General features: G+C 35.6%; 50 protein-coding genes (1 of these 50 running past the window's edge). 17 read left to right on the top strand and 33 right to left on the bottom strand.

Annotated elements, in window-relative coordinates; translation table 11 throughout:
- The 4 genes from GV828_RS00250 to GV828_RS00235 form a co-directional block, all read right to left on the bottom strand.
- Positions 1 to 241 carry the 5' portion of an ExbD/TolR family protein gene (locus tag GV828_RS00250; protein WP_166535467.1) on the bottom strand. The gene continues 152 nt to the left of window position 1, outside the view, so the window shows 241 of its 393 coding nt (coding positions 1-241); the start codon lies at positions 239 to 241; the stop codon falls past the left edge of the window.
- 6 nt (positions 242 to 247) lie between these two features.
- Positions 248 to 952: a MotA/TolQ/ExbB proton channel family protein gene (locus GV828_RS00245; RefSeq protein WP_166535466.1), complete on the bottom strand. Its 705-nt coding sequence runs from the start codon at positions 950 to 952 to the stop codon at positions 248 to 250.
- A gap of 71 nt (positions 953 to 1,023) precedes the next feature.
- Positions 1,024 to 2,250 carry a Glu/Leu/Phe/Val dehydrogenase dimerization domain-containing protein gene (locus GV828_RS00240; protein WP_166535465.1) on the bottom strand — a complete coding sequence of 409 codons (1,227 nt, stop codon included), beginning with the start codon at positions 2,248 to 2,250 and terminating at the stop codon, positions 1,024 to 1,026.
- Positions 2,251 to 2,318: 68 nt separating this feature from the next.
- A complete protein-coding gene (locus GV828_RS00235) occupies positions 2,319 to 3,386 on the bottom strand; it encodes an anhydro-N-acetylmuramic acid kinase (RefSeq protein WP_166535464.1) in 1,068 nt (355 codons plus the stop codon).
- 96 nt (positions 3,387 to 3,482) lie between these two features.
- Between GV828_RS00235 and GV828_RS00230 the strand changes: the two genes are divergently transcribed.
- Positions 3,483 to 4,622, top strand: coding sequence for an acyl-CoA dehydrogenase family protein (locus tag GV828_RS00230; RefSeq protein WP_166535463.1), 1,140 nt, complete (start codon positions 3,483 to 3,485; stop codon positions 4,620 to 4,622).
- A gap of 354 nt (positions 4,623 to 4,976) precedes the next feature.
- Positions 4,977 to 7,397: a hybrid sensor histidine kinase/response regulator gene (locus GV828_RS00225; RefSeq protein WP_166535462.1), complete on the top strand. Its 2,421-nt coding sequence runs from the start codon at positions 4,977 to 4,979 to the stop codon at positions 7,395 to 7,397.
- Here the strand turns inward: GV828_RS00225 and GV828_RS00220 are convergent.
- Entirely contained in the window at positions 7,394 to 8,731 is a 1,338-nt protein-coding gene (locus GV828_RS00220) for a sigma-54-dependent transcriptional regulator (RefSeq protein ID WP_166535461.1), read from the bottom strand. The genes GV828_RS00225 and GV828_RS00220 overlap by 4 nt on opposite strands.
- Positions 8,732 to 8,889: 158 nt before the next feature.
- Positions 8,890 to 9,183: a hypothetical protein gene (locus tag GV828_RS00215; RefSeq protein WP_166535460.1), complete on the bottom strand. Its 294-nt coding sequence runs from the start codon at positions 9,181 to 9,183 to the stop codon at positions 8,890 to 8,892.
- Between the two features lie 265 nt (positions 9,184 to 9,448).
- Between GV828_RS00215 and GV828_RS00210 the strand changes: the two genes are divergently transcribed.
- The 3 genes from GV828_RS00210 to GV828_RS00200 all read left to right on the top strand — a co-directional run bounded on the left by GV828_RS00210 (position 9,449) and on the right by GV828_RS00200 (position 11,878).
- Positions 9,449 to 10,126 (top strand): SDR family NAD(P)-dependent oxidoreductase, encoded by a 678-nt coding sequence (locus GV828_RS00210; RefSeq protein WP_166535459.1) that lies wholly within the window; start codon positions 9,449 to 9,451, stop codon positions 10,124 to 10,126.
- A gap of 12 nt (positions 10,127 to 10,138) precedes the next feature.
- Positions 10,139 to 10,738 (top strand): SprT-like domain-containing protein, encoded by a 600-nt coding sequence (locus tag GV828_RS00205; RefSeq protein ID WP_166535458.1) that lies wholly within the window; start codon positions 10,139 to 10,141, stop codon positions 10,736 to 10,738.
- Between the two features lie 81 nt (positions 10,739 to 10,819).
- A complete protein-coding gene (locus GV828_RS00200; RefSeq protein WP_166535457.1) occupies positions 10,820 to 11,878 on the top strand; it encodes a mannose-1-phosphate guanylyltransferase in 1,059 nt (352 codons plus the stop codon).
- A 169-nt stretch (positions 11,879 to 12,047) separates the two neighbouring features.
- On the opposite strand, the gene GV828_RS00195 is transcribed toward GV828_RS00200, so the two are convergent.
- The 6 genes from GV828_RS00195 to GV828_RS00170 all read right to left on the bottom strand — a co-directional run bounded on the left by GV828_RS00195 (position 12,048) and on the right by GV828_RS00170 (position 16,818).
- Positions 12,048 to 12,830: an ABC transporter ATP-binding protein gene (locus GV828_RS00195; protein ID WP_166535456.1), complete on the bottom strand. Its 783-nt coding sequence runs from the start codon at positions 12,828 to 12,830 to the stop codon at positions 12,048 to 12,050.
- Between the two features lies 1 nt (position 12,831).
- Positions 12,832 to 13,572 (bottom strand): MlaE family ABC transporter permease, encoded by a 741-nt coding sequence (locus tag GV828_RS00190; RefSeq protein WP_166535455.1) that lies wholly within the window; start codon positions 13,570 to 13,572, stop codon positions 12,832 to 12,834.
- Between the two features lie 140 nt (positions 13,573 to 13,712).
- Positions 13,713 to 14,561, bottom strand: a complete 849-nt coding sequence (locus GV828_RS00185; RefSeq protein WP_166535454.1) for a glycosyltransferase family 2 protein — start codon at positions 14,559 to 14,561, stop codon at positions 13,713 to 13,715.
- A gap of 6 nt (positions 14,562 to 14,567) precedes the next feature.
- On the bottom strand, positions 14,568 to 15,101 hold the full coding sequence (locus tag GV828_RS00180) for a class I SAM-dependent methyltransferase (RefSeq protein WP_166535453.1): 534 nt from the start codon (positions 15,099 to 15,101) through the stop codon (positions 14,568 to 14,570).
- A 168-nt stretch (positions 15,102 to 15,269) separates the two neighbouring features.
- A complete protein-coding gene (locus GV828_RS00175) occupies positions 15,270 to 16,328 on the bottom strand; it encodes a 3-oxoacyl-ACP synthase III family protein (RefSeq protein ID WP_166535452.1) in 1,059 nt (352 codons plus the stop codon).
- Positions 16,329 to 16,431: 103 nt separating this feature from the next.
- The gene (locus tag GV828_RS00170; RefSeq protein WP_166535451.1) at positions 16,432 to 16,818 is read right to left on the bottom strand and encodes a group III truncated hemoglobin; all 387 of its coding nucleotides are present in this window, start codon (positions 16,816 to 16,818) and stop codon (positions 16,432 to 16,434) included.
- A gap of 134 nt (positions 16,819 to 16,952) precedes the next feature.
- Between GV828_RS00170 and GV828_RS00165 the strand changes: the two genes are divergently transcribed.
- Positions 16,953 to 17,513: a hypothetical protein gene (locus tag GV828_RS00165; RefSeq protein WP_166535450.1), complete on the top strand. Its 561-nt coding sequence runs from the start codon at positions 16,953 to 16,955 to the stop codon at positions 17,511 to 17,513.
- A 65-nt stretch (positions 17,514 to 17,578) separates the two neighbouring features.
- On the opposite strand, the gene gcvP is transcribed toward GV828_RS00165, so the two are convergent.
- Complete coding sequence (gene gcvP / locus GV828_RS00160) at positions 17,579 to 20,428, bottom strand: aminomethyl-transferring glycine dehydrogenase (protein ID WP_166535449.1); 2,850 nt, start codon at positions 20,426 to 20,428, stop codon at positions 17,579 to 17,581.
- A gap of 142 nt (positions 20,429 to 20,570) precedes the next feature.
- Between gcvP and GV828_RS00155 the strand changes: the two genes are divergently transcribed.
- Positions 20,571 to 21,380 (top strand): UbiA prenyltransferase family protein, encoded by an 810-nt coding sequence (locus tag GV828_RS00155; RefSeq protein ID WP_166535448.1) that lies wholly within the window; start codon positions 20,571 to 20,573, stop codon positions 21,378 to 21,380.
- 171 nt (positions 21,381 to 21,551) lie between these two features.
- On the opposite strand, the gene GV828_RS00150 is transcribed toward GV828_RS00155, so the two are convergent.
- The 17 genes from GV828_RS00150 to GV828_RS00070 all read right to left on the bottom strand — a co-directional run bounded on the left by GV828_RS00150 (position 21,552) and on the right by GV828_RS00070 (position 41,768).
- On the bottom strand, positions 21,552 to 22,457 hold the full coding sequence (locus GV828_RS00150) for a TIGR01777 family oxidoreductase (protein WP_166535447.1): 906 nt from the start codon (positions 22,455 to 22,457) through the stop codon (positions 21,552 to 21,554).
- Positions 22,458 to 22,551: 94 nt separating this feature from the next.
- A complete protein-coding gene (locus GV828_RS00145) occupies positions 22,552 to 22,938 on the bottom strand; it encodes a hypothetical protein (RefSeq protein WP_166535446.1) in 387 nt (128 codons plus the stop codon).
- 19 nt (positions 22,939 to 22,957) lie between these two features.
- Positions 22,958 to 23,305: a hypothetical protein gene (locus GV828_RS00140; RefSeq protein ID WP_166535445.1), complete on the bottom strand. Its 348-nt coding sequence runs from the start codon at positions 23,303 to 23,305 to the stop codon at positions 22,958 to 22,960.
- Positions 23,302 to 23,643, bottom strand: a complete 342-nt coding sequence (locus GV828_RS00135) for a hypothetical protein (RefSeq protein WP_166535444.1) — start codon at positions 23,641 to 23,643, stop codon at positions 23,302 to 23,304. The genes GV828_RS00140 and GV828_RS00135 overlap by 4 nt, the downstream gene beginning before the upstream one ends.
- Positions 23,644 to 23,697: 54 nt before the next feature.
- The gene (locus GV828_RS00130; protein WP_166535443.1) at positions 23,698 to 24,201 is read right to left on the bottom strand and encodes a GbsR/MarR family transcriptional regulator; all 504 of its coding nucleotides are present in this window, start codon (positions 24,199 to 24,201) and stop codon (positions 23,698 to 23,700) included.
- Positions 24,202 to 24,430: 229 nt separating this feature from the next.
- Positions 24,431 to 24,721: a hypothetical protein gene (locus tag GV828_RS00125; RefSeq protein WP_166535442.1), complete on the bottom strand. Its 291-nt coding sequence runs from the start codon at positions 24,719 to 24,721 to the stop codon at positions 24,431 to 24,433.
- Between the two features lie 107 nt (positions 24,722 to 24,828).
- A complete protein-coding gene (locus tag GV828_RS00120; protein WP_166535441.1) occupies positions 24,829 to 28,596 on the bottom strand; it encodes a T9SS type B sorting domain-containing protein in 3,768 nt (1,255 codons plus the stop codon).
- A 111-nt stretch (positions 28,597 to 28,707) separates the two neighbouring features.
- On the bottom strand, positions 28,708 to 30,735 hold the full coding sequence (locus GV828_RS00115) for a M3 family metallopeptidase (protein WP_166535440.1): 2,028 nt from the start codon (positions 30,733 to 30,735) through the stop codon (positions 28,708 to 28,710).
- 126 nt (positions 30,736 to 30,861) lie between these two features.
- Positions 30,862 to 31,341 carry a 5-(carboxyamino)imidazole ribonucleotide mutase gene (gene purE, locus GV828_RS00110; RefSeq protein ID WP_166535439.1) on the bottom strand — a complete coding sequence of 160 codons (480 nt, stop codon included), beginning with the start codon at positions 31,339 to 31,341 and terminating at the stop codon, positions 30,862 to 30,864.
- Positions 31,342 to 31,401: 60 nt separating this feature from the next.
- Positions 31,402 to 31,998 (bottom strand): HNH endonuclease domain-containing protein, encoded by a 597-nt coding sequence (locus tag GV828_RS00105; protein WP_166535438.1) that lies wholly within the window; start codon positions 31,996 to 31,998, stop codon positions 31,402 to 31,404.
- A 1-nt stretch (position 31,999) separates the two neighbouring features.
- Positions 32,000 to 33,292, bottom strand: a complete 1,293-nt coding sequence (locus GV828_RS00100) for an ATP-binding protein (protein WP_166535437.1) — start codon at positions 33,290 to 33,292, stop codon at positions 32,000 to 32,002.
- Between the two features lie 30 nt (positions 33,293 to 33,322).
- Positions 33,323 to 34,477: a 5-(carboxyamino)imidazole ribonucleotide synthase gene (locus GV828_RS00095; RefSeq protein WP_166535436.1), complete on the bottom strand. Its 1,155-nt coding sequence runs from the start codon at positions 34,475 to 34,477 to the stop codon at positions 33,323 to 33,325.
- A gap of 60 nt (positions 34,478 to 34,537) precedes the next feature.
- Complete coding sequence (locus GV828_RS00090) at positions 34,538 to 35,752, bottom strand: peptidogalycan biosysnthesis protein (RefSeq protein WP_166535435.1); 1,215 nt, start codon at positions 35,750 to 35,752, stop codon at positions 34,538 to 34,540.
- Positions 35,743 to 36,225 carry a DUF1761 domain-containing protein gene (locus GV828_RS00085; RefSeq protein WP_166535434.1) on the bottom strand — a complete coding sequence of 161 codons (483 nt, stop codon included), beginning with the start codon at positions 36,223 to 36,225 and terminating at the stop codon, positions 35,743 to 35,745. The genes GV828_RS00090 and GV828_RS00085 overlap by 10 nt, the downstream gene beginning before the upstream one ends.
- Before the next feature lie 67 nt (positions 36,226 to 36,292).
- Positions 36,293 to 37,627, bottom strand: coding sequence for a TolC family protein (locus GV828_RS00080; protein ID WP_166535433.1), 1,335 nt, complete (start codon positions 37,625 to 37,627; stop codon positions 36,293 to 36,295).
- Positions 37,614 to 40,703 (bottom strand): efflux RND transporter permease subunit, encoded by a 3,090-nt coding sequence (locus tag GV828_RS00075; protein ID WP_166535432.1) that lies wholly within the window; start codon positions 40,701 to 40,703, stop codon positions 37,614 to 37,616. The genes GV828_RS00080 and GV828_RS00075 overlap by 14 nt, the downstream gene beginning before the upstream one ends.
- A gap of 6 nt (positions 40,704 to 40,709) precedes the next feature.
- Positions 40,710 to 41,768 carry an efflux RND transporter periplasmic adaptor subunit gene (locus GV828_RS00070; protein WP_166535431.1) on the bottom strand — a complete coding sequence of 353 codons (1,059 nt, stop codon included), beginning with the start codon at positions 41,766 to 41,768 and terminating at the stop codon, positions 40,710 to 40,712.
- A gap of 204 nt (positions 41,769 to 41,972) precedes the next feature.
- Between GV828_RS00070 and GV828_RS00065 the strand changes: the two genes are divergently transcribed.
- Complete coding sequence (locus GV828_RS00065) at positions 41,973 to 42,395, top strand: DUF1810 domain-containing protein (RefSeq protein WP_166535430.1); 423 nt, start codon at positions 41,973 to 41,975, stop codon at positions 42,393 to 42,395.
- Positions 42,396 to 42,450: 55 nt separating this feature from the next.
- On the opposite strand, the gene GV828_RS00060 is transcribed toward GV828_RS00065, so the two are convergent.
- Positions 42,451 to 42,900, bottom strand: coding sequence for a ferritin-like domain-containing protein (locus tag GV828_RS00060; protein WP_166535429.1), 450 nt, complete (start codon positions 42,898 to 42,900; stop codon positions 42,451 to 42,453).
- 32 nt (positions 42,901 to 42,932) lie between these two features.
- On the bottom strand, positions 42,933 to 43,199 hold the full coding sequence (locus tag GV828_RS00055; protein ID WP_166535428.1) for a hypothetical protein: 267 nt from the start codon (positions 43,197 to 43,199) through the stop codon (positions 42,933 to 42,935).
- Positions 43,200 to 43,366: 167 nt separating this feature from the next.
- On the opposite strand from GV828_RS00055, the gene GV828_RS00050 reads away from it, so the two are divergent.
- The 4 genes from GV828_RS00050 to GV828_RS00035 all read left to right on the top strand — a co-directional run bounded on the left by GV828_RS00050 (position 43,367) and on the right by GV828_RS00035 (position 46,506).
- Positions 43,367 to 44,713 (top strand): DUF2130 domain-containing protein, encoded by a 1,347-nt coding sequence (locus GV828_RS00050; protein ID WP_166535427.1) that lies wholly within the window; start codon positions 43,367 to 43,369, stop codon positions 44,711 to 44,713.
- 10 nt (positions 44,714 to 44,723) lie between these two features.
- Positions 44,724 to 45,104 carry a PH domain-containing protein gene (locus tag GV828_RS00045; RefSeq protein ID WP_166535426.1) on the top strand — a complete coding sequence of 127 codons (381 nt, stop codon included), beginning with the start codon at positions 44,724 to 44,726 and terminating at the stop codon, positions 45,102 to 45,104.
- A gap of 117 nt (positions 45,105 to 45,221) precedes the next feature.
- Positions 45,222 to 46,142: a T9SS type A sorting domain-containing protein gene (locus GV828_RS00040; RefSeq protein WP_166535425.1), complete on the top strand. Its 921-nt coding sequence runs from the start codon at positions 45,222 to 45,224 to the stop codon at positions 46,140 to 46,142.
- Between the two features lie 202 nt (positions 46,143 to 46,344).
- A complete protein-coding gene (locus GV828_RS00035) occupies positions 46,345 to 46,506 on the top strand; it encodes a hypothetical protein (RefSeq protein ID WP_166535424.1) in 162 nt (53 codons plus the stop codon).
- 44 nt (positions 46,507 to 46,550) lie between these two features.
- Here GV828_RS00035 and GV828_RS00030 read toward each other — a convergent pair whose 3' ends face one another.
- Positions 46,551 to 48,314 (bottom strand): mechanosensitive ion channel family protein, encoded by a 1,764-nt coding sequence (locus tag GV828_RS00030; RefSeq protein WP_166535423.1) that lies wholly within the window; start codon positions 48,312 to 48,314, stop codon positions 46,551 to 46,553.
- A gap of 655 nt (positions 48,315 to 48,969) precedes the next feature.
- Between GV828_RS00030 and GV828_RS00025 the strand changes: the two genes are divergently transcribed.
- The 5 genes from GV828_RS00025 to GV828_RS00005 all read left to right on the top strand — a co-directional run.
- A complete protein-coding gene (locus GV828_RS00025) occupies positions 48,970 to 52,170 on the top strand; it encodes a collagen-like domain-containing protein (protein WP_166535422.1) in 3,201 nt (1,066 codons plus the stop codon).
- 73 nt (positions 52,171 to 52,243) lie between these two features.
- A complete protein-coding gene (locus GV828_RS00020; protein WP_166535421.1) occupies positions 52,244 to 55,552 on the top strand; it encodes a thrombospondin type 3 repeat-containing protein in 3,309 nt (1,102 codons plus the stop codon).
- An 11-nt stretch (positions 55,553 to 55,563) separates the two neighbouring features.
- Entirely contained in the window at positions 55,564 to 56,070 is a 507-nt protein-coding gene (locus tag GV828_RS00015; protein ID WP_166535420.1) for a hypothetical protein, read from the top strand.
- 13 nt (positions 56,071 to 56,083) lie between these two features.
- On the top strand, positions 56,084 to 57,358 hold the full coding sequence (locus tag GV828_RS00010) for a gliding motility-associated C-terminal domain-containing protein (RefSeq protein ID WP_166535419.1): 1,275 nt from the start codon (positions 56,084 to 56,086) through the stop codon (positions 57,356 to 57,358).
- A gap of 3 nt (positions 57,359 to 57,361) precedes the next feature.
- On the top strand, positions 57,362 to 57,671 hold a 310-nt coding region (locus GV828_RS00005), incomplete at its 3' end, for a PorP/SprF family type IX secretion system membrane protein (protein ID WP_166535418.1).

The raw sequence follows: 57,671 nt of genomic DNA, 5'->3' as shown, positions 1-57,671 counted from the left end.
CCAATTCTGCTTCAGCCACGGGTTCTTTGTCAATAAAAAAATTCAAATCTTTATCGATGCTTACCGAAATACTTTTATTATTGTCGGTTTTTCCTTTCGCTTTCGGCAAAACCAAATCGAGCGCGTTAGTCGTTACCATTGTTGAGGTTAGCATGAAAAATATCAGCAACAAAAAAACCAAATCGGTCATTGAAGCCATATTAAATTCAGGCGAAACCCTATTTCTTCCTCTAAAATTCATAATTTTTTAGGTTGGTTCGTTCAACAAATCAAGGAAATCTACCGCATTGGCTTCCATTTGATATACCACTTTATCAGTTCGAACCACCAAATGGTTGTAACCGATGTAGGCAATAATTCCCACGACTAATCCAGCAACGGTTGTGGTCATTGCGGTATAAATTCCTTCGGCCAAAGCACCCACTTCAATTTGTCCGCCACCTGAAGCCATTTTGTGAAACGCTAAAATCATTCCCAAAACCGTACCAAGAAATCCAAGCATTGGTGCTGCTCCAGAAATGGTGGCTAAAACGCTCACGTTTTTTTCTAACTTGTTAATTTCTAATTTTCCGGCATTTTCAATGGCTGTATTGATGTCGTCTAAAGGTCTTCCAATTCTGGAAATTCCTTTCGAAATTAATCTTGATACTGGCGATTGCGTTTGTGCACAAAGCATCTTGGCGGCATCTAATCTTCCGGTAATGATGTTTTCGCGGATTCTACTCATAAAATTAGGATCAATTTTAGAAGAAGCGTTAATCACCATCAACCTTTCAAAATAAATGTAAAGTGCCACAAAAAGCATGATGCCAATGGCGAGCATAATGATGTTACCACCAATCCCGCCGCTTGTGATTAATTCCCAAATTGAAAGTGTTTTTTCCGCAGGAACATCCGTTAATGCTTCTGGGTTGGCTACCGAAGTAGTATCTGCCTGAATTAGATTTAGCATAAAAATTAAAAGTGTTTTTTTGAATAACGATTTTAAGCGAATTTAATTGTTTTTCTCAAAAAGAAAAATAATTACACTAATTGTTTCAATGCAATTTCAAATGCAGTTGCACTGATATTTTTCTTGTCAGCATTTTTGGCGTGGGCTTTTTGGATTGCATTTTTAATGGTTTCAGATGTATCGTTGAAGATTGCCTCGTCGGTCATTTGCACTTTTTTCTCCATAAAATAGGCGAAAACGCGTGCCATTCCACAATTAGAAATAAAATCTGGAATTAAACTCACTTCTTTGTCGGTGGCTTCCATAATGGGTCCGAAGAAAATTTCTTTGTCAGCAAAAGGGACATTGGCTCCACACGAAATTACTTCTAATCCAGCCTTTTGCATTTTGTCAAGTTGCTCTTTTGTAACCAGTCTCGAAGCTGCACAAGGTGTAAAAATTTCTGCGCCAATCGACCAGATTTTTTCGTTAATTTCTGTAAACGGAATCATGTTTTCTGCTACCAACTGGTTTCCATTTTTGTTTAAAAATAAATTTCTGATTTCTTCAAAAGAAAAACCATTTTCGTTGATCACACCACCGTCACGGTCGATGATTCCTACTACTTTCGCACCAGAATTGGCTAAATAATAAGCCGCTGCAGAACCTACGTTTCCAAATCCTTGCACAATGGCTTTTTTACCTTTGATGCTTCCGCCATAAATATCGTAAAAATGACGTACGGCTTCTGCAACGCCAAATCCGGTAATCATATCGGCAACGGTGTATTTGCGGTTGACGTCCGGAGAATAAATTGGGTTTTCAATTACTTTTACCACACCTTGACGCAATTGTCCAATTCTGTTAATTTTGTCCGCTTCTGTAGGTTTAAAATGTCCATTAAAAACACCTTCTTGTGGATGCCAAACGCCACATTCTTCTGTCATTGGGATCACTTCGTGAATTTCATCTACGTTTAAATCGCCTCCGGTTCCATAATAACTTTTTAATAAAGGTGAAACAGCTTTGTACCATCTTTTCAAAACGCCTTCTTTTCTCGGGTCATTTGGGTCGAAATTAATTCCCGATTTTGCGCCACCAATTGCTGGTCCGGAAACCGAAAATTTTACTTCCATGGTTTTTGCCAAAGACAACACTTCGTTCATGTCTAATCCTTTTCTCATTCGAGTTCCACCACCAGCGGCACCACCTCGGAGAGAATTAATTACTGTCCAGCCTTCCGCTTCAGTTTCGGCGTCTTTCCAGTTAAAAATAATTTCGGGTTGTTTATTTTCAAATTTTTTGAGTAAATCTTTCATATTTTGTTGCGTAGTATTAATGTAAATTTTTGCAAATATAGTTTTTAGTTGTTGTTTAAAAAAAGGTTTTAAGGCGTGAAAATTTTCCCCGAACTATGATTTTGTTTGGCTCCGGTTACACTTGCAAGCACATTGTTTTCATTGCGTAATTTCAAAACGCCAAGCAAAGCAAAAATCAACGCTTCTTTGTATTGAATCATTTTATCGATAGGTATTTCAAAAGTCATTTTTGGAAGGTGAAATTGCATTTTTTCCATTAAAAAAAGATTGTAAGCACCACCACCGGTAACTAATGTTTTTCCCGATTTTTTAGGCAAAGCCGAAGCCGTTTGCATAGCGATATGTTCAACAAAAGTGGCTAATTTGTCTTCATCCGTAATCGGGAAAGTTTCCATTAGCGGCAAAATTTCAGTTTTTACAAATTCAAAACCAAGGGATTTCGGAAACGGTTTTTGGTAAAATTCAAGTGCATTTAATTTTGATAATAATTCATTTGAAATCTTTCCGGTTCGGGCAATTTTTCCTTCATCGTCATAAGCAAAACCTAATTTTTCGGCATAAAAATTTAAAACCGTATTTACCGGAGAAATGTCAAACGCAATTCGTTGCTGATTTTCTTCAAAAGAAACATTCGAAAATCCGCCTAAATTCAAACAAAAATCATAATCAGTAAATAAAATTTTATCGCCAATAGGAACTAAAGGAGCACCTTGACCACCCAATTCAACGTCTTGTACCCGAAAATCACAAACAACTTTTTGCTGAATTATTTTGGCAATTTGTGGTAAATTCCCAATTTGAAGTGTCAATCCGTTTTGTGGTTGATGCAAAATCGTGTGACCGTGAGAACAAACGGCATCGAGGTTTTCTAATTTATTTTTTTTGATAAAACCATTAATAATTTTCCCCAAAAAAGCGGTGTATTCCACATTGAGTTGGAATAATTCTTCGCCATTAAAATTAATGGCGTTTTTCAACCTTTGTAACCAACAGGAAGGATAACTTATCGTCTCGGTTTCATGAATCTCGAAAGTCCATTTTTCGCCTGAAATTTTAAAAATTATTCGGGCCAAATCAATGCCGTCTAACGAAGTTCCCGACATTATTCCGATAACGTTATAGTTTTCTTCAATCATACCGCCAAAATTAGGCAATCTTATTGAAAAATTGATATTTAATAGCTACATTTGACCACTAAATTGAATAAAACAAAAACAAAACAATATAATTTTATGGATTTCAAATTTACGGAAGAACATTTGATGATTCAGCAAGCTGCAAGAGATTTTGCGCAAGCGGAATTATTACCTGGAGTTATTGAACGTGACGAACACTCTAAATTTCCTACTGAACAGATAAAAATGATGGCTGATTTAGGTTTCCTCGGAATGATGGTAGATCCTAAATATGGAGGAGCCGGATTAGATAGTGTTTCTTATGTTTTGGCGATGAAAGAAATTGCTAAAATTGACGCTTCTGCAGCAGTAGTGATGTCAGTAAATAATTCATTGGTTTGTGCAGGTTTAGAAAAATTTGCCAGTGAAGAACAAAAACAAAAATATTTAGTACCGTTAGCCAAAGGCGAAGTCATTGGAGCTTTCTGTCTTTCGGAGCCAGAAGCGGGAAGTGATGCCACTTCGCAAAAAACAACCGCTATCGATAAAGGTGATTATTATTTGTTAAACGGAACAAAAAACTGGATTACAAATGGAGCAACAGCTTCCACTTATATCGTAATTGCGCAAACTGATATTGAAAAAGGCCACAAAGGAATCAACGCTTTTATTGTAGAAAAAGGTTGGGCTGGATTTGAAATTGGTCCGAAAGAACAAAAAATGGGAATTCGCGGAAGCGACACACATTCTCTAATGTTTACAGATGTTAAAGTGCCGAAAGAAAACAGAATTGGTGCTGATGGATTCGGCTTTAATTTTGCCATGGCTGTTTTAAATGGTGGAAGGATAGGGATTGCTTCTCAAGCGTTAGGAATTGCTGCCGGAGCTTACGAATTAGCACTCCAATATTCCAAGGAGAGAAAAGCGTTTGGAAAAGAAATCAATAAACATCAAGCGATTGCCTTCAAATTAGCAGATATGGCCGTCAATATTACTGCCGCCGAATTGTTATGCCTGAAAGCTGCCACCGAAAAAGATGCTGGTCAAGACATTTCAGTTTCTGGCGCAATGGCAAAACTTTTTGCTTCGCAAACTGCTATGGATACCACTATCGAGGCAGTTCAAATTCATGGCGGAAACGGTTACGTTCGCGAATATCACGTAGAACGCATGATGCGCGATGCTAAAATTACACAGATTTATGAGGGAACTTCAGAAATTCAACGCATTGTAATTTCTCGAGGAATCACTTCTTAAAAATATATTTTTTTGGAGCGAAAGGTCAGGCATTTTCAGCAAAGGAAATTCCCGCTTTTCGCTTCAATCTTTTTATCAATTCCACGGATTTTCATCCAGGTAATTGACAAAAAGGATTTCCGCTTCTCCCGAAGCTTCGGGACGGGGCTATTGGAAAATCTTTCCGCACTTTTGGAAAGTTTTGGAAAAATGTTTAAAGTTTAAAGTTTCAGGTTACACGTTTTACACTTAACAGTAAAAACATTAATTAACCTTAACTTCTTACTGTTTCAAAAACTTCAAGTTTCAGATTCAAAAACTTTAAACCTGAAACTAAATTTTTACATTTTCAACTTTAAATATTATCTTTAGCTCATGAGACACAAATCTCGAGCATTAAAAGGTAAAGTTATTCTTGGGTATCTATTGCTATTTATTTTGGCAGTATTTTCCATTTGGTTCGTTTACACCGAAATTTTAAAAATTGCCAAACCCGATACTACTGCTACCACCGGAAACCAAAAAATCATTAAAATCAGTAATGCAATTGCCAATTTATACGCTTCAGAATCTGCTGGAAGAAATTCTATTTTAACAGGTTCAACAAAAGATCATGCCGTTTACCTTAAAATGGTGGATAGCGTAAGTGGTGAAATTGAAGCCATTAAAACAGAAATGGATGCCGAACAATTAGGCAAACTGGACACCATTCAAATGCTTTTGCAACGCAAAAAACGAAGTCTAACAGAAGTAATTCGTTTTAGAAAAGAATACGAAAAAGAAGCACCTTTTGAAAGAGCAAGTCGCCGAATTTATGCCACAAAAGATTCCATGGTGGCGCAAATCAAACCCGTAAAAATTTCCGATTCCCGACAATTTCAAGGTTTCTTGCGTGATGTTCTTACGCAGAAGCAAATTGACTCGTTAAGCAAATTACCGCTTTCAAATGACTCATTAACCATTGCTTTCGTTAACCAAATTACAAAAGTGGTGGTTCGGGAAAATAAATTGCGAAATCAGCTTTTTAAAAAAGAACAAAAAGTTTTAGAAGAAAACCGTGTTATTTCTGATCAGCTTCGGGTGGTTTTGTCACAACTCGAAAAACAAATTCTCGACAAGTCTTATTCCAAAATCGTGGAGTCGCAAAAAACCATTGACAACACCATGAAAACCATTGCTTGGGTTGGTGCTATTTCACTTTTTTTACTAATTTTATTTGCTTGGATTATCATTCGCGATGTGAGTATCAACCAGCGTTATCGAGATCAGCTTGAGGTTTTAAATGCCGAAAAAGAAGATTTGTTACGAAGCAAAACCATGCTTTTGGCTACGGTAACCCATGATATTCAAACGCCTTTGGGAAGCGTGGTTGGTTTTACAGATTTGCTTAAAAAAACTGAAATCAACCCAAAACAATTGCAGTATTTGGAAAACATCAAACATTCTTCAAACTATATTATTCGGTTGGTGAATGATTTAGTCGATTTTTCGAAACTCGAAAACAACCGAATTTCCATTGACAAAGTGAGTTTTAACTTTAAAGAATTAATTCTGAGTACTTGCAAACCTTTGGAACCCAATGCCGAAAATAAAGGAATTGAACTCAATTGGGATATTGATGAAAAACTCGATTCTTTATATATTTCTGATCCTTATCGGTTGAAACAAATTTTTACAAATCTTATTTCAAATGCAATAAAATTTACCCAGGAAGGATCGGTTGAAGTATTGGCGAGAAAAGAAAGTGACAAAATTATTGTTTCGGTAATCGATACCGGAATTGGAATTGCCAAAGAAAAACAAAAAGCGGTTTTTAAAGAATTTACCCAAGCTCATGACGGGATTGAGAAAAAATTTGGTGGAACCGGATTGGGGTTAACTATTGCTAAAAAAATGCTTCGCCTGCTTGACGGAAAAATTTCGGTGGACAGTCAAGAAAACCAAGGTTCGATTTTTACGGTAATTATTCCCGCCATTGCTTCGGAAAATCCATCGGAAAAGATCGAATCACAGGTTACTAATCAGGAGTATCCTTTTTTAGTGGACAAAAAAATATTGATTGTAGATGATGATGCAATGCAACTTTCGCTAATGCAGGAAATTTTTTCAAAATATTCTTGTCAAATCATCACTTTAATCGATGCCGGGAAAGTTATCAATTTGCTTCAATACGAAAAATTCGATTTGATTTTAACCGATATTCAAATGCCAAATTTAGATGGATTTGAACTGGTAAAATTAATTCGTTTACACAAAAACAAGCAGGTTTCAGAAGTTCCGGTAATTGCCCTTTCGGGAAAAAGAAATCTAACAGCAGATGATTTTTTAAGCAAAGGATTTACCGCTTTTCATTCAAAGCCTTTGCAGTTAGAATTGCTGCTACAGTTGATGGAAAAAGTTTTTTCCGGCGAAAAATTAATCACATCGGAACAATTTCAAACTATAAAAGCATCAGCAAAAATGTTCGATTTAAAGAGTTTGAATCAGTTTACACAAAATGATGAAGCATCTTTACGATTAATTTTAAATACATTTTTCGAAAGTGTGGCAGTAAATAAAACGGAACTGATGGCGGCTTTTCAAATGAGCGACCTACAAAGAATGTCTGAAATTGCCCACAAAATGATTCCTATGCTAAAACAAATGGAAGTTTACGAAATTTCCGATTTACTTGAACCGATTGAAGACCAATCTTTTCCAATTTCTAAATTGAATACAAAGGAATATCTGCAAAATATTTTCAAGAAATTAGACGAACTGGAAATCGCAATAAAGAAAGAATACGGCAACAATTAAAGGTCAATGCTATATAATTTCAATTTATTGTAAAGCGTTTTTCTGTCGATGTTCAATAATTTTGCAGCTTTACTTTTGTTATAATTTACTTGATGAAGCGCTTTTCTAATAATTTCTTCCTCATTTTCTTTGGTAAAAGCAATATTTTGACTCGGTTGAGTTTGCGTCATTTCAGTCGGTAAAACGGCTACTGAAATTGTTTCAGTTTGGGTTAAAAGTACGGCTCTTTTTACAGTATTTTTCATTTCGCGAAGGTTTCCTGGCCAATCGTAATTAAGGAACAATTCACTTACTTCGCTATCAAATCCTTGAATGTTTTTTTCTAAATCTGTATTTGCTAACTCTAAAAAATGATGCGCAAAAACCATGATGTCCGTTTTTCTTTCGCTTAATTTTGGCGCTTGAATGCTAAATTCATTCAACCGATGGTATAAATCCTCACGAAATTCTCCGTTTTTTACCGCTTCAGCTAAGTCCTCATTTGTGGCGGCAATTACCCTAATATCAACTTTAATTTCGTGGTTGCTTCCCACAGGTTTTACTTTTCTTTCCTGCAAAGCACGAAGTAATTGTACCTGAACTTCGTAAGTTAAATTTCCTACTTCGTCTAAAAAAAGCGTTCCGCCATTGGCTGCTTCAAAATGCCCGATTTTATCATTAATGGCGCCGGTAAACGAACCCTTTAAGTGACCAAAAAATTCGCTAGAAGCCAATTCCTTGGGTATCGCTCCACAATCTACAGCGATGAAAGGTTTTTCGGCACGTTTGCTTTGGATGTGAATTGTATGAGCAATATATTCTTTTCCGGTTCCGCTATCGCCCATAATTAAAACCGACATATTAGTTGGCGACACAAGCGAGATATATTCGTGAAGTTTTCCTGACGAAGCACTAATACCTTTTACGAAAGCGTCAATATTTTTTGGACTGGAAGTGATCTTATTTGCGGTTTCGCCGGGAATGTTTTCTGCCTTATTTTTAAGAGATTGCTTAATGGTATGCAAAATTTCGTCAGGATTAATAGGTTTTCCTACATAATCGAAAGCTCCAATTTTCATCGCATTTACAGCAGTTTTAATATCCGTGTAACCGGTCATTAAAATAACTTGTGTTTTTTGAGAATTTTGCTTAACAAATTTTAAAATTTCCAAACCATCACTGTCTGGGAGACGAATGTCGGTAAGAACCACTGAGAAATTTTGGTTGCTTATTTCTATTTGAGCATCTTTTGCATTAAAAGCGTTTGTAACATCAAACCCTTTTTTTTGCAAAAAAGTTTTCAGCATTATGCAGAAAGAAACATCGTCGTCTATAACCAGAATTTTTTCGCTCATTTATTTTGGCATGGATTTATTACAAATTTAAAATTAAAAATGATTTTTAAGTGTTAATATATGTTATAATCTCGGGTAAAAACAATAAAGGAGATGCCCCCACATCTCCTTTTACTGTGAAAAGTATAATACTTTTCTTTCAACAAACTTAACTTAAACTATGCTTCTTTAATAAACTCACCTTTGCTGTTAAAATAGGCTGTTGTAGTGGTTTCGTCTTTTGCTAAAACCAATTTGTATTCGCCATCTGCAGCAACGTAAGCTTCCCTAATGGTGAATCCGCCGTATTTCGAACTGATGTTTTTTAATACTTCTGCCGGAATTGCCGATGCTTCAATAGGGTTATAAGTTTTTTCCTGATTAACAGAAATTATATTTTGATTTTTGTACGAAGCTTCTGCCTGGAAACTTAGTCCTATTGCAAAAACCATCGTAATAATAAACTTTTTCATAGCAATATTTTTTTGGTGGTGATTTTCTTCTTCAGTTAGAATAATGAAAAAAATATGCCATTCAAATAAAAAGAAGTAGCATCAATCGTAAACTATTGAAAAATAAGAGAATATTTATTTTTGCGAGAAATTTCCAGAACTTTGATATGTGGAAAAGTGTGGAATTAGCTGTGTAAAATTGTAGAAAATGAATCTTAACGATACTCATTTATATTTTTGTAAATTTGTGCTTGGTAATAGCTTTTTTACTACAAAAAATATTTTAATGAAAAACATTATTGTTACTGGAACCAGCCGTGGAATAGGACTAGAGCTGGCACTTTTATTTGCCAATCAAGGTCATCAGGTTTTAGCGCTTTCGCGAAATAGCCATAAATTATTGCTTGAAAATCCTAATATTACTTGGTTGTCCGTTGATTTAGCAGTAGAAACCGAATTTGAAAAAGTTACCTGTTTTTTAGAAAGTTCTTGGAAAAAGATAGATGCTGTTGTACATAACGCAGGAGCAATTGTAGTAAAACCTTTTACTGAAACAACTGCGGGCGATTTCGAAAAAATTTATAAAGTGAATGTTTTTGGCGTTGCCACATTAACCAAAATCGCATTACCATTTTTACAAAAAGGAAGTCACGTGGTAACCATAAGCTCTATGGGTGGTGTTCAAGGGACGATGAAATTTGCGGGTTTATCGGCTTATAGCTCGAGTAAAGGTGCCGTAATTACGTTATCAGAATTATTGGCTGAGGAATATAAAGCACAAGGAATTTCATTTAATGTTTTGGCTTTAGGTTCTGTGCAAACGGAAATGTTAGCCGAAGCTTTTCCGGGTTATCAAGCGCCACTCTTACCTTTAGCAATGGCGAAATATATTTTTGATTTTGTATTAACCGGAAATCAATTTTTCAACGGAAAAGTCTTACAAGTTTCTTCCACAACACCGTAATAAACATTTTTTTTGAACGAAACGCTCGCTAAATATTTGCCCGAACACGCTGTCGAACCAGTTTTTGAACTCATCGTTGCTAACGAAGTGCATTTGAAAATTGTAAACGAACGCATGACAAGACATGGCGATTATCGTAAAGGACCAACCGGTAAGCATGAAATTACTGTAAATTCGAGTTTGAATAAATATAAATTTTTGATGACTTTAATCCATGAAATTGCACATTTGGTGGCGTTTAAAAAATTTGGAAGAAACATTAAACCTCATGGGAACGAGTGGAAATATACTTTTCAACAATTGATGGTGCCATTTATTCGTCCGGAAATTTTTCCGATGCAACTGTTACCGCTTTTAGCGAGGCACTTTAGAAATCCTTCAGCGAGTAGTGATACTGATACCACGTTATCTTTGGCTTTAAAGCAATTTGATTTGCAAAGTGACAAAAATTATATTTTTGAAATTCCATATGGTACTGTTTTTAGAATATACAACGGCAAAATTTTTCGAAAAGGACCACAACGTACCAAACGATTTGAATGTGTAGAATTAAATACTGGAAAAATCTATCTTTTTAATCCAAATGCTGAAGTAGAAGTGTTACCTCAGTAATGTTAAATGAAATGTAATAAACTTGTATTTTCGCATAATATGTCGAATATTTAACATAGTTTTGAAACTTACCTACAAGCAATGAATAATAATTATTTTGCCATTTTAATGGCAGGCGGGATTGGATCACGTTTTTGGCCAGTTAGTACAAATGAATTTCCAAAACAATTTCACGATATGTTAGGAACGGGCGAAACACTCATTCAAAAAACTTTCGGGAGGTTAGCCAAATTAATTCCAGCAGAAAATATATTTATATTAACAAATGAGCGTTATAATGAATTGGTTTTAAATCAGTTGCCGCAAGTAAAGCAAGAGCAGGTGCTGCTTGAACCAGCGATGAGAAATACTGCTCCATGTATTTTATACGCCTCTTTAAAAATTCAAAAAATAAATCCTGATGCTTTAATGGTAGTTGCTCCAAGCGATCACTGGATTGAAGATGAGAGTACATTTGTCGAGAATCTTAAACAGTCATTTGATTTTTGTAAAAATAATAATGCATTGATGACTTTAGGGATTCAACCTACCTTTCCAAATACTGGTTTTGGTTATATTGAATTTGATAAAAATATGCAAAATCCTATCAAGAAGGTAAACCAATTTAGAGAAAAACCCGATTATGATACTGCAAAATCTTTCTTAGCAAGTGGAAACTTTCTGTGGAACGCCGGAATTTTTATTTGGAGTGTCAAAGCTGTAACCGAAGCTTTTGAACAATTTCAACCGCAAATGAATGCTTTATTTGAAGAAGGTTATCCCGTTTTAAATACAGAAAGAGAACAAGAATTCATCAATCAAAATTATGGTTTGGCAGAAAATATTTCAATCGATTATGCCATCATGGAAAAAGCAGATAATGTATATGTTTTGCCAGCCACTTTCGATTGGAATGATTTAGGAACTTGGGGATCTCTTTATGAAAAATTACCAAAAGACAACAAGCTGAATGCAGTAGTGAATGCTCAAGTTTTTTTAGAAAATGCCTCAAACAATATCATTAGAACCGATGCTAAAAAGTTGATTATCGTTGATGGTTTAAGCGATTATATCATTGTTGATAAAGAAGATGTTTTGCTGATTTATCCAAAAGGCAAGGAGCAAGATATTAAACGAATTACCGAAATGGTAACGAAATAGTTTTTCAAGATTTCGAATCAAAAAAAAACCTAACAACTTTAAAAATCTGTTAGGTTTTTTTGTGAATTTTCAACTGGAACTTCAATTTCAATTCAATTTTGGAATTTCTTTATTGGAATTTACGGCACTGTTTTAAATTTGGAATTTCACTAATTGGAATTAAAAAAAATCATTCTTGATTTTCCTCGTCTGCTTCCGCCAAAAGACCTTCGCGTAATTTTTTAAATAAATCAGACGAATAAACGAATTCGACAATTGATTTATTTTTTGTTTCTAACACTTGCTCATTATTTCCTTCCCATTCTTTTAAACCATTTTTCAGGAATACAATTTTTTCACCAATTTGCAAAACCGAGTTCATATCGTGAGTGTTAATCACGGTTGTCATGTTGTATTCTTTTGTAATTTCTTGAATCAAAACATCAATCAAAATAGAGGTTTCGGGATCTAAGCCAGAATTAGGTTCGTCACAAAATAAATATTTTGGATTATTCACAATCGCACGAGCAATTGCTACACGTTTTTGCATCCCTCCGGAAATTTCAGACGGGAATTTTTTATTTGCGTCAACCAGATTGACTCGCTCGAGCACTTCATTTACACGCGTTCTTATTTCTGAAGATTTCTTGTTTGAAAACATTTTCAACGGAAACCCAACATTTTCTTCAACGGTCATCGAATCAAAAAGAGCGCTTCCCTGAAAAACCATCCCAATTTCGGTTCTCAACGCACGTTTTTCGTCTTTATCCATTTCGGAATAAATCCTGCCGTCAAAAGCAATTGAGCCATGCTCCGGGATATGAATCCCTAACAAGGTTTTTAGCATAACCGTCTTTCCAGAGCCACTTCGACCAATAATTAAATTAGTTTTGCCAGTCTCGAATGTCGTTGTAATTCCTTTTAATATTTCGGCATCTCCGAAAGATTTTTTGATGTCTTTAACTTCAATCATTTTAACTTAAAAGTAATTGGGTTAGGATAAAATTCATTAAAATGACCACAACGCTCGTCCAAACGAAAGATGTAGTACTTGCTTTTCCAACTTCTAATGCACCACCTTTCATGTAATACCCATGAAATGACGGAATAGTCGCTAAAATTATTGCGTAAACTAATGTTTTGATAAATGCATAAGCAATATGAAACGGAATAAAATCAGTTTGCAAACCGTTAATAAACTCGTCTCCTGAAGTTAGATTTCCCGCAACAGCTGCAACATAGCCGCCCAAAATTCCTAAAAACATACTTAATGCAATCACGAACGGATAAAGCATTAAAGCAGCAATTTTTGGAAAAACCAGATAATTAAGCGAGTTCACTCCCATTACTTCCAAAGCGTCGATTTGCTCAGTAACTCTCATCGTTCCAATACTCGAAGTGATAAAAGAACCCACTTTTCCCGCCATAATAATCGAAATAAATGTTGGTGCAAACTCCAAAATCACTGATTGTCGTGTGGCAAAAGCAATTAAAGTTTTGGGAATTAATGGATTAGTAAGGTTTAACGCCGTTTGAATGGCAACAACACCACCAATGAAAAAGGAAATAAAAGCTACTATTCCTAAAGATCCTATGATGAGGTCATCAATCTCTTTTAAGATTAATTGTCGCATGTAGGACCATTTTACAGGTTTGTTGAATACTTCTTTCAACATAATGAAATAGCGACCTATTTGAGTTAAATATCGAATCATTTATAATTTCTAAAAAAATATGGGCTAAAATACGAAATTAGTCAGCAGTAATGGTTTCGATTTAAAACGAATTTATTTTTGAAGCCAAAAGAAAACTAATTTTTCTTACTAAAGATAAGAATCGATGATTTGTCAAACTACTAAATTAACTTTTTTTTCATGCTTTGCCAGCGATAATTTCGGATAAATTGGGCTTGTTCAGGTGTTACTAAAAGCGGTTTTTTCGCAGATTTTGCTTTAACAAATCCTTTGACGTAATCGAAAAACAAAAAAGGTTTTTTCTTCATAAAAGCCAATTTCGCCGAAGCAATAACGGTAATGAAAAAACCGTAACCCAAACTATAAAACGCTTCTCCTTGCTTGTATCTCGCGGCTTTATTATATTTCGCACCTGTTGGTTTCAAGTGTTTAACAATTAATTTTTCGTTAGTAACAATTTTCCAATTGTAAAATTTACAAAGTAATTCGTCAACCGTGTCCCATCCCATTGCCGGTTTGAGGCCGCCAATTTGGTCAAAACATTTTTTTCGATACGCTTTAAAAGCGCCGCGAATATGGTCTTTATTGGTAAGATTTTCCAAAACCCATTCCCCGTTTTGTTCTATATAAGCATATCCGCCAGCCATTCCAACGTTTTCGTCCGAATTAAAAATATTGGCAATGGTTTCAAAATAATGTTCTGGGAGAATTAAATCGGCATCGAGTTTTACAATCATTTCGTAGTTTTCATCCAAAGAATCATACCCAAATTGAAACGCCTGAATCACTTTACTTCCGGGAAGGTGAATGGCATCAGAATTTTTTTTGAGCAAACTAATGAACGGATATTTTTTAGAAAAACTGTGAACTATTTCCGAAGTTTTATCAGTTGAATTATCGTCAACCACCACTACTTTCACAGGTAACAAGGTTTGTTCTGCAATGGATTGAAGCGTTAGCGAAATAAATTTTTCTTCGTTATGGGCTGGAATGACGATGTAATATTTCAAGCGGTTTTATTTTTGTTCCAAAATTTTTTCTGCGTACACGATGTAATATCTATTGGTAAATTGACGCAATAATGGTCTGATACCAATTTGTTTTACGGGATTGGTCCATTTTTTTCGGTCGATGATTTTCCAGCCTGTTTTTTCCAAAAGCCAGTCGAGCTGCCAATCTTCAAATTCGTGGTAATGACGGTCCCACATGTCAGTTTTACTTTTGTATGCTGGTGAAAACCACAATCTTAAAGGAATTGAAATAAAAATTTTGTCGGATTTTATATTTTGAAGAATGGTGTACGGGTTAAGTAAATGTTCGAAAATTTCGAAAGCAGTTGTCACCGTGTATTCTTGGGTTTGAAGTGTGGTTTGATCGTTATCTAAATCTTCGCCTTTTGTATTTGTAACCGAAAATCCTTCTTGTTTCATGATTTTGGAAAAAGGGTTTTCGGTTCCCAAATCGAGAATTTTTTCTGTAGGATTGATGTGTTTTTTTAAAAATTCGAGTGTGAGCTTGAATCTTTTTGAAGGGTATGTTTTTTCGTACATGGTTTTGTGTATAGCCCCGATTGTAGCGGAAAGCCCTGAGGTAAAAAAAAATTAATTTTCCCGAAGTGGCAGAGCGACCAGAGCAAGCTCCTGCCGCGAGATGGAAAATTATTTTTTTTGCCGAAGGCTTGCAGCGGAAAGCGGGATTGGCTTCTTAAAAAAAATATTTTATAACCTGTAGGTGAAGGCGTTAATGTTCATACCGGCTCCAACCGAGGCAAAGATAATAACATCTCCTTTATTTAGTTGGTGATTTTCGAGATTTCCTTTGATAAGCTGGTCGAAAAGTGTGGGAACAGTTGCCACGCTACTGTTACCGTATTTGTGAATGGTCATAGGCATGATTTGTGGCGGAGGCGTTTGCCCGAAAAGTTTGTAGAAGCGATGGATTATAGCTTCGTCCATTTTTTCGTTAGCTTGATGGATGATTATTTTTTTGATGTTACCAATGGGGATATTGCTTTTTTCTACGCAAGATTTCATGGCTTGAGGCACGTTGCTTAAAGCAAATTCATAAATTTTTCGGCCGTGCATTTTGATGTAACGCACGTCGGGATTGAGGGTTTTGTTATATGATTTTCCAAAAAATAAATAGTTGGCTTCGTTGTAGGCGAACGTTGCGGTTTCGTACGAAAGCATTCCGGTTTCGTCATGTGAGGCCTCGATAATTGTGGCACCAGCACCATCGGCATAAATCATAGAGTCGCGGTCATGCGGGTCGATGACGCGGGACAAAGTTTCGGCACCAATGACTAAACAGCGTTTTGCCATGCCAGATTTGATGAATGCATTGGCTTGTAGAACGCCTTCAATCCAACCGGGACAACCGAAAAGAATGTCGTATGCTACGCATTTTGGATTTTTTATTTGCAGCTTATGTTTGACGCGAGTGGCTAAACTTGGTAAAATATCCGATTGGATTTTTCCTAGTTTGACATCGCCAAAATTGTGTGCAAGAATAATATAATCGATGGTTTCGGGGTCGATTTTAGCGTCCTCAATGGCTTTTTCCGAAGCAAAATAGGCAAGGTCTGACGCCAAAAATTCTTCGTTAGCGTAACGGCGTTCTTCAATTCCGGTAATGTCTTTGAATTTTTCTACAATCACATCGGTTCCTTGAGTGAGCGGTTCGCCCTCTTCACTTAAAAAATAGTGTTGCTGAAAATCGCGATTAGATATTTTTATTTCCGGAATATAACTTCCCGAGCCAATTATTTTGATAGTCATGATATTGTTTGACAATTAAATTCTTAGCTAAGTTATAAAAAAATAACAGTGAAAGCAGTTAATTTATTATGCTTGCATATAATTTTTACGAATAATATTTTTTTTACGAATTATTATTGTGGAATTGGTTGATTTTTAGCTGCATTATTGTGGCAACTGATAATGCTCTCGTTTTGATAGATTGTGCATTGACGCCAGAAAAATTTTCGTCAACGGTCTCAAAAAAGGTGTCAAGCCAAATTTTGAAGTGCTCGGGTTGAAGCGGGAATTTTTCGTTTAACTCTAGGTGAACATGCATGACATTGGTATCATAACCCGGTTCGCCAAACATGGATAAGCACCAAAAATTGATGATTTTGGGCAAATGCGATTCCAGATTAATTTTGGCCACATCAGTAAAAATAAAGTTGATGTTAATGTTTGACAGCAGTTTTTGATAAAATTTTTCTGTGAGAATACTGATATCTTTCCTGTCTGAAAGGTCGGTCATTGCTTAAATTTTTGTAAAATAAATTTACGAATTACAATTCTTTTAAGAAAATTTAATCAAGAGTTTTTTGTAAACGAAAAGATTTTATATTTGCGGGAATCAATTTTAAAAATAAATATTACAACTCGAATTAAATGAAAACAAAATTATTTTCTATGTTGGCGGTTTCTCTCTTCACTGCAACTTGTTTTGCTCAAAGTACAGAAGAACCAGAATTTGTTGGGGAAGCTATGTTGGTAAATGCAGATCAATCGCATACTCTTTTGGAAAAGCAGCTAACTCAAAGTAGAACTGCAGCCTCTACGGGACTCATGCTTACCGGAATAGGTAAGGTTCGAACTCAACTTCAAATTGATGGATGTTGTTCTGGAATTGTGCTTGATAAAAATAAAGAAGTAAAACTTATAATTAGAGGTGTGGATAATCTTACAGATCCGCTTTCGATTGTAAGAATTTTTAAATTTGAGAAAAGGAAAAAATACCGTAGAGCTGAACTTGCTGCTGTTAATAATTTTGGAGGAGCAAAAAGAAACAATTTAGATTACGTTTCGTTCACAGGAAAAAAATATGGTACAAGTTCTTACCTTATTAATATACCAACATTGGAATCTGGAGAATACGGAATTACAATCTCTAATCCTAATGCTTTGGATGAAAAGCAAACGGTAGTTTCTACTTTTGCCGTTGCAGAATAAACATTGAAAAATATTATAAACTAAAAAGCCGGGATTTTTCCGGCTTTTTAATTTTATTTATCTGTTTAACTTTCCATATACGCTTCAATTGGCGCACAAGAACAAACCAAGTTTCTATCGCCATAAGCGTCATCCACTCTTCTTACCGAAGGCCAAAATTTATTTTCAGCAATGTATTCTAACGGGAAAGCGGCAGCTTCTCTGCTGTAAGGAAAATCCCAAGTTTCAGCAGTTAACATTGCCAAAGTGTGAGGTGAATTTTTCAAAACATTATTTTCGTCTTCTGCGGTTGCGGCAGCAATTTCTTTTCTAATTGAAATCATCGCATCACAAAAACGGTCTAATTCTTCTAAATTTTCACTTTCTGTTGGCTCAATCATCAACGTTCCGGCAACCGGGAAAGAAACCGTTGGCGCATGGAAACCATAATCCATCAAACGTTTTGCAATGTCAGTCACTTCAATTCCTTTTTCTTTAAACGGACGACATTCAATAATCATCTCGTGAGCCGCACGACCCATTTCACCAGTGTAAAGTGTTTCAAAATGACCTTTTAATCTTTCTTTAATATAGTTGGCATTTAAAATCGCATGATGTGTAGAACTTGTCAAACCTTCTGCACCAAGCATTGTAATATATCCGTAAGAAATCAAGCAAACCAAAGCAGAACCCCAAGGAGCCGCAGAAATAGCTGTGATGGCACTATTTCCTCCTGTAGCTACAACTGGATTGGTAGGTAAAAATTCTACTAAATGTTTTGCTACGCAAATTGGTCCCACGCCAGGTCCACCACCTCCATGAGGAATCGCAAATGTTTTGTGTAAATTTAAGTGGCAAACGTCAGCACCAATTGTTGCCGGATTCGTTAATCCAACTTGTGCATTCATATTGGCACCATCCATATAAACTTGACCACCATTTTCGTGGATAATTTTAGTCACTTCAATGATAGAAGCTTCGTAAACCCCATGAGTTGAAGGATACGTTACCATCAAACACGCCAAATTATCTTTGTATTGAATGGCTTTTGCTCTTAAATCTTCTACATCAATATTTCCATTTTCGGAAGTTTTAGTTACCACAACTTGCATTCCTGCCATTGTCGCCGTTGCTGGATTGGTTCCGTGTGCTGAAGCCGGAATCAACGCAATATTTCTGTGTGATTCTCCTCTCGATTGGTGATAAGCTCTAATGACCATCAAACCTGCATATTCGCCTTGAGCTCCAGAATTAGGTTGCAAAGTTGTTCCTGCAAAACCAGTAATAACGTTTAATTGATGCTCTAATTTTTTAAGCATGATTTGATAACCTTCTGCCTGCTCAATTGGTGCAAACGGGTGAATATTGTTCCAATTTGCTATGCTCAAAGGCAACATTTCTGCGGCAGCATTTAATTTCATCGTACAAGATCCCAACGAAATCATCGAGTGATTTAGCGCTAAATCTTTTCTTTCCAACATTTTCATGTAACGCATCAAAGCCGTTTCAGAATGATGTTTGTTGAAAACTTCGTGCTTCAAAAATTCAGATGTTCTTTGAACGCTATCTAAAACCATTGAATCATTTGCCAATTCTTTAACCGAAATAGTTTCTTTTGAAACTGCTTCAGCAAAAATCGCAATAATCGTATTGATATCCGCAATTGAAGTCGTTTCGTTAAAAGAAATCGAAATGGTTTCGTTGTCAATATAATAAAAATTGAATTCTTTTTGCTCGGCAATTGCTTTTACTTTTTGAGCATCGGCTTTTACAACGATGGTATCAAAAAATGATGTATTGGTTTGGTAAACGCCAATTTTATTCAAGGCATCAGCCGTGGTAACCGCAGCTGCGTGAACTTTATCAGCAATATAATTTAAACCTTTTGGACCGTGGTATACCGCATACATTCCGGCCATAACAGCCAAAAGCACTTGAGCCGTACAAATATTTGAAGTTGCTTTTTCACGCTTAATATGTTGTTCACGTGTTTGCAAAGCCATTCGAAGCGCACGATTTCCGTTAGTATCAACGGTTACGCCAATAATTCTTCCCGGCATACTTCGCTTGTATTCTTCTTTTGTAGCAAAATATGCCGCGTGAGGACCTCCGTAACCCATTGGGATTCCAAAACGTTGTGTGGTTCCCAAAACAACATCGGCACCCATTTCTCCTGGAGACGTTAATTTTATCAAACTTAAAATATCAGCAGCAACCGCCACTTTAATTTCGTTTTCTTTAGCCTTGGAAATAAAAGAAGCATAGTCGAAAATTTGTCCGTATTTTCCAGGATATTGTAAAATGGCTCCAAAAAATTCTGTGCCAAAATTAAATTCTTCGTGGTTTCCAATCACTAATTCCACACCAATTGGGGTAGAACGTGTTTGTAAAACCGAAAGTGTTTGTGGCAAAATTTCTTCAGAGACAAAAAATTTATTTACGTTATTTTTTTTCTGATCACGCGTTCTCACGTCAAAGAGTAACGCCATCGCTTCGGCAGCAGCCGTGCCTTCGTCTAAAAGTGACGCATTGGCAATTTCCATTCCGGTTAACTCAATAACTGTAGTTTGATAATTTAACAAAGCTTCTAATCGACCTTGAGCAATTTCTGCTTGGTAAGGTGTGTAAGCCGTGTACCAACCCGGATTTTCAAAAATATTTCTCTGAATTACAGCCGGAACAATTGCCGGATGATAACCCAAACCAATATAAGATTTGAATACCTTATTTTTATTTCCTAATTGCTGAATGTGGTTTAAATACTCGTATTCCGTCATGGCCGGATCCAAGTTCAAAGGCGCTTTCAAACGGATGTCGTCAGGAAGCGTTTCATAAATCAATTGGTCAATCGATTCTACGCCAATAATTTTCAGCATGTGCTGTAAATCATTTTCTTGCGGACCAATGTGTCTTAAAGCAAAAGCATCTGTTCTCATAAAAATAAGATATGTTGGGTTGTGTTTTTTGTGGCACAAAAGTACTTATTAAATTGAAAAAGAAATTTATTTTTAACACGTATTTTTTAGGAAATTTATACCAAAATACCCAACACTTTTAACGATTCGCTAAATTTGTGTCATGCAAGTCGCTCAAAAACTATTTCAATTCTATGTAAAAGCAAGTATTCATGTTGCAATTTCCGTATTGTCATTGGTTTTAATGACGAATCACATGTTCCAAAAACCATTTGATTTTGAGATGGCAGGTTTTGCTTTTTTTGGAACAATTTTCGGGTACAATTTTATCAAGTTTGAAAGTTTTTGCAGAAACAAAAAAAAGATTTCTCGGGAAATAAAATTAATTTTCGGCTTGAGCGCTTTATCAATTTTAATTTCAGGATATTTTTTTTTACAATTAAAAAGTAACACACAAATTGTCGCCTTAATATTTTCCGGATTCACATTTTTGTATGCCATTCCGTTATTTTCCCACAAACCCAACTTCCGAAATTGGACGGGTATCAAAATTTACATCGTAGCATTTTGCTGGGCTGGTGTAACGATTTTGTTGCCACTTCTAAATTTTGAAACTAACATTAGTGCCGACGTTTTGCTGAAATTTTGCCAAAGATTTTTGCTCGTCATTGTCTTGATTTTAATTTTCGAAATCATCGACCTCAAAACCGACGACTTAAAATTGCAAACCGTTCCACAAAAAATAGGTGTAAAAAACACCAAAATCCTCGGCATTTTGCTACTCATTCCTTTTTACTTTTTAGAATTTTTTAAAAGCGAAATTGACGAAAAACAGCTTATTATCAATGCTGTTTTAATTGTAATCACATCACTATTTATATATTTTGCCCACGAAAACCGAAGCAAATATTACACCAGTTTCTGGGTAGAAAGCATCCCGATTTTTTGGTTGGCGATGGTTTTTTTGATGTAAATTATTTTCGTCAAAGTTTTTAAAATTTGAAAAAATCTCATTTTCTTTTTTGGCGTTCTACGATTTACCACGCAACAATTATCCGGAAAATCGTGTAAAGTTTTTCGTTTCGGCTAAAATTGAATTTTTTTGATAAGAAAAATTTGAACTTTGCCAAAGCTGTAAAAATTATTATCTTATATCATCAAACGCTTTGCGTAAATCTCCAAATTTAAAAGTAAAACCATTTTCCAGCAACCGTGTCGGAATCACATTTCTGCTTTTCAAAACCAATTCAGTTTCTGTTCCAATGATTTTGGCTCCTAATTTTAGTAGTTTTTCTCCAATAGCAATTCCTGCAGGAACCCCTAAACTTTCGCGTAAAATTTTCATGAATTCTGCGTTTCGAATGGGTTTTGGCGAAACGATATTCACAACTCCCGTCATTTCTTTTTCGTAGATAAATTCTATGGCTATTGCAAAATCCTTTTCGTGAATCCAACTGATAAACTGATTTCCTTTGCCTTGTTTTCCACCAAAACCAAGCTTTGTTAAGTTTTTTAGTGGAAGAAAAGCGCCACCATTTTTACCCAAAACAATCGAAGTTCTCAAAGCCGTTTTTTTAGTTTGGGGAGTTTCGGTTTCAAAAAAAGATTTCTCCCACGCTTTTGCGACATTCATCGAAAAATCGTCACCAATTTCGCCATTTATTTCAGCCATTTGTTTGTCTAAAGAATGTCGGTAAATGGTAGAAGTAGAAGAGTTAAGCCAATGTTTGGGCGGATTTTCACAGTTTAAAACGGCGAGATTCAAAATTTTGGTACTGTCAATTCTTGAAGCTAAAATTTCGTTTTTATTTTCTTCGGTATATCTGCAATCAACAGATTTTCCGGCAAGGTTGATTAAAACATCCGCATTTTCAAGTTCTTCTTCCCAGCCCGAAAATGTTTTGGCATCCCAATTAACATACTTTATCTTGTTTTTTACTTCCGATTTTCCTCTTGTCAGGATGACAATTTCTTCAAATTTATTTTTGAAATAATTTGCCAAAACCTGACCTAAAAATCCAGTTCCCGCTGCAATGATTAGCTTTTTCATATTTTTTTGTTTTTATGAGCATTTAAGTTTTAAAATTTAAAGGTGATTATCCGGAAGAACTTTTCCAAAGTTTGAAAAAATTTAGGAAGTTTGGTTAGGCTTTAAAAACGGGTCGTTCTGTCGCTTGATTTTCTCTTGCTTTTCTCTTTCCTCTAAAAAAGAAATATAAATTTAAAAAAAGCATCACGCCAAGATAAATTGAAAAGCCACCAATTTTATAACTTAAAGCTTCGATCAAACGCTGATAATTATTTACATTTCCGTCTATTTTCAATATCATCAAAGCAAAACCAATGTTTAGGAGATAAAATCCGGTTTCAAATAGAGTGTTTGTTGCATCCGCAATTTCAGTACGACCTTTGAAGATGTAGAGCATGAATATTTTTCCATTTTTAAACAATGTTTTAGAAACAAAATAGGTTAAAAATAATGCGATTGGCAAATAGATAATGTATCCGATTAAAATTTTTGTAGTTTCCATAATGTTGAATTTTAAAGATTTATTTAAAAAATTTTTGAAGGTAATTAGTAAGAATGAAAATGTTGAGGTAATGTAAAAAGCCGAGGATCCCGATAATTAAGGCCGTTTTTATAGCTATAATTTCAGTTAACTGAAGCAGTGTTTCAATTTTAGACCAATTGATAAGCGTCATTGCACAATAACCAATATTCACCAAGTAATAGCCAACCAATAAAAGTTTGTTTATTTGCTGACACAATTCTTGATAATCAGGAATTAATTCCATCACAAAAATATTTCCGTTTCGAAAACATATTTTTCCAACAATTAAAATAATGTATATGGATATTGCCAAAAAAATAAAGTAGCCAACAACATTTAGATTCATAATTTTCGGGATTTTTGGTAAAGAATAAATGAGAAATAAATTGCCAACAATGGTGGAATTCCATAGAAAATTTCACTATTAGGTTCGAGATAATCCCACCAAAAATCTAATGTGACTGCCAGGATAAAAAATAAATGAACACCGATAACGTAAATTTGATAGTGAACATTTGTAGAAAGAACACTTGCAAGCCGAATTGTAATTACAATTTGATAGAGACCTAAGGGGATAAATGACAACAAAGAATAATACAGAAATTTTTCTTCGATTAATCCAAACAGCGCTAACGCCGCTGGCAACGTTATGAAAAAATAATTTAATTTATAAGCTGCTTTCATAATTTACTAATTTTTAAACTTTCAGAAAAAAGTGAAACAATATTTCAAATTTTTTTATTTCATCATTTTCAATAACATTCTGCCAATCCAATTGTCTTGAAATTCCGTGGCTTTTTCAATCATATTGTCGGCTTTGAGCACAAAATCGTACAGTTCATTTGTTTTCTCTACAAAATGTTTCGTTTCATTCGACTGGTTTTTTTCAATTGATGAAACCTCTTTCAAAACTTTCAAAGCCGGTTTAATTTCCCGTTTGCTGCGTTCTTTTGCAATTTTCACCGCCAACTCATCCAAATCTTTTTCCGCCGTAAAAAACTCCTTTCGTTCGCCAGATTTAAACTCCTTGTAAACAATTCCCCAATCCATCAACGCCCGCAAATTCATACTTGCATTTCCCCTCGAAATCAGCAATTCTTCCATAATATCTTCCATCGAAAGCGGTTCTGGCGACACCATCAGCAACGCATGAATTTGCGCCATCGTCTTGTTAATTCCCCATTGAGAACCGAGCGAACCCCAAGTTTGGATAAATTTATTTTTTGCTTCTTTGAATTCCATAGTTCAAATGTACAATATTGTTTTTAAACTTTCAAAAATATTTGAAAGTTTTTTTCGGTTTTTATTTATGGCGTTCTACGACTTACAACGCAACAATTATCCGGAAAATCGTATAAAGTTTTTCGTTTCGGCTAAAATTGAATTTTTTTTGATAAGAAAATTTTGAACTTTGCCAAAATTTTAAATTTGACGAAATTGTGATGGAAAAAAGTTTAAAAACGAAGCTCAATTAACTTCCGGCAATCGGCGAACCAAATATACCTAACGCTAATTCAGCCCAAATTAAAAATAAAATAAATAAGATTCCGGTACAAATCATCAATCGTGTTTTGGTGGGTTTGAACTTTCGCAATACCAATTCGCACAAAAAGGCAGTTCCGAAAAGTAAAATTCCGGCAATTAAAAAATCAAACCAATTCCAATCTACTTCCGTTGTAAATTGCATTGCCACCAGCGGAAAGGTCAAAAGTATTAACGGAATACAAAAAAATAAAGCGGTACGTTGTTGTTGCGTAATCATAATATAAAAGGTTTTAAATTATTTTTAAAAAGAACTTTTAAATTCAAAGTAAATATAAATTTTTCAAACTTTTTATTTTTTTGCAAAAAAAAATTAAACGGTGCGAATTAAATTCCCCAATGTAAGTAAACCCATCCGGTTTTTTCTTCTCCAGACTTGAGTTTGAGGTAATAATAATAAGTAGCGGTTGGCAAAATATTTCCGTTAAACGCTTGGCCTTTCCATTGGTCAACATAATCGTTTAACTCATAAACCAATGTGCCATAACGGTTAAATATCTTGACCTTCTCGATATCCAATCCCGAAAGGTCCCACGAGTCATTTTTGCCATCGCCATTTGGAGAAATTCCTTTAGGAATGTTGCACAAACTTTTGATAATATCGGTTGCCAAAGTCACTTCGCAACCATTTTCAGTGGTAACCGTTACTTCGTAACTGCCCGAAACGGCATCGCTTAGATCAATTACTTGGGTATTTGCCGAAAAATTTTCGGGACCAGTCCAAGAATAACTGGCGGAATTTTCATCAAAAGAATCATCAACCGAAACCACTCTCGCCATAAATTTTTCATTTTCGCATTTGGCCAAAACCGCTATTTCAAAAGGATTTTGATTTTCTAAAACCGCTACCGATAAATTTTGTGCACAATTGCCGTTAGAAATCGAAACACTATAATTTCCGGGTTGATTCACGTTTAACTTTAAAACGTCTTGCGCCAATAAGTTTCCTTCGAAATACCAATTAATTTCAGAATAAACGCTTTCCAAAGATTCGGGAGTTAAATGTAATTGTGTTTCTTGTCCGTTGCAAATTATTTGGTTATTTGCTTCCAAACTAAAATTTGGAACCGCAATAATTGCAATTGAAACATTAGCTTCTGCCGAACAATTTCCATTCACAATTCTTACAAAATATTGTCCTGCGTTTTCCATAATAGCATTAGTAATCACAGGATTCATTGCTGTTGACGAAAAATTATTAGGACCTGTCCATTGGTAGGTATTTCCTGGTAACGGATTACTTATGGATAACACGATTTCTTGACCTACGCAAACGGAAGGTTGTGTATCAATCACAGGATTTTCTAATGGTAGGCCAAACTTGATCGCAATAACTGCATCATCAGTTTCGCCACAAAAACCGTTCACGATGTAAGAAAAATAATAGGTTCCCGGAGTAATTCCGGAGGTGTCCCAACTTCCGGTATTGAAATTTCCGCCTGGTGTAATTTGTGTAAATTCGCCATTAGTCGTCACATTTTCATCTAAATAATCTGCCAAGGTAATTAGTGGCGGAATGCCACAGAATTCCACGGTTTTGTCATTTCCGGCGTTCGGATTTTGTCCTGGCGCAATTTCGTAAGACAAGGTTTGGTTTGAGCAAGAATTAGTATTTTGATTGTAAATAATATCTACAAAATAAATTCCTGCATGGGTGTTTAAATTCAATGGCGTAAAATTTAGCGTAGGAGTGGTGCTCAATGTAACACTCGGATTTCCGGATTTGTACCATCTATATGTGAAGCCGTTGATTGCTGCTACCTGTAAAAAACTATTTTGATTGTTGCAAATTTGTGCCCGAATAGTAAAGGTAAATGGAGCTCTTACTTGGTATGTGTAAACCAAAATATTTTGACAAGAATCTTCAATTTCAAATACATATTTTCCATATTCTAAACCTGTAAAAAGTGGATTATTTCCATTATTTACCTCAAAAGGTTGATCATCACGTTCTACAATTCTATACGTTAAATTTCCTCGCCCAGAAGCATCAATCAAGACGTCCAAAAGTTGATTGGAACATGAAAAAGAGTTTACATTTTCAACAGAAATTCGACCAGAAATCTCATATTCATGAATTACTCTCAAGCAATATGTACTTTCGCCAGGCGATGCAAATCGCGATGAAACCGTTACAATTCTAAAAACTCCGGTTTCGTCCAGGTTATACGTCCAAGAATTGTTTGAAATTAAAATAGAATTGTTACTGTTTGGAATTCCAACACCTGGAAATTGAACGCCAGTAACCGGATGTTCCCAAAAACCAGTTTGCGGATTAAATTTTTGAATCCAATATCCTAAATTAGAAAAACCGCCATTAATGGTATGGTTTAGAAAAACATTATGACTCGAGCAGAATTCGGCGATTTCCACTTCGGTATTACCTTGATATTCGTTGACTTGAAAACTAACCAACCGTTCAGTTCCACAAGCATCTTGAACTTTTGCAGTGTAATTTCCTATTGGTAAACCACTCATCGATAATTTTCCGTTTTCAATCAAGTTCGAAACATCAGCTTGGTAAGGCAAATGAAAATTTGGCGATCCCGAAACTAAAATTACACTTGTTATTGGCGATTCAGGATTAGAAGAAGTAATTAAAACGGTTCCGAAACCGCTGTCGCAATCTGGTTGTGTACTTATGTAAAAATTACTCGCTTGCGGAAGTAAAACCGTCACAGGTTTTGTATAAACGTTCCCACATTCGTCAGTAGCAGAAATCACATAGTTTCCCGGAATAATTCCGCTTGAAATTTCTCCAACACCGTCGCTAATAAAATGCGAAGCATCGTATGGTGGCGTAATTGGCGAACCCAATGGAACTTCATCTATTTGGATTGAAATAATATTAGTACCCGGAATTGTAACGTTAATGGTAGGATTTGAGGTACAAGTATTTCTGGGGCTTAAAGCCATTTCTACTTCGTAAGTTATAGTGGTTGTGGATAAAAATTCTCTGCCACACGCATCCGTTGCCAAAATCGAATAGTTGCCTTCCGGAACAGGATTATCATTAGTGCCAAATTCAATAGGGATTTCACTATAAATTGGATGATTTGCGTTAAAATCTTGTGGATTGAAGCCTTGAGGCGCATTTGCAAAATGTATATTTAACGGGGGTACAAAATTATTGGCGGTAATCGATAAACCTTTGGTGCCACATTTTAATAAAGAAGGTGATAATTGAAGACTTTGATCTTGGCTGATAATTTCGGTATTTCGTGTATAAACGTTTCCACAGCCGTCAGTTACGGTTAAATTGTAGGTATAAGGTTCTGTAAAGTACGGAATGTCAAATAGTAAGGGTTGGTCAGGAAAAATTGTTCTATCTTCAAAAAATGTCAAACCTGGGTTTCCGTATATATGTGTTATTATAATTGGAGCACCACCATTTGGCGGGAAAATAGTATAGGTAAAAGTTAAAGGAAAGGCAATATAATATTGACCTGCAACATCGAGTTGTTGTCCTATAAAAATTTCATCACAGCTTGATAATTCTTCTTCTGGAAAATTACTTGAAAGAATTTGAAGCCCGTTGGTTTGAAAGGGAAGGTCAACAATTGTGTGAGATTTTGTGATTCCGTTTCCACAACTATCGAATACTCTTACTAAATAATTTCCGGGAAGCAAACCGTTAAAAGTATCGGATGATTGCAGCGGTTTTGTCACGGGTCCCGCAAGAATCTCGTAACCAGTTGCGGTTCCAGTTGTAATGTTTACGGTTAAAAATCTGTTGCTGCAACTATTTGCACCATCCGCAATCCCATAAGTGAGTATCACTTCCGTATTTTCAATCGAAGCTTCTTGCTCTACGATTTGATTAGTATTTTGGTTCGTCCCGATAATGCGATAATCTCCAGCTGAAAGTCCTGAAATTGTAGTGTTTGTTGTGGAGGTAACTGCTTGCGTAACATTCGGTAATTTAAAAACCGAGAAAACAATTGCATCATTTTGGGTATTTCCACTTACCAGAATGGTTAAAGTTCCATTATTTGGACAACTTTCCGATGTGGTTGAAATAGAAAAATTAAATTGCGAGAATGAAGTAATGTAGTAGAAGAAGAGAAATAATACAAATGCGTACTGTTTTTTCATAAGCATGGGGAGATAGTAAGTTTCTCAAATATAAGGTTTTATTTAATTGATATACTGAATTAAAACAAAAAAACTGTCAATATTTGACAGTTTTTTCTTAAATTATTTATTTTAAACCAACCCCGCCCGTTTCAACAAAGCATCCGGCTTAGGTTCACTTCCGCGAAAGCGTTTATACAAAATCATCGGATGTTCGGTTCCGCCTTTTGAAAGGATATTTTCTTTGAATTTCTGAGCAACTTCGGTATTAAAAATTCCTTTTTCCTTGAAATATTCAAAAGCATCGGCATCCAAAACTTCTGCCCATTTATAGCTGTAATAACCCGAAGAATAACCACCTTGAAAAATATGCGAAAAGGAAGTACTCATGGCGTTTTCCTTGACATCAGGATATAATTTTGTCGAAGCAAATTGCTCGGTTTCAAAATCTTTTATAGAAGTGATTCCCGTTGGATCTTGACCGTGCCAACCCATATCGAGCAATCCAAAACTCAACTGACGCATTGTAGCCAAACCTTCTTGGAAGCTTGCACTTTCTTTAATTTTTTGAATGTATTCGGTCGGAATCACTTCTCCGGTTTCATAATGATGGGCAAACAAAGCCAAGGCTTCCGGTTCGTAACACCAGTTTTCAAAAATCTGACTTGGTAATTCCACAAAATCCCAATACACGCTTGTTCCTGAAAGACTTGGGTAAACCGTGTCGGCTAACATTCCGTGTAAAGCGTGACCAAATTCGTGAAACAAAGTCGTTACTTCGTTGAAAGTCAACAGTGAAGGTTTTGTTTCGGTTGGTTTTGTAAAATTGCAAACTATCGAATCGTGAGGTCGTTCGTTGTTTCCGTCTAAAACATATTGTGATTTATAAGATGTCATCCAAGCACCATTTCGTTTGCCTTTTCTTGGGAAAAAATCGGCATAAAAAATTGAAACCAAATCGCCTTTGATGTCTTTTACTTCATAGGTTTTTACATCAGGATGGTATTTCTCGATGTCGTTTACTTCGACGAAAGTCAAACCAAATAATTGATTAGAAACCTTAAAAGCACCTTCCAGCACGTTTTCTAATTTAAAATAAGGCTTCAGTTTTTCATCATCTAAATTAAATAATTGCTGTTTTAATTTTTCCGAATAATAAGCTCCGTCCCATTTTTCCAGCGTTTCAATGCCGTCCAAATCTTTTGCAAATTTCGATAACTGCTCAAATTCTTTTAAAGTAGCAGGTTTTGCTTTTGCTAATAAATCATTCAAGAAAGTCGTTACTTTTTCTGGATTTTCTGCCATTCGTTCTTCTAAAACAAAATGAGCATGTGAGGCATAACCTAGCAATTTTGCACGTTCAAAACGCAATCGTGCAATTTCTAAAACAATTTTTTCATTGTTGTTTTTATTGTCCTGAAAACCTTTGGAACCAAAAGCAATTGCCATTTTTTTTCGCAATTCACGATTATCAGCATAGGTCAAAAACGGAACATAACTTGGATAATCTAATGTGAAAATCCAACCTTCTTTTTCGAGTGTTTTTGCGGTTTCCTTTGCTGCTTCAATTGTTCCTTCCGGCAAACCCGACAAATCTTTTTCATCAGTAATGTGCAATTGAAAAGCGTGGGTTTCGGCCAAAACATTTTCGCCAAATTCAAGACTTAATTTGGATAATTGCTTGTCGATTTCACGCAATTGGTTTTTCTTTTCTTCGGTTAAATTAGCTCCGTTTCTGGAAAAACTCTTGTATTTTTTATCCAATAAAGTTGCTTGTTCTGGAGTTAAATCTAAATTTTCTTTAGTATCATAAACGGTTTTGACTCTTTTAAACAAATCTGCATTCAAACGAACATCATTGCCAAATTCTGACAAAAGCGGTGAAACTTCCTGTGCAATTTGTTGTAATTCGTCATTGGTTTCTGCCGAATGAAGATTGAAAAAAATGTTTGAAATTCGGTCTAAAGTCGCACCACTAAAAGCCATTGCTTCAATTGTGTTTTCAAAAGTAGGTGCTTCTGGATTGTTAGCAATATCGTCGATTTCGGCTTTCGCCAAATGGATTGCTTCTTGAAAAGCAGGAAGATATTCTTCGGTTTTAATTTGAGAAAAAGGAGCGGTATCGTGTTTTGTAGTGAATTTATGAAGTAGAACTGACATATTTTTAATGGTTTATTTGATTCAAAAGTATAGAACTATTGCCTCATTTGAAAGGTTGTTATGAAAACGTTTGGTAATTTAATCACATTCCCGAAGCTTCGAGACTTCGAGATTATTGTTAAAAAATTACTTCAATCCTTCCGAAGCTTTAAGAACTGCTTCTTTCAATCCATTTTTATAGTCTATCATTTTATCTTGAACCGTTTTATTAGCACTTCCGATAATTTGAGCCGCTAAAATTCCCGCATTTTTGGCTCCGTTTAAGGCAACCGTTGCAACAGGAACACCACCCGGCATTTGAAGAATAGACAAAACCGAGTCCCAACCATCAATAGAATTGCTCGATTTTACCGGAACGCCAATCACAGGAAGTGGCGACATAGAAGCGACCATTCCCGGTAAATGTGCAGCTCCACCAGCTCCAGCAATAATTACCGAAATGCCTCTTTTGTGGGCATTCCTACTAAAATCAAAAAGTTTTTCGGGTGTTCTGTGAGCTGAAACGATATCCACTTCAGTTTCGATTCCAAATTCTTTTAATATATCGATGGCATCCTGCATGACTGGCATGTCAGAGATGGATCCCATTATTATAGCTACTTTCATATTTTATGTTGAATGTTGTTTTTCAGGGTTAAAGTTTTTGGAAACTGTAAAATACTTAATCTATTCTATTTCTGGAATCATATTCCAAATGTCAACACCAAATTCTTGTTGAATAGCTCTTAGATATGATATTTGTTTTATATCATCATCAATTAATATCTTAAAGAAGTTTTCTGGCAAATCACCATACATTGAAATTTCTTTGGCTTTTCGTTGAATGTATTTTTTTCGTTCATCGGCTAAAATAATATCGTCAAGTTTGAGCAGTTTTATCAAATTGGTTGCTTCAATGTCATTGGAATCTGAAACGCGGTAGTCACCACCGTCATAAACAATTCTTTCGTTAAAGGTGTCATTTGTAGGTTCTAAAACGGGTTGGAAATTTTCCCACTTTGAGGCTTTTTCCTTATTCCATTGATGCTTGACTAAATACCAATTATTATAACCATCTTGAGCAGTTCCCTTTAAATTTGGATTGAAGTGTTCAATATCTCTGGCATCAGCTCTGCTCAAATATTCTTCGGTATAAACACAAAATCCCTTTTGTTCTTTATATAATATTTTCGAAATTTTCAAATTATTATTTGAATTACCTTCGATATAGTTCAAGCCGTCTTTAATGATTTCAGAATCTCTGTTTTTTAAAACCTTTCTCATTTTAGAAATTATAAGTATCTCCGAGTTTAACGGTTTCTAATAATAATTCTTTTTTTCTTTTAGGATTGTTTTCTTTAGCTACTTCTTGCTTTAAGTTAATGTATTTTTGATAAGCTTCTTCTCCATGTTTGTTGTAGTAATTTACATTGAAATCATTTTTTAACATGTCATTTGGGTCATCTCCGATAGGTGAACTTCCGCGGCGAACAGTCACCTTTCCTTGTTCGTCAAATTCTAAAATAAATCTTTCATCCGGTTCAAAAGAAGCCGCAATAAAAGGGGAATGTGTTGCAACTATAAATTGTGCTTCAGGAGCGAAATTTTTATAGTATTCCATTAAATCCATTTGCATGTCAGGATACAAGGAACGTTCAGGTTCATCAATTAAAATGATTGAATCTTTAGTGTCCAATTTATACAACGGTAAAAATGATAATAATAATCCTTTAGTTCCAGTACTCGTGTTCTGAATTGGAATTATTTCATCGCTGCGTTTATTCTTAATTGGTATAGAATATTCAGTATCTATAATGTCAACTTCTAAATTAAGTTTTTCTAAAATTGGATTAAACTTTTCAGCAAATTCTTCAAGTTTATTAGGGTTCTCTTTTTGCCATTTTTCGAACTCAGCACTTAATTTTTTTGCGTTTGCTAATAAACCTTTATGAATCAATTCAGACATTTTTCGAGTAAAATTTTTTCTGTAATCTAAAATTTCACTTATTAAATGAATCCAAGTTGTTTCTTCAACTTTATCGTTAAAAACTATTTCTCTAATTTCATAAAGTTTTCCACTTTTGGATTTAATTCTATCAATTTCTGTACTGTATTTTTCGATTAGATCAATAGGATTCTTTGAAAATAAATCTATATTTTGTTCAGATATTAGATTAGATTTATAAAAGTAAAGCTGGCCTGTATCTTTATAATCTATGAATGCGGAAACTGAACCTCCAACATTATTATATTTGTGATCTCTGCCTCTATAGGATACAATATCATTTTTATGACTGTAATATTCATTTTTTATACTAAGACAGATTTCACCTGGCATTTTTTTAAATCCTCCCATAAAAGAGGAAAGATATTTACCATCGATAAGTTCAAGTCCAAAACTAAATTGTACATATTCAAATATCAATTCTAACAAATTTGTTTTTCCACTAGCACTCTGTCCAATAAAACAAATTTTATCCAACGGCTGACCTTTTCTATCTCCACTTTGGTAAGTGAAATCGAAAGAAAGATTTTCTAAATGCTTATAAGAGTCAATATGTAATTTTGAAATTTTCATTTATCGAATTTTTACAAATTTAACTAAAATCTACTTACTTACCACTCTTATCAACCCCTTCACTTCTTCAGCAATTTTCCTTGCCTTATCAATATCCTCATCCACAATCGTCACATGTCCCATTTTTCTAAAAGGTCGTGTTTCACGTTTGCCATAAATATGAGGAGTTACACCATCAATTGTTAATATTTTTTCGATATTTTCATAAACTACATCGCCAGAAAAACCTTCGGCTCCAACCAAATTGACCATAATTCCAGCTACTTTGCTATCGGTATTTCCTAACGGCAAATCTAGAATCGCTCTCAAATGGTTTTCAAATTGCGAAGTATAACTGGCTTCAATAGAATAATGCCCGGAATTGTGTGGTCTTGGAGCAACTTCATTTACCAAAATTTCATCATCTTCGGTTTGAAACATTTCCACAGCCAAAAGTCCTACGTGATTGAATTTCTCCGAAACTTCAAGTGCAATCGCTCGTGCTTTTTGTGCAACTGCATCATCAATTCTGGCAGGACAAATCACATATTCCACCTGATTGGCTTCTGGATGAAACTCCATTTCCACAACCGGATAGGTCTTGATGTCGCCTTTTGGATTTCGAACCACGATAACTGCCAACTCATTTTTAAAGGGCACCATATCTTCGGCAATACATTCCACATCCGGAAGATTTTCTAAATCTTCAACATTTCGAACGACTTTTACGCCATTTCCATCATAGCCAAATTCGGTACTTTTCCATACAAAGGGCAACGGAATTTTTCCTTCCAAACAATTTAAAACCAATGTTTTCAGGTTTTCAAATAATCTGAAATTAGAAGTTGGAATGTTATTGTCTTTGTAAAAAGCTTTCTGTCTTCCTTTATTTTGAATACCTCTCAAAGTTGCTGGAGAAGGATAAACTTTAACACCTTCCGCTTCTAATTTTTCCAATGCTTCGAGGTTTACCAATTCAATTTCGAAAGTCAGAACATCGACTTGTTTTCCAAAATTGTAAACGGTCTCAAAATCCATCAGGCTTCCCTGAAAAAATTTATTACACACTATTCGGCTTGGTGCTTCGGCACTTGGATCTAGAACATAGGTTTGAATATCGAATTTTCGGGTTTCGGAAAGCAACATTTTGCCCAATTGTCCGCCACCTAAAATTCCAAGTTTAAAATCTGAAGAAAAATAATTCATTGTAGTTGTGTTTGTGCAAAGATAACTTTTCTGAATGATTTTTTTTGTCAAAAACTACCGTTAAGATTTAAATAGACTGCGAGCTTGCCAAACCGTTTTGGGTTCTAACGTGCTGAAAATTTTGTTTATTTTTTTGTTGATGAGCGAATTTTGATGACTGATGAATCCCTGCATTTCGACAGCTTCGGCACCTACTGAACTTTTAATTTCTAATGCAGTTCTTCCGAAAATTATTTTCTTAAAATTATTGTTGATTGAATACGCAATCATGTCGTATAACATATTGAGGTAAAGCATCTTATTTTTTTGAACACCAACATCGTAGCCCAAAAAATATGTTTCCATTATTTCATTATTTTTAATCAAGGTGCTGAAACCTACAAGTTTGCCTTCTAAAAAATAACCGTACAAGAGAAAATTTTCTCCAAAGATTTTTTTTAATTCCGAAAAATGATTTTTAGCCAGAAAAAATGTATTGAAAGGTGCGTTTTTTGCAACGTGAAAATACAGTTCGTAAATGTTTTCTTCTTGTTGGAGAATGTCTTCTAAAACCAATTTTTTCTTGGTTATCTTTTCTGATTTTTTCCGTGCTCGCTTGTATTGATCCCGGTATTTTTTGGATAAATCCAAGATGTAATCATCAAATGATTTCCAATTTTTTCGAACATTGAAAGTCATATTGGGTTGAGTGCTAAACTTATAGAATTTGTTGAAAATTTTTGAGTCAAATGCTTTTGCGGTTTCAGGATAAAAATCTTTGTAAGAAACCAAGTGAATTTTAATACCTTCTTTTTTTAACTTCAAACGAATGGTTTCGGCGGCTTCTTTTAAAATTTTAAAGCCTTCGTTAAATGTAATTTTTTCTGTAAAAAAATATGAATTTTCGCCTGTAAGCATATTATTGCCCATGAACAAAACGTGTGAACTAAAAGTTTTAAAAATAAAATTTCTTATGGAAGTTTTAAAACAACGATCGCGTTCGCCGAAAGATTCAAGCAAATTTAAATTTAAAAATTGAGCAATGCCGATACCGCAAAGATTTTCGTTTTTAAAAATTCCAATGAAAAAAACCTGCATATTTTCGGGTGCAGAGCTTTTTAAAATTTTGAAGTAAGATTGAGAAAGAAAAATATTATGATTAGCAAGAAGTTCCCATTCCTTGGGCAAGAAATCTGGATTGGTAAAAATTTGGAAACTGTAATTGGACACATGACTTTTAAAAGTAGGGGTGAAGTGTTGCACCCGATAATTACATTGGTATTTTGTTATTTCCATCCGCAAACGATTCCTCCTACAATTGTGAGTAAAGCAACCCAATAACCACCATTTATCAAGATATATTTCCATGATTTTCTTTCAAACAAAGCATTGGTGGCAAAGATAGGTAAGGCTAGCATCAATCCCACAAAAAAGCCATGGAATGCACCATGTTTAAAACTTCTAAAATCATTTCCGTAATCGTTCATAAATGCTGTATAAGAAGGTTTTGCTATTTTTTCAATACCGCCAATCATCCCCAAAGCACCATATTGATGAATCACAATGGGATGCATTATCATAGCAATCATCATGGCGAAAATAAATGTCAAGCCGTAAATTTTAATTATATTTCCACTAGAAATTTGCGCGTCCGTCAATTTTGATTCTTTCATCCAAATTTTTCCCAAAACATTAGGATTGTACCAAATAAACCCCAAAAAAAGGGCGACCATCCCAGAAACCGGTAGCGTTAAATAATTAATTTCCATAGTATTACGTAATGAGTTTTAACAAATATATGTAAAATTAACACATTTTATGAAAAAAAAGTTATTTTTAAATTCCGGTGATTGGAAGGTTTCCTGCAATTTCTTTTAAATTGATTTCAGATACTTTTGCTGCAAATTGAGCATTGCTATTTCGCACTTTCGCATTAATATAATTCAATTGCGCTTCACGAAACTCTAACGGAGCGATTGTCCCAATTCTAAATTTTGCCAAGGTGATGTCCATGTTTTCCTTTGCAATTTTGAGATTTTTAGCCTCCAATTTTGTTAATTCTAAATTAGTTAAATACGTTTGATAAGCCGATGAAAGTTGGGATTGCAACAATTGTTTTTGTTGCTTGATGGCAATTTCACTATTTTCGATTTGAATTTTGGCAATGCGTTCATTTCGATTTTGTAAACCACCATTAAAGATTGGCAGAGAAGCACTTATTCCGTAAGTTAAACCATTTCCAGTAGATTGCGTGATAAATCCAAGTGAGGCTTCTTGCCGTGTAAAATTATATCCCGAAGTAATATTGACCAAAGGTAATCGGGCTCCTTTTACTTGCTTCAGTTGTAATTCGGCAACACGCTTGTTAACGATTTGGGCTTGAAGTTGTGGATTTTGTTTTTCTGCCAATTGCATTAATTCTGGTAAAAGTAGGCTTTCGTCTATGGTTACCTCGTCTGGAATATCAAAAGTTGTGTTCACATCTCTTGCCAAAATTTCGTTTAATAAAATTTTAGTATTAGCAAATAATTCCTTTTGACGAAGCAACATTGTTTGATCCGAATTCATGTCCACTTCGGCATTTAAAACTTCTAATTTTGCAGCTTTTCCAATAGTGTAACGGTTTTTTGCGGTGTTTAATCGCAAATCAGAAATTGCGATCGCGGTATCCAAAGCCTGCAGTTGTTTTTTTTGTTGTACCAAATCATAATAAGTGGAATAAACATCTGAAATTCTGGTAAAAACGGCCAGTTGAAATTCGGCTTCTTCCAATTTTTTTAATTCTTTTAATTCTCGATATCGCGCAAACATTGCGAAGCCGTTGAAAACTGTCCAACTTAATTGAACACCGTAGGTAAGATTAAAATTTCGGGCGTTATCCAAGTTTCTCACGCTACCGTCTTGTTGGGTTTGTTCTGTATCCAGAATACTGTTATTATTGGTAACGATGGCGTTTAAGCCCGGCAAAATTCCGGCATTAGCTAAACTGATATTTTGCGTAGCGATTTTTACATCGTTGGAAGCAATTTTAATATCATAATTATTTACTAAAGCTATTTTTACAGCATCTTCAATCGTTAATAATTCTTGTGCAAAAGCGTTACAAGCGATAAAACAAAACAGTAACTGTGTTTTTATGTAATTGAAAATCAATATCTTATTCTTTGTCATATTTTTCAATATTATCAAATTCTGGTCTGTGTTTTTTCTCTCGAGACCACATAAAATAAATGGCAGGAATGACGAAAAGTGTCAATATTAGCGAAAATAAAGTTCCGCCAACTATTACGATTCCCATTCCCATACGGCTTTGAGAAGCGGCACCAAGCGACAAGGCAATTGGCAAAGCTCCTAACGCAATCGCCAAACTTGTCATTAAAATAGGACGAAGACGACTTTCTGAAGCTTCCATGATGGCTTCAAATTTATTTTTGCCTTCTTCGCGAAGTTGGTTGGCAAATTCTACAATCAAAATTCCGTTTTTGGTTACCAAACCAATTAACATGATGGTACCAATTTGGCTGAAAATATTCCACGTTTGCCCAAAGAGCCAAAGTGAAAGCAAGGCTCCGGCAACTGCCATTGGAACCGTTAAAATGATAATGAAAGGATCAATAAAGCTTTCAAATTGAGCTGCTAAAATTAAATAAATCAGTAAAAGTGCAAGTCCAAATGCAAAAGCTGTATTCGAGTTACTTTCCGCAAAATCACGAGACTCACCACCTAAATCTGTTGTAAAAGTGTCGTCTAAAACTTTTTGTTTGATGCGTTCCATAGCTTCAATTCCGTCGCTAATACTTTTTCCGGGAGCTAAACCAGCGGAAACCGTTGCTGACATATATCGGTTATTATGGTACAACTGTGGCGGGCTACTTTGTTCCTCAATTTCCACTAAATTATCGAGCTGAATTAATTCTCCCGAAGCACTTCTTACAAAAATTGACGTTAAATCTATTGGAGCATCACGGTCTTTTTTATCAAATTGTCCCATTACCTGATATTGTTTTCCGTTCATCAAATAATAGCCAAAACGTTGACCACTTAAAGAAAGTTGAAGTGTTTGTGCAATATCAAAAACTGAAACACCTAAACCTTCTGCTTTTTCACGGTTAATAGTGACATAAATTTCAGGTTTATTAAATTTCAAATTGACATCAGTAATCGAAAATGTTGGATCTTGGGAAGCTTCGTCCATGAATTCTGGAATTTTTTCACGCAATTTTTCGAAATTTTGTGCCTGAATAATATACTGAATTGGCAAACCACCACGTCGATTTACGGAAATTGTAGGTTGTTCGGAAACGGAAACTTTAGCTTCAGCATATTTTTTTACATTTTTAGTAAGATCATCGGCAATTTGTTTCTGGGTTCGTTCACGATCTCCGGCTTCAACCAAAGCAATTCGGGCACGACCGCTATTCACAGAAGCTGAACCAAATCCTGGTGAAGTAATGATTAAGCTGACTTTTTTCTCTGGAATAGAATCGTTGATTAATTGCGATAAATCCGTCATGAAACGATCCATGTAATCGTATGAAGCACCTTCTGGAGCGGTAACATTTACGCCAACAAAACTTCGGTCGTCATATGGTGCGGTTTCTTTTTGCAAAACACTAAAAAACAACGCAATCAATCCTAAACAAATAATTAATATAGGGAAACTGAGCCATTTTTTCTTCATAAAATTGCCTAAACTTTCGGCGTAACCTTTGTTCATTTTTTCAAAATAAGGTTCACTCCAATTGTAAAATTTAGATTTTTTTTGTTCACCACCTTTCATTAAATAAGCATTTAACATAGGGGTTAATGTTAAAGAAACAAATGCAGAAATTAAAACTGCGGCACCAATGACCACACCAAATTCCCGGAACAATCGACCCACGAATCCTTCGAGAAAAATTACCGGAAGGAACACAGCTGCCAGAGTGATTGAGATAGAAATTACCGCAAAAAATATTTCGTTCGAACCTTTAATTGCGGCTTCAATTGGGGTCATTCCTTCTTCTACCTTTTTGAAAATATTTTCGGTGACCACAATTCCGTCATCCACTACCAAACCAGTTGCCAAAACAATAGCCAATAATGTCAAGACGTTTACCGAAAACCCAAACAGCCACATGATGAAAAATGTAGCAATCAATGAAACCGGAATATCAATTAACGGTCTGAATGCAATGCTCCAGTTTCGAAAAAAAAGATAAATAATTAACACTACCAAAACTATGGCAATTAGCAAAGTTTCAGCAACTTCTGTGACGGCTTTTTTTACGAAAACCGTATTGTCGATGGCAATATTCAATTTAAAATCTTTGGGAAGATCCTTTTGCAATTGTTCGTATTGAATGTAAAAAGCATCGGCAATATCCAGATAATTGGTTCCAGGTTGCGGAATAATGGCTAAACCCACCATTTCTTGTCCGGAATCACTCAATTTTGTTTCGAGATTTTCGGCTTCAAGTGCGGCATTTCCAATATCGCTAAAACGTACGATTCTTTCGCCTTGCGCCAAAATGATAATGTCATTAAATTCTTTTTCGGTTGAAAGATTTCCAATGGTTTTTACCGTAAGTTCCGTGTTTGCACCCGTTAATTTCCCACCCGGAAGTTCCACATTTTGGCTTGCCAAAGCATTTCTAACATCGGCAACAGTAACACCGTAAGAAGCCATTTTTCCAGGATCCATCCATAATCGCATGGCAAATTTTCGGTTACCCCAAATTTGTACAGAACTTACTCCGGGAATCGTTTGTAACCGTTGTGCCAAAACATTATCAGCATAATCCGAAAGTTCTAAAACATTTTTATTATCACTCTGAACGGTCATGGTAATAATAGGTTCGGAATCGGCATCGGCTTTTGAAACTACAGGAGGTGCATCGATATCTTGTGGCAAACTTCTTACCGCTTGCGAAACCTTATCCCGAACGTCATTGGCGGCTTCTTCCAGATTTTTATCCAGATTAAATTCTATCGTAATATTACTGCTTCCTTGATTACTCGAAGACGAAATATTTCTGATGCCATCGATAGAATTAATGGCTTTTTCGAGCGGTTCTGTTATTTGAGATTCAATAATGTCGGCATTCGCACCAGTATAAGTAGTTCTTACAGAAATTTGTGCCGGATCGATCGACGGAAACTCGCGAACACCCAAATAAGTGTAGCCAATCACGCCAAAAAGAATCAACATTAAATTGAGCACGATGGTTAAAACCGGGCGTTTTATACTTAGGGTTGATAAACTCATCGCGTTTTATTTTTTAATGGAAACTTTTACCGGCATCTCATTTTTAACCGTCATTACGCCAGAGGTTAAAACGGTATCTCCGGGTTTTAAACCGCTTGTGATTAAAATGTTTTTGTCAGTTCTTGAACCTGTGGTGACGATAATTTCTTTGGCTTTTCCGTTTTCGGCAATGAATAATTTTTTACCGTTTTGAATGGGAATCAAAGCTTCTGTAGGTATAAAAATGGCATCTTCAATTTTTTCTAATGGAAGGGTAACATTGGCGTAAGTTCCCGGATATAATTTTCCTTGCGGATTTTTGGCAACCGCTCTCACACGAAGTGTTCTGGTGGAAAGTTCAATTTGTGGATCAATAGCATATATCTCGGCGGAAAATTTTTCTGCCGAACCCGGTACATTGAACGAAATTTTACGTCCGGTTTTTATTTGCGAAGCATATTTTTCGGGAACAGAAAATGTAATTTTTAATTGAGAAGTATTCACCAATTGCGCAACAACTGTTTCTGGGGTGACATAAGTTCCTTTGGAAATCGACCTTAAACCTATGGTTCCCGAAAAAGGAGCTCTAACTGAAGTTTTTGCCAATTGAGCATTGATCAGTTGGGTTTGTGCCTTTGCGGTTTTAAAATCGGCACTTGCAATATCATATTCTTCGCGACTGATAGCTTCTTTTTCCAATAAAAGTTTTGCCCTGCGTTCATTTTCTGAAGCAAGCGTTTGAGCCGTTTTAGTTTGAATCAAATTGGCTCTCAATTCCACATCATTGACTTTAAATAAAATCTGACCTTGACTTACTTGAGAACCTTCGTTGAAAAAAATTTGTTCTACAATGCCCGAAACTTCACTTCTTACTAAAATTTGCTCGTTAGCTTCTAAAGTACCAGAAAGCGTTAAATTATCGGCAAATTCACTTTTTTGAGCGACAATTCCACTGACGACGGTTTCTTTTTTACCTGAGCCTTTAGCATTTTTTTCTTTATTTTCTTTATTACTGCTGATTCTGTAAGCAATTAAACCGCCAATTCCCAAGATAAGTACGGTGTAAATGATATGTTTAAATTTCATGGAAAGGAATTGTTTGCAAAAATTTATAGTTCGTAATTCGCAAATTTATTTTTTATTCTTCACATACTCACAGCGTTGGCGAATGTTTAACAAAATAGTATTTTTAGTCAAAAAATTTCAGCCAAAAATCACAATTTTAATGCAATAATAACGATTTATGTTTTGGCCAGGTTCCCAATTTTTTGTAATTTAAAATAAAAAACTATGAGTCAATCATTTGATTTGGAGCGCTTTATTGAGGCGCAAAATAAAAATTACGAAGCGGCAATAAATGAAATTTATAATGGTAAAAAAGTCACGCATTGGATGTGGTATGTTTTTCCGCAATTGAAGGATTTGGGAAAAACTGAAACGGCAAAATTTTTTGGAATTTCATCTATTGAAGAAGCCAAAGCTTATTTAAAGCATCCTGTTTTGGGAAAAAGATTACTTGCCATTTCCGAAGTATTGTTAAAACATCAAAATAAATCTGCGAACGAAATTTTTGGTAAACCCGATGATTTAAAATTGAAGTCCTGCATGACACTTTTTTTGCAAACTGAAAATGCTCCTGTGATTTTTGAAAAAGTGTTGGACACTTTTTACAACGGAGAAAAAGATGTGCGAACCTTAGAGATTTTACAATAAAAAAATCCCGCCAACCTTTAACAGCCGACGGGACCAAACATGAAAATTTTAAATATTATTGAGCGTCACGCAAAGCCTTTACTCTATCGTGATCGGCTCTTAAACGTTGTTGTTGATTTGTTGCCAATTGACGTTGCGAATCTGAAAGATTTCCGTTAGCGTTTTCTAAAACATCTTCGTAAACTTCCAGCGCTTTATCTTCGCCAAACTCACAAGATTCCAAAATGGCTTTTCTTTCGTTTCCAGCCAAAGCCGCTTTTACGTCCATCCAAGCTCGGAAAAATTTTCCGGTAATTCTGGTTCCATCTTCAGGTTTTCCGCCTAAACGGGTAACTTCGGCATGTAGTTCAGAAAGGTTGTCTTGGCTTGTAGCTTGTAATCCTGCAAATAGTGATTTTAAATCCGCATCAGTAGTTTCTTTAGATGCAGTTTCATAACCTTCTACGCGGTCGTTGTTGATTTCAACTAATTTGTTTAAAGCGTCAATACTTTTTTGATTTTCCATAGCATTTTTTTTTAGTTATATATTGGATTGATTTATTTTTTTGGCAAACTTGCCTCTTCAGCATCTGTAGTGGTAGAATCCGTCATGCTATTTAGGTTTTTTCTCTCGGCATCATTGACGATTCTTGAAACGGTATCGTTTGGATCAGGATTTTCGGGTTGTGCATCGAGGTCAACTTTGGTAGCATCCATTACATTTTCGGGGTTGGTTCCATCATTTTTATTTCCGTGGCAAGAAACGGCTGCCATCAAAAGCAAACACAACAGTAAAAAGGCAGATGTTTTGAGCATGTTTTTCATAGTAACAAAATTTTATTGTAATCTGGAGCAGATTTCTATTTGTAAAGTTCATATTATTTATACTTTTATGTTTTATAAGATTTGGCACAAAATTTCTATGATTTCCTTTTTTGCCAAAAAAATATATCTTAAAAGGTTAATTCAAAATTTAAAATAGGCAACTTTTAATGGCACAACAAGCTTCAATATTATGCCCGAATTGCGGTACGAATGTAGATGTTAACGACATCTTGAAACACCAAATAGAAGATACGCTCAGAAAAGAATTTCAACAGAAATTATCTCAGCAACAGCAAGAATTTCAGTCGAAGGCAGATGCTTTGGAGAAAGCACGAGAAGAATTTGAAACAAAGAAAAAAAAGGAAAACGAAATTTTTCAGGAGCGTTTAGAAAAAGCACGGGAAGAATTTGACTTAAAAGCCAAACGCGAAAAAGCGGCATTGCAGGAAAAGTTAGAGGCCGAAAAACGTGAAGCTGAAAAAGCGATGGCGCTGAAATTGAAGCAACAATTAGAGGAAGACAACCGCGACCGAATTTTGTTGATGGAGAAAGAACTATCGGAAAAGTCCGAGAAATTGAGAGAGTTGAATAAAATGCAAGGCGAAATTTTAAGGCTTCAGCGTGAAAAAGACGAGATGAAAGAATCGATTGAAGCCCAGGCACAAAAGCAATTAAACGAAACTTTGTTGCAAGAAAGAGAAAGAATTCGGAAACAAGAAGAGGAAAAAAACGAATTAAAAATCAAGGAATATCAAAAACAAGCAGACGATCAAAAGAAACTGATTGAAGAAATGAAACGCAAGCAGGAGCAAGGTTCGATGCAATTGCAAGGCGAAGTTTTGGAATTAGCGATGGAAGAATGGCTGGCAAATAATTTTCCGCTGGACACTATTGACGAAATAAAAAAAGGGGCCAATGGAGCCGATTGTTTGCAAACCGTCAACACCTTTGAGTTGAGAAATTGCGGAACAATTTATTACGAAAGTAAACGAACTAAGAATTTTTCGCCGCAATGGATTGAAAAATTTAAAAATGATATTCGTGACAAAAAAGCAAATATTGGGGTTTTGGTCACTGAAGTTTTGCCAAGCGACATGCAAAGAATGGGATTGAAAGAAGGCATCTGGATTTGTACTTACGAAGAATTTAAAGGTTTGAGTGCCGTGTTGCGTCAAAGTTTGATTCAGGTAGCACAAGCCGTTCAATCGCAAGAAAATAAAGGAGATAAAATGGCGTTGTTGTACGATTTTTTAACGAGTACAGAATTTCGGTTACAAATTGAAGGAATTGTGGAAGGATTTAGCCAAATGCAAGAAGATTTGAATAAAGAAAAAAATGCTATGAAACGAATTTGGGCACAACGCGAAAAACAAATTGATAAAGTGATTCAAAATACGATTGGCATGTATGGTTCGATTAGAGGAATCGCCGGAAACGCAGTACAGCAAGTAAAAGCATTAGAACTAGGAAGCGATAATGATGAATTACCGTTTGACGATTCGGAATTAATTTAAAAAAAAATATATGGGATTATTCTCGGCATTATTAGGAAACGCAGGGGCGGTTGGTTCGGAAGAATTACATAAAAAATTTGGTAAACTATTAATTGATGGTGAACGAATAGAAATGGGTTTCAAGCTCATTCGCGATACATTTATTTTCACCAATAAAAGATTGATTTTAGTTGAGGTTCAAGGAATTACCGGAAGCAAAGTAGAGTATAAGAGTGTTTCTTACAAAAATATTTCGCGTTTTAGTGTAGAAACTGCGGGAACATTTGAACTCGATGCTGAACTAAAAATTTGGGTAAGTAGTGAGAACAATCCAAGTATTAAAAAACAGTTTAACAAAAGCGTAAATGTTTACGATGTGCAAAAAGTGCTGGCAACTTTTGTATTGAAATAAATCATTATTTCCTGCGGAAATGCTGGCTAAATCTCGTCTTTTTGGGTTTTATTTATGAAAATTGTAAGAGGTGTTTCAATTGAGGAAATGTAAATTTGTACCAAATAAATTTTTACAATGAAACAACTTTACATTTTGGCGCTTTCGATAGCATCGACAACAATTTTTGCACAACAAACTATTTCATTTGAACAATCCGAAGGATACGAATTGGCTACCATTCACGGACAAAATGGCTGGACAGTTACAGAAGGGGTAGATGGATTGATTTTAAATCAAGTGATTTCTAACGAACAGGCATCTGCTGGAACTTTTTCTTTTAAAAATGCCTATGAATCGGCTTATGGCGATCAATTTGCTCCGATTATTGGTGCTGAAAGAACTTTTATCCAACCAGTTCCGTCACAAAATTTCACGATTTCATACGATGTTCGTGTAAGCCAGCAAGGTTTATCTGACTTTGAATTCACACTTTATACTGTAGTACAAGATGATTTTGGAGATTATTTTGCGCCAATTGCAGGAGTTGGAATTGAAAATAGAGGTTACATTTATTTAATTAAAAATGAAAATTACGGTTTTGATTATGCAAATGAAACCTGGACACCAAACCAATGGATTAATATCAAAATCGAAATTACTACCACAGAAGTTAAGTATTATATCAATAACGCTTTAAGTCACACAATTCCGGTATTTTTGCAGTCGCCAGTTTACGGTTTTAATATGTTGCATAATAATTATGGAGCTAATGCTTATTACGATAATATTGTGATTACAAGCGATAATTTGAGCATAAAACCATTTGAAAATACCGAAGTGTCAATTTATCCAAATCCAACCTCTGGTGAAATTTCTGTACAACTGCCTCAAAATGAAAAAGTGTCTGAGCTTTCTATTTACAATATGATGGGGCAAAAAGTTGCGGTTAAAAATCAGGAAAATTTTGATGTTAGCCATTTAACATCAGGAACTTATTTTCTTCAAATTACTACCGAAGAAGGAAATATTATCACCAAAAAATTTCTCAAAAAATAATACTGAATTAAAAAATGTTTGAAAAGATATAGGCAAGGGTTTTAAAATTTTTAATGTGTAAAGTTTTAAACTTTCAATATATTTTTGATTAAAATTTATCAAAGCACATAATCGCATAAATCTCTATGGAAATTACGTAAATGGGTTTACAGCTTTCTGAGTTAACTTTGTTACTATTAATAATGTTGTAAATTATATAGGTATGAAAATAGAAAATAGCGGACTAATAGAAGAAATGATTTTCTTTGCTTTACTCGATACGGATAATGATGATCGTGAAAAAGTGGACGAACCCCTTGAAGATTGGGGCGACATTGATCCAAATGGTGGCGACGCGCCAACGGCTCCAGGAAGTGCCGTTTAATAAAAATTTCTAAAGAAAAGCTGCTCAATTCGGGCAGCTTTTTTTTAATTAACTTCTGGTTTTTCATAGCCTGAAGATCCTTTAGTTGGATATTCAATTGTATTGCGAAGTTGGTCAATAGTTTCCTGTTTAAATTTCGGCAAGTGCATCTTATTTTCATTTTTCCATTGCTTCACTTTTTCTTCTGTAGCGGATATTTTTTCTGGCGAAATTCCTTCGTCCTGAGCAAAATAAAGTGTTTGTGAAGGAAAGGCAAACCCAGTTCCACTTTCGGCAACTAAATCTATAAATCGTAAGAGTAAATCCTCTCTAACCTCTTGGAAGTCATCAATATCATCAGCTAGAATATAAGAAAATATTTCTATTTTAAGTGAATTAGCGCCTAATTCGGCAAATCTTACTCTAGCGGGATCTGGACTCACTTTAGGATGTGAATATAAGATTTTTCTAAGTTCAACTAATAGAAATCTCAGTTGATCTGGTGTGGTTTCATATCTCAAATCAAGAAAAATATTGAACAAGAATCGATCTCTAAATGTATAATTTTCAATATTTGTAGCAGAAAGAATTCCATTTGGAATTGTAACTACAGTTCTGGCAGTAGTCCTAATTTTAGTGGAACGCATTCCTATTTGTTCTACTGTACCTTTTACATCATTTATTTGACAAAAATCCCCCACACGAATGGGCTGATCTATTACTAAGGTAACACTACCAACAAAATTTTCTACTGTTTTTTGAGCACCTAAGGCCAATGCAATACCACCTATTCCTAATGCGGCAAGTCCAGTGGTTACATCAATCCCAATGGCTCCTAAAATAGCTATGGCACCAAAAATAAAAATGGCAACTTTAAGGGTTCTTTTTAAAAACAAAATAACAGAAATAGCAGAAACACGTCCTCTCACAGTCATTTTATTTTTTGTAATTTCGCTCAATAAGTCGGTTATTCTCCATAAAAAAATCAAGAAAGCTACAATACCTACTAGAACTGTAAGGAAACTAAATCGTTGCCTGATAATAATCGAAATACCGCTTCTTTGAGAAAAATCAACAAAAATCCATACCGCAAAAATTAATTGCAACGGTAATGAAATGGCATTAAGTAAGCCAAATATTTGTCGCTCGGTGTTTTCTTTGCAAATTTTTCTGACAATAAAATTGATTAAACTTGTTAATCCCCATGCTAATACATAGGAAATTGCTAGAATAACAATAATGGCAAGCCAATGACCAATTGGAACACCGGCCAAAATTTTTTCTTTTAAGCTTACGGGTAAAATAGTATTGATTAAAGCACTGTCGTCAATTTTTACAGCGGTAATTGCTTCAATAGTTTCTTGAGAAAATTTCCAAACGGCTCGCATTTCATCACCAGAATTTTCTACTAATAAGCTAACTTTTTCACCATTAATATCTACTGATCCCACGAAATCTAACTCAGGTTCTAAGTCATCGTCAGTTTGTCCAATATTTTTATTGCTAATTAAAGAATAAGGCAAGATTTCACCGCTTTGATCAAGTACTTGTTGAAATTGTTTTACCACACGCTCTCGATCTTTTTTGTTTCGATAGGAACGCTTGAGAGTAAGATATTGACTTGCCCTTTGAAAATCCTGTTCTTCAAAGGCTTTGAAAAATCCACTAACTGTGCCTCGTGGATTTCTCCTACCTAAAGAGTCACCAGGAATTTGCTCAATTGTTGCTTCTTTTACAGGCGTTTCTAATAATTGACTATTTGCAGGATTAAAAGCACCAGATAGTAATATAACTAATAAAGTATAAAATATAATTTTTTGGATAATCATACTGTAGGATCAAAAAAATAAAGATACGATTAGAATTTAAAAAATTATCTTAAAAAAATTGAAACTTGCTATAAAGAAGATGGCTTTAAAATAAAATAGACCCTATTTGTTTTAAAGTTATTAAACTCAGTTTATTTAGATCATGAATATTTAAATTTATGCGAAACATAAGTGTATAACGGTAAATTGCTGCATTTCAATATCTTGAAAATAATGAGAGAAAAATAAGACATAAATGATTTACAAATACGTTTGTTTTTTAGCGAAAAATATTACAAATTATATGGTTTTAGCCTATAAAATATGTATTTCATCGATTTTTTTCGTTTTTTTATCTGTGAAATGGTTTAAGTACTCTAACTTTGTTGCATAATTTTGATAGGACTATTAGGTCGTGAAAAATTCATCCCCATGGATGACTGAAATAATTCCATTGAAATTAACCACCATCACTTATATCAACCACAATTTGATGGCTTGTGTAGCTTATCCCCATCGTGCCGCACATATATTTTTTAGTTTTTAAATGCAGCAATCTCAATTTGCTGTAGTCGTTTCTTCTTGAATTTAAATGTTTCAAGCAGAAGTTAGTCGACTATGAATTGAAGAATTAAAATAATTGTGAGTAAGATTACGAAGAACATATTTAACGTCTATGAAAAATAAATTACTTCCACTAATGTTGGTATTGGGAGCTTATGCTTCCTACGGTCAAGTAGGGATTGGTACATCTTTACCGAATTCCTCATCTCAACTGGAAATTGTCGCTTCAGATAAAGGGGTTCTTATTCCCAGAGTGACTCTAACTAGTTCAGTTGATAACACCACAATCACCAATGGTAATATTAATAGTTTATTAGTATTTAACACGGCTACTGCTGGAGATATTGTGCCAGGTTATTATTATTGGTATGTAGATCGTTGGAGAAGATTGGCAACTTCAGCCGAACTTCCAGCAAATATTGTTATATGGAATCCTACAACCAATCAATTTACATATGTAGATGCAGGTGGTAATATTCAAAATGTTAACATACAACAAATAATTCAGGATAACGAGACATTAACGTCTGCCTCATTCAATCCCGCTACAGGTATATTAGTTTACAACGATGAAAATGGAGTTGCCAATTCTTTAAATTTAGGGCAAATGGTTCCTAATTTCGAGACCTTAACATCTATTTCACACGATCCAATTGCTGGTACAATTACTTATGTAGATGAAAATGGCAATTCAACGGTACTTAATATAGGAGATTTGGTAGGCCCTCAAGGTCCAGCAGGTCAAGACGGACAAGACGGATTAACCCCAACAATTGGTGGAAACGGAAACTGGTTTATTGGATCAACTGATACCGGAATTGCTGCACAAGGACAAAACGGAGCAGACGGACAAGACGGTCAAGATGGATTAACCCCAACAATCGGTGGAAACGGAAACTGGTTCATCGGAACAACCGATACCGGAATTGCTGCACAAGGTCCAGCAGGACAAGATGGAGCAGACGGTCAAGACGGACAAGATGGATTAACGCCAACAATCGGTGGAAACGGAAACTGGTTTATTGGATCAACTGATACCGGAATTGCTGCACAAGGACAAAACGGAGCAGACGGACAAGATGGACAAGATGGATTAACGCCAACAATCGGTGGAAACGGAAACTGGTTCATCGGAACTACCGATACCGGAATTGCTGCACAAGGACAAAACGGAGCAGACGGACAAGACGGACAAGACGGACAAGACGGTCAAGATGGATTAACGCCAACAATCGGTGGCAACGGAAACTGGTTTATTGGAACTACTGATACCGGAATTGCTGCACAAGGTCCAGCAGGACAAGATGGAGCAGACGGTCAAGACGGACAAGATGGACAAGACGGATTAACCCCAACAATTGGTGGAAACGGAAACTGGTTTATTGGATCAACTGATACCGGAATTGTTGCGCAAGGTCCAGCAGGACAAGATGGAGCAGACGGACAAGACGGTCAAGATGGATTAACGCCAACAATCGGTGGCAACGGAAACTGGTTTATTGGATCAACTGATACTGGAATTGCTGCACAAGGTCCTCAAGGTCCAGCAGGTCCTTCAACGCCACAAACAGTGACTCATACTTTGAGTTCTAATGGGAATGTATTGACCAGTACAGTTAATGGAATCAGTCCAACGGCGAACATTATTAATAGCAACAGCTTAGCGCTTTCCGGAAACAATTTAACATCTACCGTAAATGGAATACCATCAAATAGCCTAGATATAAGTACTTTAAAAGTTGAACCTTGGAATATACAGGGTGGTACGACCCAAGCATCTGCTAATACTCAGGATATTTATCAAAATGGAAGAGTAGGTATTGGAAATTTTGCAACGGTAAGTAGTCCTCAGAAACAGTTAGAGGTAAAAGGTAATTTTAAATCTCAAGTTTCTTCTGGAGGTAATATTTATGGTATGGAAATCGACAACGCATTAGTGCCTGGAACGCAAGTGTCTTCCACCTATTGGCTTGGTGCAAATGGGTCGTATAGGGTAGGTGCGGTTCACTCTACATCAGCGTTTATCACCTCTGGAACAAACGGATCAAATCCAAATTCTGGTGTTGAGTCTATCATTTCTACAGATGATCTTCGCTCAACAGTTTCATCTAGAGATAAGAGCGGAAGTTCAAAATCTGAGGTGCGTACTGATGCATCTGGAAACTTCTTTTTAGAAAGCTATAATGTTGGGGCAAATTATGGTACTACGATTTCGTTGCTTAACGATGGCTTACGTTTAAGACATACTAATACAAATGGAGCGTTAAATCCATTCCCGGTAAATAATATGTCAGAGATTTTTATACAAAAAACAACAGGTGTACGTTTTAACTTTAGAGATTCGGGAGGAGCTCAAACTGGTGAATATTGGTTCCCAACTACAACTGGAAATAGCGGTCAGGTAATGACACAAACAGCTTCAGGAAATATTATTTGGGCGAATCCTGCTGCAAACAACATCTACACGGCTAATGGTTCTATTGTTCCAGCTGGTGGGGGTACAGGAATAAGAACTGCTACGCTAAACGGCAACGAGTTACGCTTTGTAGGTTCTGCACAAAGAACTAGAATGGCATCTAATGGTTCTCTTATTCAAGAAGGCTTAGCTAATACCGCTGATATTACAGTAAAGTCTAATGATGCAAACTCAAACGGCAGAGTAACAAATTTATATCTACAATCATTTGATGATAATTCTGCTCAAGTTTTTGCGGGAGAAGGTGCAACCAGTTTGACGCTTGGAACACATAACACTTTTGTACCTTCACCAATTAGGTTTACAACGAACGAGGTTGGAAATACAATTTCTTCAGAAAAGATGCGACTTACACCAACAGGAGAACTGCTTATCAATGCAGTAGTTACCCCAACAATTACAGTAGGTGCTTCAACGATAACACCAAAATTCCATGTAGCAGGTGATATCTCTACAACAGGTAAAATTTACACCACCAATAGTGTATATGCCGATTATGTTTTTGAAAAATATTTCAATGGAAAATCCAACATTAATCCAAACTATGAGTTCAAGTCTTTAGATTATGTTAGAAATTTCATTAAAGAAAAAAACCACTTACCTGGTGTAGAATCAATTTCAGATTTATCCAAAGCAGAAAACGGCTATACATTTGATATGACCAAGTTAACCATTCAAAGCTTAGAGAAAATTGAAGAGTTGTACATTCACACAATAGAACAACAAGATACCATAGATAAACAACAATCCGAAATCGAAGCGCTTAAAAAACAAGCCCAAGATACACAAGAACGTTTAAACCGTTTGGAAGAATTGTTGTTAAACAAAAAAAACTAATTATGTGTTGCAATACTTTATCCTATCGGTAAAGTATTGCAACTTTATAATTGCTCACATTAAATAATTAGTGATGACAAAAAATTATCTTTCATATTTATTAGTATTAATATCCATACTATACTTTGGTTATAGCGCAAAAGCCCAAATCATTCAATCCTATGATTTCAATACAGGTGCGCAAGGCTGGAGTCTCCAAAACGGTACTACTGTTACTGGCGGACGAATATTTATGGATGGAGGTAGCACCAGATTTGCCTCTTCTCCTACTTTTAGTTTAGTAGGCATAGCGCAAGCGCAAGTTTCTGTTGACTGGAATTGTGTGGACTCAAGCGGAGGCTTCGAATCAGACGATACAATTAGCGTATCATATTGGACTGGTTCGACATGGGTAGTACTTTGGACTCGAAACGGCGATCAAATTTGTCCAAGTTCGGGTAATAATCAAACGGGCAATACAGGAAATATTTTGCTTCCGGCAGGCATTACCTCAACGGCTATACTTTTAACCTCAACTGCAAATTCTTCTTCAGAAGATATTTATTGGGATAATGTAATTATAAGCCAACCAGTTAATCCATGTGATGCGGTAGCTTCTGGAAATCCAGATGCAGACGGGGATGGTATTAGTGATAGTTGTGACTTAGATGCTGATAACGATGGAATATTAAATGATAATGAAAGAACATGTACAACATCGGCATCTATTGCCTTAACATCATCTAATAGCGTCGCCACAAACGTTTTAAATGGAACAAATCCACAGGGAGCGATTGGAACTAATAATATTACACTTGTAAACTACCTAAATTCAAATCAGATATCCAGTCAAGATATTAGTAACGAACATAGTGGTCAGATTGGGCAATCTGGGCAATTTGCAATTAGAACCAGTCAAAGTGAGACAGATTTCTCTGAACGAATAGGCTCTCGTTACACTTTTGAATTTCCTATTAAAAACTTAACATTTAGCCTTCTCGATGTGGATGATGATGATGTAGTGATTGTAAAAGCATATGATTTAAGTGGTAACATCATTCCTATAACTACTTCTATTTATACTTTATACAGTCCTACTAATATTGCTACTCCAATTATTAACAATACTTTCTCTGCCGTTGGTCAGCCTGCGAATGAGGGAAATAGAGGTCGTATTGATTTGAATTACACTGGTTTTACAATAGCTTATGTCGAGTTTGAATATTATGATGAGGATGGTGGCTCTTATTCAGTTTATAATCTTAGAGGAAGTTTTTGCACCGATATTGATACTGACGGAGATGGCATTCCCAATCACCTTGATCTAGACAGCGACAATGACGGTTGTCCAGATGTTATAGAAGGTGGCGCTAATTTTCAGTCAGGTGCTAGTTATATTTCAGTTAGTAGGTTAAATACTGCTGTCAATTCAAGTGGTGTGCCAGCGGTTCCAACGGCAACTCCCTCTATTACGGGTTATACACAAGCCGCTGGGCAAGTAGTAGGAACATCTGCAGCTGCAAATCCTGTTTTAGTTGTCGGAACCGCTTCAGCTAATCAGTCAATTCCATCGGGAACAACCCCGACAGCTTTAACGTTAACGGGAGCTACGGGAAGCATTCAATGGCAAGTATCATCAGATAACATAACATTCACTAATGTTGCTAGTGGTGGAACTTTGGCTACTTATAACCCAGGAGTATTAAGTGCTACAAGTTACTACCGCGCAGCTGTTTCGAGTGTAGGCGGTTGTGTCGGCACATCAAACGTAGTAACTATTACCGTTTTTAACTGCTCAACTGGATTGGACTCTGATGCTGATGGTGTGGCTGACGTCTGTGACTTAGATGATGATAATGATGGTATCTTAGACGCCAATGAGGGATATTGCGCAACCCAAAGTGTTTATACTATGGATATGAATGCAACTTTGGCATCTGCAAATGCTACTTTCAATGTCAGTGGTGCAACGTTTAATTTGGTTTACACGTTAACATCAGGTACGCCCGTTTCGGGATTAGGGAATACCTTCAATGTTCCATTTACATATTCAGATTTGAATAATCAAGCAAGTACTGTAAATCATACTTGGCAAGGAGTAGGACTACCTTTTACTACAGTTTTAGGTATTCGACCGCTTACATCGTCTCTGTACACTAATTTGCCAATTAATAATACTAACACAGAAAATTCTAGTGTGGCTCCAAATCCTAGTTCATTAGATTCTTACATGAGGACCTTTTTAGAACAAGGCTTTGTTGATAAACTAGGTACTTTTACGATTTCTGTTGGTAATTTACCTAATGTAAGCGGACCGCTGTCCTCATTTAGTAGCCATACTGGTATAACTAATTACGCGTCTTTTAGGGCAGTTGCTGCAAACAACATTGTGAGAAGTGCAATTTTTGCAAGAAATCAACTTCAGCCAATTGTCAATCCATCTTCGGCAGCAAATAGTCAACCATCTTCTATTATGTATGGTCAATCGTTTATTTACGACTATACAGCGCTAGATGACGGCTCTGGCTCATTTGCTAATAATCTTGGAGAACAAGGTTTTGTTATGATTGCTCAAAACACAATTACTTACTGTAACCATAGTGATACAGATGGTGATGGAAAACCTGATTATTTAGATTTAGATTCTGATAATGATGGCTGCCCAGATGTTATTGAGGGAGGGGCTAATTTTCAGTCAGGAGACAATTATCTTACTGGAGATAAATTAAATACTACTGTAAATTCAAGTGGTGTTGCAACTGTTCCAACAGCAACACCTGCAATTACAGGCTATACACAATCGGCTGGGCAATCAGTAGGAACATCTGCAGCTGCAAATCCAGCTGCAGCAGCTGGAACCGCTTCTGCAAACCAATCAATTCCTTCTGGTACAGCACCATCAATTTTAACATTAACTGGATCTTCAGGTACCATTCAATGGCAGGTATCTTCAGACAATATTAACTTTGCAAACGTAGCAACAGGTGGCACTTCGGCTACCTATAGCCCTGGCATAATCACTTCAACCAGGTATTACCGTGCGGCTGTAACTAATACAGGTGGTTGTACAGCTACTTCAAATGTAGTAACAATAGAAGTTTGTACCTATTTGCCTAACAATAATCCAGCTGATAGTTTCACAAAAACAGGTATTTCTGATATCCAAGGATTTGCCGGAGGAACAACAGGTTGGCCAGGAAACGTACCAAATGGGTTTATAGCCATTGAATCAAGAAATAAAGGTTTTGTAATTACTAGAGTTGCAAATACTTCTGTCATTACAAATCCTGTCCCAGGAATGTTAATTTATGACCTTTCCAATAGCCCAACACCTTGTGTAAAGTTATACAACGGATCGATTTGGAAATGTTTAGAAAAAGATTGTAGCGGTGCAACTAATTAAATTTTTTTAAGATGAAACAGTATTTTTTAATCGCAATAGTTAGTTTAGGAATTTACGACAACGTAAATGCACAAACAGTTATCGAACAACAAACAACTACCAGTGTTTCGGCACTGCTAAATTTTAAAACAGGAACTACTAACGGTCTTATTTTACCAGCTGTTCAAGCATTACCTACAACTCCTGCGAATGGCACATTTTTATTTGATAGGAATGACAGTAAAGTAAAAATGAGACAAAACGGAGTATGGGTAGACTTGTCGGCAACAGGTAATTCATCAACCTTAGTTGGATATAGTGGTACAGTAGAAAATAATAAAAAAACTGTTATTGGTGCAACAGAGTCAACTGCTGATGGCGTATTGGTGTTAGAATCGACTAATAAAGCGTTAGTATTGCCGCATGTAGCAAACCCACATTTAACGGTTAAAAGTCCTTATCCCGGAATGATGTGTTATGATACTAATAGAAAAGCGCTTGCCGTTTTTGATGGAAATGTTTGGAATTACTGGAAATAAAAAATCGATTTTAATGAAAAATCTTATTCTAATAACACTGTTGCTAATTTCTGCCAATAATATTGCGCAAACTACAAATATCGGCGAAGTAACCGTCATGCCCAATACCATTATTTCCACTGTAGCCGCATTTGATAATCAAGCTACAGGTACATTTGTTAATGATGGGGAATTTTACGTTTACTCTCATTTTAATAATGATGGACTCGTTTCATTTACACCAGGGTTAATTTCAAGCTTTACACGTTTTCAAGGAACAAATAATCAATTAATTGATGGAAGTGTTCCCGCAGATTTTTATGACGTGTTTTTCAATAATCCAAGTAACCAACCTGCATTTCAATTAGCAGGTGAAATGAGAATTTTTGGTACAACTGATTTCTTCAACGGTATCGTAAAAAATGATGATTTTGGTGGATTAATGGTGTACCAAAATACTGCAAACCACGTCAATACCGATAATGATAGTCACGTAGATGGGTATGTGCAAAAAAACGGAAACGAACAATTTACTTATCCCATTGGAGATGGAGGTTATTATCGCTTTGCGCAAATTTTACCTACCTCGCCTAATAATAGTGCAGATAAATTTACAGGAAAATATTTTTTAGAAAACTCAAATGACCTCTATCCGCATCAAAGTAGAGTAGGAAACCTTCTTAGGATTGATGACCAAGAATATTGGACAATGGACAGAACCGAAGGTCAAACAGAAATAATGTTAACTCTTTCTTGGGATCAAACCACAACACCGGATTTCATTTGGGGTGATTTGAATCCTAGTATTCCCGAAAACGAAACCATTACCATTGCACGATGGGACGAAACGCAAAATCTTTGGGTGGACGAAGGAGGAATTGTAGAAATTGGTGCTAACGGAATTGGTACAGGAACAGTCACTTCATTTTTTACAACTTCAGGTTTCGGGGTTTTTACACTGGCAAAAGTAAGACAAAGAGTAGAACCAGCAGGAAATATTGTAATTTATAACGGTGTCACTCCAAATGGTGATGGATTAAACGATTATTTTATTATCGATGGAATCAGAAATTATCCAAACAATAAAGTAATGATATACAACCGTTGGGGAGTAAAAGTTTTTGAAACCACAAGTTACGATTCTAACGGAAACGTATTCAACGGTTATTCCGAAGGAAGAGCTACCTTCAATCCTGAAGACCGTTTACCTTCAGGAACATATTATTACATTCTTACATACGAAATTCCTGGTAGTACTGGTAACAGAAACATCGAAAAAGCAGGTTATTTATATATAAACGACAAATAGGTTATGCAAATTAAATATAAATTCATCGCGTTAGCACTACTCACAATCGCTCCCGCTTTCGCCCAGCAAGATGCACAGTACACACAATACATGTACAACACCATCAACATTAATCCGGCTTATGCGGGAAGTCGCGGTGCGATGAGTTTTTTCGGGTTGCACAGAACCCAATGGGTTGGACTCGATGGTGCTCCAACCACTAACGCCTTTTCGATGAACACCCCAATTAACAACACTAATTTAGGGCTTGGACTTTCCTTTGTCAACGATAGAATTGGTCCAACAGACGAAAACGCAATTTCGGCAGATATTT

Origin of the sequence: Flavobacterium ichthyis (genome assembly GCF_009915155.1) — a bacterium.
GTDB classification, from domain to species: Bacteria; Bacteroidota; Bacteroidia; order Flavobacteriales; family Flavobacteriaceae; genus Flavobacterium; species Flavobacterium ichthyis.
The sequence above is the reverse complement of the archived record's forward strand: the minus strand, read 5'-3'. Positions and strand labels throughout refer to the sequence as shown.

Bases quoted from the DNA above. Each gene is read 5' to 3' on its own strand.
- GV828_RS00245 (WP_166535466.1), bottom strand. From the start codon at position 952: ATGCTAAATCTAATTCAGGCAGATACTACTTCGGTAGCCAACCCAGAA.
- GV828_RS00240 (WP_166535465.1), bottom strand. From the start codon at position 2,250: ATGAAAGATTTACTCAAAAAATTTGAAAATAAACAACCCGAAATTATT.
- GV828_RS00235 (WP_166535464.1), bottom strand. From the start codon at position 3,386: ATGATTGAAGAAAACTATAACGTTATCGGAATAATGTCGGGAACTTCG.
- GV828_RS00230 (WP_166535463.1), top strand. From the start codon at position 3,483: ATGGATTTCAAATTTACGGAAGAACATTTGATGATTCAGCAAGCTGCA.
- GV828_RS00225 (WP_166535462.1), top strand. From the start codon at position 4,977: ATGAGACACAAATCTCGAGCATTAAAAGGTAAAGTTATTCTTGGGTAT.
- GV828_RS00220 (WP_166535461.1), bottom strand. From the start codon at position 8,731: ATGAGCGAAAAAATTCTGGTTATAGACGACGATGTTTCTTTCTGCATA.
- GV828_RS00215 (WP_166535460.1), bottom strand. From the start codon at position 9,183: ATGAAAAAGTTTATTATTACGATGGTTTTTGCAATAGGACTAAGTTTC.
- GV828_RS00210 (WP_166535459.1), top strand. From the start codon at position 9,449: ATGAAAAACATTATTGTTACTGGAACCAGCCGTGGAATAGGACTAGAG.
- GV828_RS00200 (WP_166535457.1), top strand. From the start codon at position 10,820: ATGAATAATAATTATTTTGCCATTTTAATGGCAGGCGGGATTGGATCA.
- GV828_RS00195 (WP_166535456.1), bottom strand. From the start codon at position 12,830: ATGATTGAAGTTAAAGACATCAAAAAATCTTTCGGAGATGCCGAAATA.
- GV828_RS00190 (WP_166535455.1), bottom strand. From the start codon at position 13,572: ATGATTCGATATTTAACTCAAATAGGTCGCTATTTCATTATGTTGAAA.
- GV828_RS00180 (WP_166535453.1), bottom strand. From the start codon at position 15,101: ATGTACGAAAAAACATACCCTTCAAAAAGATTCAAGCTCACACTCGAA.
- GV828_RS00175 (WP_166535452.1), bottom strand. From the start codon at position 16,328: ATGACTATCAAAATAATTGGCTCGGGAAGTTATATTCCGGAAATAAAA.
- GV828_RS00170 (WP_166535451.1), bottom strand. From the start codon at position 16,818: ATGACCGACCTTTCAGACAGGAAAGATATCAGTATTCTCACAGAAAAA.
- GV828_RS00165 (WP_166535450.1), top strand. From the start codon at position 16,953: ATGAAAACAAAATTATTTTCTATGTTGGCGGTTTCTCTCTTCACTGCA.
- gcvP (WP_166535449.1), bottom strand. From the start codon at position 20,428: ATGAGAACAGATGCTTTTGCTTTAAGACACATTGGTCCGCAAGAAAAT.
- GV828_RS00155 (WP_166535448.1), top strand. From the start codon at position 20,571: ATGCAAGTCGCTCAAAAACTATTTCAATTCTATGTAAAAGCAAGTATT.
- GV828_RS00150 (WP_166535447.1), bottom strand. From the start codon at position 22,457: ATGAAAAAGCTAATCATTGCAGCGGGAACTGGATTTTTAGGTCAGGTT.
- GV828_RS00145 (WP_166535446.1), bottom strand. From the start codon at position 22,938: ATGGAAACTACAAAAATTTTAATCGGATACATTATCTATTTGCCAATC.
- GV828_RS00140 (WP_166535445.1), bottom strand. From the start codon at position 23,305: ATGAATCTAAATGTTGTTGGCTACTTTATTTTTTTGGCAATATCCATA.
- GV828_RS00135 (WP_166535444.1), bottom strand. From the start codon at position 23,643: ATGAAAGCAGCTTATAAATTAAATTATTTTTTCATAACGTTGCCAGCG.
- GV828_RS00130 (WP_166535443.1), bottom strand. From the start codon at position 24,201: ATGGAATTCAAAGAAGCAAAAAATAAATTTATCCAAACTTGGGGTTCG.
- GV828_RS00125 (WP_166535442.1), bottom strand. From the start codon at position 24,721: ATGATTACGCAACAACAACGTACCGCTTTATTTTTTTGTATTCCGTTA.
- GV828_RS00120 (WP_166535441.1), bottom strand. From the start codon at position 28,596: ATGAAAAAACAGTACGCATTTGTATTATTTCTCTTCTTCTACTACATT.
- GV828_RS00115 (WP_166535440.1), bottom strand. From the start codon at position 30,735: ATGTCAGTTCTACTTCATAAATTCACTACAAAACACGATACCGCTCCT.
- purE (WP_166535439.1), bottom strand. From the start codon at position 31,341: ATGAAAGTAGCTATAATAATGGGATCCATCTCTGACATGCCAGTCATG.
- GV828_RS00105 (WP_166535438.1), bottom strand. From the start codon at position 31,998: ATGAGAAAGGTTTTAAAAAACAGAGATTCTGAAATCATTAAAGACGGC.
- GV828_RS00100 (WP_166535437.1), bottom strand. From the start codon at position 33,292: ATGAAAATTTCAAAATTACATATTGACTCTTATAAGCATTTAGAAAAT.
- GV828_RS00095 (WP_166535436.1), bottom strand. From the start codon at position 34,477: ATGAATTATTTTTCTTCAGATTTTAAACTTGGAATTTTAGGTGGCGGA.
- GV828_RS00090 (WP_166535435.1), bottom strand. From the start codon at position 35,752: ATGGAAATAACAAAATACCAATGTAATTATCGGGTGCAACACTTCACC.
- GV828_RS00085 (WP_166535434.1), bottom strand. From the start codon at position 36,225: ATGGAAATTAATTATTTAACGCTACCGGTTTCTGGGATGGTCGCCCTT.
- GV828_RS00080 (WP_166535433.1), bottom strand. From the start codon at position 37,627: ATGACAAAGAATAAGATATTGATTTTCAATTACATAAAAACACAGTTA.
- GV828_RS00075 (WP_166535432.1), bottom strand. From the start codon at position 40,703: ATGAGTTTATCAACCCTAAGTATAAAACGCCCGGTTTTAACCATCGTG.
- GV828_RS00070 (WP_166535431.1), bottom strand. From the start codon at position 41,768: ATGAAATTTAAACATATCATTTACACCGTACTTATCTTGGGAATTGGC.
- GV828_RS00065 (WP_166535430.1), top strand. From the start codon at position 41,973: ATGAGTCAATCATTTGATTTGGAGCGCTTTATTGAGGCGCAAAATAAA.
- GV828_RS00060 (WP_166535429.1), bottom strand. From the start codon at position 42,900: ATGGAAAATCAAAAAAGTATTGACGCTTTAAACAAATTAGTTGAAATC.
- GV828_RS00055 (WP_166535428.1), bottom strand. From the start codon at position 43,199: ATGAAAAACATGCTCAAAACATCTGCCTTTTTACTGTTGTGTTTGCTT.
- GV828_RS00050 (WP_166535427.1), top strand. From the start codon at position 43,367: ATGGCACAACAAGCTTCAATATTATGCCCGAATTGCGGTACGAATGTA.
- GV828_RS00045 (WP_166535426.1), top strand. From the start codon at position 44,724: ATGGGATTATTCTCGGCATTATTAGGAAACGCAGGGGCGGTTGGTTCG.
- GV828_RS00040 (WP_166535425.1), top strand. From the start codon at position 45,222: ATGAAACAACTTTACATTTTGGCGCTTTCGATAGCATCGACAACAATT.
- GV828_RS00035 (WP_166535424.1), top strand. From the start codon at position 46,345: ATGAAAATAGAAAATAGCGGACTAATAGAAGAAATGATTTTCTTTGCT.
- GV828_RS00030 (WP_166535423.1), bottom strand. From the start codon at position 48,314: ATGATTATCCAAAAAATTATATTTTATACTTTATTAGTTATATTACTA.
- GV828_RS00025 (WP_166535422.1), top strand. From the start codon at position 48,970: ATGAAAAATAAATTACTTCCACTAATGTTGGTATTGGGAGCTTATGCT.
- GV828_RS00020 (WP_166535421.1), top strand. From the start codon at position 52,244: ATGACAAAAAATTATCTTTCATATTTATTAGTATTAATATCCATACTA.
- GV828_RS00015 (WP_166535420.1), top strand. From the start codon at position 55,564: ATGAAACAGTATTTTTTAATCGCAATAGTTAGTTTAGGAATTTACGAC.
- GV828_RS00010 (WP_166535419.1), top strand. From the start codon at position 56,084: ATGAAAAATCTTATTCTAATAACACTGTTGCTAATTTCTGCCAATAAT.